This window comes from Paenibacillus sp. FSL P4-0081 (assembly GCF_000758565.1).
GTDB lineage: Bacteria > Bacillota > Bacilli > Paenibacillales > Paenibacillaceae > Paenibacillus_AQ > Paenibacillus_AQ phytohabitans.
Map to the genome: position 1 here is coordinate 5,937,491 of NZ_CP009280.1, position 57,671 is coordinate 5,995,161.

A 57,671-nucleotide genomic window follows, 5' to 3' on the forward strand; every position below is an offset into this window, starting at 1 on the left:
CCATTGATGAATACCTTGGCCTTATGTGTAGCCGAGCCGAAGCGGAGAACAAGACGTTCATTCATGATGGTCTGCGGAAGAATCAGCTCCCGCTCATACCACACCCAGCCGACATGATTGCGGATCTGCGGATTCACGCCAAGATCATTATAGGCAGAGGGAACCGCCATTGGGATCGTATCTGTCAGCTTGGATGCATACCAGTTCTCTTCGAATCCCAAGCCGTGATCCAGCTTGAAATTCCATACCCCGGCCAGATCATACAGACCGCGGGTTTCCGTCATTATTGGATAAAGCACGTGCAGCCCTCCTATCTAATCTCTGTTTTCATTCAGGATTTGGAATCGATGATCTTCTGGATCTTGGTTTGGGCATTCTGGATCGTCGCATCAATGCTTTGACCCGAGAGCATCATTTTATCAAACTCCTCCAGGAGCACTTTCTCAAGCTCTGCATGATAAGGTACCGCTGTGGCTGTCGTAGTAGCTTTGGTATTCTCCAGAACATAGAGCAGGGATTCTTTATCGATCATTTCCGGATTTTTGCTGCCGGCGATGATCCGGTCGACTACATCATTCAGATCAGCTTTTTTCCAGGACGGGATATTCTTCCCTTGCAGAACAATGCCTTCCGTGGAGAACCAGCGGATGAAGGTGTACGCTTCGTCTTTATGCTTGGATTTGCTATAAAGGCTCAGTACGTCACCGCTGACATTCGCAGAGATCGGATCTTCAGCATTCAGCTTGGGAAGCGGAGCAAATACGGTCTTGAAGCTGGCAGGAATCGTGTCTGTCCCTCCGGTTTCCGGAATAAGGAATGAGCCCGTTACCAGCATGCTTGTATCCTGATTGAAATATTGCGGTCTGTAATTCAGCTTCTGGCTGACCACCTCCGAATACGGTGTAGCGGAGCCTTCCGCCTCTCCCTGAAGACGCAGCTCCAGCGACTTACGCATGTAAGGATTGTCAATATTGGCGGTCTTTCCATCATCTGTAGTCAGATTTGAATTAAGCGATTGGCCGAAGTTCTGCACCAGGTACCCATATTGAATCCAGCTGTGAAAATAGGTGCCATACCGGGTTTTATCGCCCTCTTTTTTCGTCATAGCCTTCGCATATTCCATATACTGATCCCAGGTCCAGTCCTTGGGCAGCTCGAGTCCCGCTTCTTTCAGATGATTCGCATTGATAATAACGAGACCCTGGGAGGACTTGCCGGGCAGTCCATAGACCTTGCCGTCAATTGAGGTATCGGCCGTATATTCATCGGCGAAATTAATTCCGTCTTTAGCCAAATAATCATCCAGCGGTTCGATCATGCCAAGCCCCGCCCGTTGGGACAGATACGTCATATTGCTGAACATGATAATATCCAGATCATCGCCGCCGGCAACGGCCAGATCAAGCTTCTTGTAGAATTCATTGGAGTTGTTATCTTCAGCGGAGGCAAACTCCACTTTGATATTGGGATGCGTCTTTTCGAACTCTGCAATCACTACATCCCAGTTATCCATTTTTTTGGCATACCAGTTGCTCAGCTTAATCGTTACAGGTTCATTCGTTCCTTCTCCGGTACCCGGGGCAGCCCCTTCTTCCGAATTGGCACCGCCGCACCCCGAAATCAGCAAGGATAACAGCGGTACCAGGATGAATAGTTTCTTGTTGGCTTTGAACATTGTATAAACCCCCTATAGTGTAATTAGTCTAGCCTTTGACACTTCCCATAGCAACTCCCTCAATCACCTGCTTCTGCCCAATCATGAAGATGATTAATAGAGGTAGAATGGCTGAAACCGCACCTGCCATCATTAAGGAGTAGAACTCGCCGCTGAAATCAGCGAATTTCCGGATGCCCAGCTGTAAGGTAAATAAAGAATCAGAACGAAGAAAGATCAGCGGATTCTGATAATCATTCCAGGTCCAGATGAAGCGGAGAATCATGTAGGTTGCCAGGGCCGGCTGCACAAGCGGCAGGGCGATCCGGCTAAAGACCGTCCAGTGGCCTGCAGCATCAATCCGGGCGGATTCAATAATCTCATCATGAATGCCGAGGAAAAACTGTCTCAGCAAAAAGGTTCCCAGCACACCTGAAGCGGCAAGCAGCACAAGTCCGATATGACTGTCAAACAGTCCAAGCCAGCGGTACATAATAAATTGCGGAACGAGAATGGCTTGGGTTGGAATCATAAAGGTGGCTAAGACAAGCAGGAATAGCATATCCCGTCCTTTAAAAATAACCTTCGAGAATCCATAGGCTGCCATGGCGGAAATAATCAAGGAAAGCGCTGTCGACATCAACGTTACCTTCGCACTATTCCAGTAATACAGGGAGAACGGCACGGCTCCAGCCCATACCTGCCTGTAGTTCTCCACCATATTCCATTTCGTTGGAATCCACTGAATCGGATACTTCATGACATCAAGCTCCGGCTTAAAGGATGCGGAGAGCATCCATAAGAAAGGCATAATAAACAGTATCCCTGCAACTCCCATACACAATGTCACAATAACGCGGCTAAGCTTGATTGATCGCATGTTTAAACCTCCTAGTAGTTGACCCATTTCTTTTGTCCGACCCATTGAATCAGGGTCACTAGCAGGATGAGCATCAGCAGAATAATCCCCATCGCGGATGCGTACCCCGACTCCAGGTTAATGAATGCAACCTCGTACAGATAAAATACAATTACCGAGGTTGACCCTGCCGGCCCGCCACCCGTCAACACCATAATCAGATCAAACACCTTGAAGGATCCGACAATCCCCGTGATTAACAGGAAGAATGAGGTTGGAGATAGTAAAGGTAATGTAATTCTGAAGAATTGTCTCAGCGGTGAAGCACCGTCCACATCAGCGGCTTCATACAAATCCCGTGAAATATTCTGCAGCCCGGCCAGATAAATCACCATGTTGAAGCCTAGCGAAGTCCACACCATAATAATCATGACCGAGATCAGCGCAAACTTGGGGTCTGCTAACCACAGGGGAGGATTGTCCACACCTATGGATCTAAGAAATCCATTGATCGGGCCATTGTTCGGATGGTACAGCACTCTCCATAATAGGGCTATGGCAACAAAGCTCGAAATGAAGGGCATGAAATAAATCACTTTGAAAAATGTTTTGAAATACGTTGCTTTGTTAATTAATGCTGCCAGCACCAAAGCCAGAAACATCGCTACCGGGACTACAGCAATCATAATAAGGTTGTTAATCAGCGAACGGTGAAAGGATTCATCCTGCACCAGCCTGGCGTAGTTGTCCAGCCCGACAAAATGAAACCCCTCCAGCCCGGACACAAAATTCCAATCCGAGAAGCTAATCACACCGGACAAGAGAATCGGAATGATCACCAGGGTTGTGGTCAGAATGAGCATGGGTGAAATGAATAAATACCCGGCAATATTGTCATACAAAGCCTGCTTGCGCATTCTGCCTGTCCCCGGCTTCCCGAACCGCTTCATCGTCCCCTCTTTAGGTATAACCTCCACGTTTTCCACCTCGTTTTATTTTTGTATCTTCATTATAAAATCGCCCGTTTAATTGCACATGCAACGAATTTATCTATAGCGAAAAGTTTGTATAGCATTATTTTTTCTGAAATGAAAAAATTATTGGATGAGGTTAACGGCATAATAAAGTACCATGATCTAGTGAAGTTCTGTTACTGGAGGGGGAAATGAATGAAGAAGAACAATAGGCTAAGTCAATTATCCTTCCGGCAAAAGCTTATCCTGACCTCTATCACCTGCCTGGTTATACCAGCGATCGGGATGCTGTATATAACGATGGTGTATTCCAAGCTTATTATCCGGGAGCATTCTCTGGAAAAAGCTACGCAATCCTTAACGATTGTGCAGTCACAGATCGATGTGATCTTCGAAGAGATGGTATCGGTCTCGAATTTCGTCCACTTTGATCCGGAGATTAAGACCCTGCTGGAGGATGCCAAGACCAATCCGGTTGCCGCAAGAACCTTGACGAGCCGGCTGGAGCAGGTGGCCGGCGATACCCTCGACTTACGCATCACGCTTCTGGACAAGGAAGGACATGCCTATTCCGATTATTCCTTTTACGACTATGATCCGCGTCAATTTATTGAACAGGGCTGGTTCCCAACTCTGGAGAAGCTCACACCGTATGACACTTTATTCATGGGGGCAGAAGCCAATTATCTGACCTCCCTTGAGCCTGAGAAGCCGTTTGTATTCATGACAGCCCGGGCATTAAGAGAGGGGATTGCCGCTCCGCCCTATGCCTACCTTATTGTCAGCCGCAGTGAAGCCTCCATTCGTGAGCGGTTTGCTTCATTAGAGGAAGATGTTTATCTGCTGAATGATAAGGAGACGATTCTGTCCAACCGGAACCAGGCCCTGATCGGGTCTGATTTCAATACCCTGTTGCCGATCGATGAGCTGGCGTTCCCGGATATCGTAGAATTTAAGAACGAGAATCAGCTCCTCCTCTCGCTGCCGCTCAAATATGCCAAATGGCGGTTAGTCAGTGTAGCCCCCTATGAACAGCTGACGGAAAGATTGAACGGGATCAACCGGACCGGCTTGTTCATTCAAGCTATTTTTGCGGTCAGCTTTCTGTTCGCACTAACTTATCTGCTGCGGAGATTCACGAAGCCTGTGCTTGTCCTGGGGAAGGTTGCCCGCAGAGTGGAATCCGGGGATATGATGGTCCGCTCCAACATCCGGGGAACCGACGAAATCGGCAGCCTGGGCCTCTCCTTTGATAAAATGCTGGACCGTGTCCAGCTCATGCTGCAGCAGGTGGAAGCCGAGCAGGAATTGAAACGCCAGGCGGAAATTGCGATGCTGCAGGCTCAGATTAATCCTCATTTCCTGTTTAACGTGCTAAGCTCCATCCGGCTAAAGCTGCTGATGAAACAGGATGAGGAGAATGCATTTATCGTCGGCTCCTTATCCTCTATGCTGCGGGCCAGCTTTTCAAGTCAGGATGAATGGGTCTCGGTGGCTTATGAGCTTGAATCCGCCAAGCAATATATGGAGCTCATGCGGTTTACGATGAGATATCCCACCAGCTCTGAAGTCCATGTGAATAAAGATTTGCTGCTGGAGACCGTTCCGCGGTTTATTCTGCAGCCGATTATTGAGAATGCTTATAAGCACGGATTCGTACAAGGCGGGGGCAGGATTATAATTTCCATCACAAAAATCAAATCCATGCTTAACATAAGCGTCGAGGATAACGGAACGGGAATGGATGAACCTACACTGACTGCGTTATTGCAGCATATTAAACAGCAGGAAGTGGGGACAGATCCGGTGAATGTTGCCGGGTCCCCTGAACCTCCGCCCTCTCGCGGGATCGGACTAATTAATGTCTATCAGCGGTTAAAGCTCATCTACGGGGACGGCTTCGACATGAATATTGAGAGCATTCACGGACACCGTACAATCGTACAATTAGCACTGCCTGTGAAGCGGATAGGAGTGGACTAACGTGGTATATAAAGTAGTATTAGCCGATGATCACTACCCTGTACTGGAATATCTGAGCGCCAGTATTCCCTGGGATACCTTAGGCCTGGAGTTGTCGGCCTCATGCTCTGACGGCAAACAGGCCTGGGAAGCCTGTCAGCTGCATCAGCCTGATATTCTGCTCACAGATATCGGCATGCCGGCGATGGACGGGCTGGAATTAATCCGGAAGGTCCGGGAGGTGAATCCCCAGCTTCAGGCGATTATCTTGTCCTGCCACGGGGAATTCGAATATGCCCAACAGGCGGTGAAATTGAATGTTGCCGAATATATATTGAAAGAAAGCCTGCAAATTGATCAGGTCGTTTCAGTATTGACTGAGGCGGTTTCCCGGCTGGAGATCAGAATGATCTCCCAGAATAATTACCTCCAGATGCAGAAGCTGGTCACGCAGAACCACTCTGCAATCCGGACGAGATTTATCCGTATGTTCCTCGAGCAGCCAGTCTGGGATGAGGCTGAATGGTTCGGACAAGCCGCCGCTATGGGCATCCGTCTGCAAGAGGGAATGCCCTACCTGCCGGTCCTGGCTATCCCGGAACGCTCCCATGAGCTGGAACGGCGTTTCGGAGGCATTGTGAACATGCAGTTCGTGATAGATAATGTGCTGCAGGAATTTCTTGAGATCGATGGCATTATCCAGTTCGCCTTAACAGAACGGCAGTTCATCCTCTTCATCCCCTTTCCGCGCCTTCTGATCCGGAATCTTCATGAGGAATTCAGGGATAAATTCCGGCATGTCCAGAAGATGTCGAAGCTGCATCTCCGAATGGGAATTTCATTCTTTTACGGCGAGGCAACGTCAAGTCTGATCGACATCAAGAAGCAGATTCAGGCCTTACTGGATTCACAGGCCCTGCGCTTTTATACGGCTGAGGGAGCCATAATGAAGCTTGAACCTATTCAGACAACCAATGAGGACCTGTTTGTTCATTACGCTGAAATTCTTCAGCAGTTAAGAGACTGTATTCAGAATGAGGATGGTGCGCGGGTTACTGCTGCAGTTACAGAGATCAAGAAGCATATCTGGGACAAGAAATACCCGGTCGAAAGCGTAAAAAGCTGGCTGCTCAAAATGGTAATGGAGCTGGAATTAAAATATACCGTCATGCAGAATTTCGTGAACAATTTCAATAGTGAAATGCATCAGCGCTCCATCCGGGAGCTTGAAACCCTGGATCAGCTAATGGAGTGGCTGGAACAGTTCCTGAAAGACAAGATCTTGATGCTGAGGTCCATGTGGAAGCAAAATGTCCGGAAGGAAGTGGCCGAGGCCAAACGTTATGTCATGAATCATATTGGGGAGAAGGTAGGCATGGATGAGATGGCCCGGCGGCTTGGCCTGAACCCTACCCATTTCAGCCGGTTATTCAAAATCGAGACCGGTCTCACCTATATAGAGTTCGTGACCAAACTAAAAATGGAACGTGCGCAGGAGCTGTTGAATCAGACGAACATCACCATAGTAGATATAGCAGAGCAGTTAGGCTATGACAATGTCAGCTATTTCATTAAGCTCTTCCGTAACTTCTCCGGTATGACTCCGGTAGAATACCGGAAATTGATCTAAGCCCCTCTTTTTGGCAAAGCCAACTCTGATTCAATAAGAAACCAAAGGGGTAAATTAAATCCGAAGTTATATTCATTAAATTTTAAGTATCGAAGAGACCTTCAAAGCGGAAGGTCTATTTTTCACGACATAAAAACTTACTTAAGGAGGACACCATGCATCGCGTAAACCTGAATCAGGAACGTTTCAACCAGCAGGTCATAGATAATGCCTCCTTTGGAATCGCACTTGTTGGATCAGAAGGTGTGATATTGACGGTTAACCCCGCCATGGAACGGATCTTTGGCTATTCCAAGGCTGAGCTTGACGGAATGAAGCTGCAAGAGCTTTTCAATCCCGATGATGAATTCGGAAATATACATGATCTTAGGGAGCTCATGGGTGACCGGACGGATATACAGCTTGAAACGCGGTTTCTTTCAAAAAAAGGGGATCAGATGTGGGGAATGCTCACTCTCAAGTTTTTCAGCGGAGAGGATCATCCATCGTATTACATTTGTCAAATCGTTGACATCACTAAGCAAAAGGAATCCGAGCAGCGCCTTCAGGAGTCCGTAGAGCGGTACACATCGCTAAAAAAATACAACCATGACTCCGTCATTTCCTTTGGCCTGGACGGCCGGATTATTAACGCCAACAGTATGGCTGAAAAAATAACCGGCTACTCCATCGAGTCTGACCTGATCGGGATGGAACTGGCCCTTCTGATTGGACAGGAGTGTGTCCAGAACATTCTGGACAGATCTCTATATGATGAATCGGTTGATCAGCATATCAACACGCTTTACACCAAAAATGGAGAAGTCATAGAAGTGCTTACCAGTATTGCACCGATTTACGTGAATAATCAAAATATCGGATTCTACCTTATATGCAAAGACATTTCCGAGCAGAGACAGCTGCTGCTTGCCAAGGAAGCCGCCGAATCCACAAACAGGGCGAAAAGCGAGTTCCTGGCTATGATGAGCCATGAAATCCGCACTCCGATGAACGGGGTTGTGGGCATGACGGATATCCTGCTCGACACCACGGAGCTTACCGGAGAGCAGCACAGCTATGTGGAAATTATCCGTAAAAGCGGAGAAACCCTGCTCAATATTATCAATGACATCCTTGATTTGTCCAAAATCGAGGCAGGCCGGACTGAACTGCAGGAGCATACATTTGATCTGCGCAAATGCATCAAGGACAGCTTTGCTGTCATTTCCATAAGTGCTGCCCAAAAGAACCTGGAACTCTCCAGCAGTATAAATCATGATGTTCCCGACCATATATACGGTGACAGCGAACGTTTAAAGCAGGTACTTCTGAACCTGCTCGGCAATGCTGTGAAATTCACGCAGAGCGGCAGTATATCGGTAAAAGTGAAGCTTGTCCGGGAAGCTCCGTTCATGTTGGGCTTCACGGTGACAGATACAGGCATTGGAATTAATCCCTCCCGGCTTAACGAGATCTTTGAGCCCTTCGCGCAGATTGACAGTTTTATGTCCCGCCAGCATGAAGGCACCGGTCTTGGCCTTGCTATCAGCCGCAGAATTATCGGCATGATGGGCGGCGAGATCTATGCAGAGAGTGACGGCAAAAGAGGCTCCTCCTTCACCTTCACGATCAAGCCCAAGAAAGCTGAAGACATTTACAGCCAAGAGACTCCCATGAACAAACTCCCTGCCTCACGCGAAGTGAGCATCCTCCTTGCCGAAGACAATTATATTAACCAGCTGGTGATGACCAAGACACTTGAAAAAATAGGTCACAGGATTACTACCGTAACAAACGGGATAGATGCAGTTGAAGCAGCATGCAAAGAGCCGTTTGATCTCATATTAATGGATCTGCATATGCCGATTATGAACGGCTTCGAGGCAGTGAAGAGGATCAGAGAGGAGCTTAAGGAGAAGAGTCCGCCTATCATCGCGGTTACAGCCAATGCGCTGAAGGGGGACCGGGAAAAGTGCCTGGCTGCAGGGATGGACGAATATGTCAGTAAGCCTGTAAAGCGTGAAGTCATTCTGAAGCTTATAAACCAGTTTGTGCAAAAATAGGAGATGGATGCGCAGACCTTCGCAGAATATACCGGAGGTCTGCTAATGCGTCTAGTATATGATTAGAAATCTGGATAATATCCTGCACACCCAAACATAATAAAGATGATTTATATATGGAAGGGGTGCTCACAATGTCAAAAGAACGGCTACGGATTGCTGCACTAGGCGGTGTTCACGAGATAGGAAAAAATATGTATTTCCTGCAATATGGGGATGATATCGTGGCTATTGATTGCGGATCCAAATTTCCTGACGAGAGCCTGCTGGGGATCGACTTAATTATTCCGGATGTAGCTTTTTTATTAGAAAATATCGATAAGGTACGGGCACTGGTTGTAACTCACGGACATGAGGACCACATCGGAGGCATCCCTTACCTGCTGAAACAATTAAACATTCCTCTCTACGCCTCCCGCCTGACCCTGGGATTAATCGAGAATAAACTCAAAGAACACGGGCTTCTCCGTCAAACCAGCCTGAACTGCATCAATTCAGACTCGATCCTCACGTTCGGCCAAATCACCACTAGCTTCTTTAATACCAATCACAGTATTCCGGACTGCCTGGGTGTTGTCTTTGATACTCCCGAAGGAACGGTGGTCCACACAGGGGACTTCAAGTTCGATATGACCCCGGTCAACAAGCAATATCCGGATATACATAAAATGGCGGACATCGGTAAAAAAGGTGTCCGGTTTCTGCTCTCGGAGAGCACGAATGCTGAACGTCCCGGCTTCACTCCATCCGAACAGCTTGTTGGCGCTCATCTGGAAGATGCCTTCAAAAAAGCAGAGCGCAGAATCTTTGTCTCCACCTTCGCCTCCAATGTACACCGGCTGCAGCAGGTTGTAGACGCTGCGGTTGTGACAGGACGCAAGCTCGCCTTGCTTGGACGGAGTATGGTGAACGTTGTTGCCGTATCCCGTGATCTGGGATATTTGAGCATTCCGGACGGTATGCTGGTCGAACCTGCGGAGGCTGCCAAGCTGCCTCCGCAGGAAGTAGCTGTCCTGTGCACGGGAAGTCAAGGCGAACCTATGGCGGCACTATCCCGCTTGGCAAATTCAAGCAACCGGCAGATGGAAATCGGTGCCGGAGATACCGTACTCCTTGCAGCCAATCCGATTCCGGGCAATGAACGCAATGTATCCAGGATTGTAGACAATCTCTATCTCCTCGGCGCACGGGTGATTTATGGATCGCGCAGCGAGCTTCACGTGTCCGGCCACGGCAGCCAGGAGGAATTAAAGCTGATGCTGACCTTAATGAAGCCGGAGTACTTCATTCCGATTCATGGTGAATACCGGATGCTGCATCACCACCGCTTATTGGCCGAAGCTGTCGGGGTACAGGGGGATCATATCTTCCTGCTCAAAAATGGCGAGCTGGTGGAGTCGGCAGAAGGGGTTGTCCGCCAATCAGGTAGGGTGACTGCCGGGCAGATTTTTGTGGATGGCCTTGGAATTGGCGACATTGGCAATGTAGTCTTGCGGGACCGGCGCCAATTGTCTGCTGACGGGGTACTGATCACGGTTATTACCCTTAGTCAATCGGATGGACGGCTGTTGAACGAGCCGGATACGATTTCCCGGGGATTCATTTATGTCCGCAATTCAGACAATCTGATGGATGAGATCAATCAGCTGGTCAAGGCAACTCTCCAGAAGATGAGCGAGGCTGACTTAGGTCAGTGGAATATTATTAAGCAGACCCTAAAGGTTACATTAAGCAAATTTCTTTATGAGAAGACGAAACGCCGTCCCATGATCCTTCCGATTATTATTGAAGTATAAAATAACGGCCTGCTTTTGGTGTTCTACCAAAGACAGGCCGTTACCCCTCCTTCAAAGAATCCCGGAATTCACCTGGATTCGTTTTTGATCTGGTACAGAATCCCTCTTTTTTTGAGCCAGCCAATCACCATTGCATCCATCAAGCCGGTACACCCGCTCTTCCAAATTCCATATTTTGAGACGCCGTGCTTTCTTATTTGATGGGTTACCGTAACTTCAACGACCGAGAACCCGTTCATCTTGGCCAGTGTCGGCAGAAAACGGTGCATTCCATTGTATAAATGAAAGCTGTCCCGACCTCCCGGGTGAACAGCTTCATTGGGCAGCCTGTATCATAAACCGCTTCTCCTGTAATCCAGTTGCGGATTCCATTGCCGAGCCGTGAGGATATCCTCATAAGTCCCGTGTCTTTACGCTCCAGCCGTCTTCCGTTTACAAAATCGATCCTTTCTATAAAAGGTATCAGTCTGAATATATCCCGGGGATCGGTCTCCAGATTTCATAACTCTCAATTCTGCCGCTCAGCGCTTCCGTAATACTCAAATACAGATCGTTTATATTGTCTTCTTCATTATAAACCGGTACGACGACTGACAGACGGATCACCTGAAACACCTCAATTTCTATTTAGGCATATGGCGGCAGACTGTGAGTTAGAAGCCTGCTGTCCAGCCTGCATCCGCAGTAATTACAGCACCGTTGACGAAACTGGATTCATCCGATGCAAGGAATAGAGCCACCTTGGCGATTTCCTCAGGCTGCCCGAGGCGGGGAATTACCCCTTTGATTACCTTAGTGCGTGCCGCACCAAGCTCATTTACATTGTTTATCGTATTGACGATATTCGTCATTGTCGCACCGGGAGCGATTGCATTACATCGGATTCCTTGCTGGGCATACATAAATCCGGTGTTCTTCGTAATGCCGACCACTGCGTGTTTGGAGGCGGTATAAGCGACACCGGCATGTGCACCGCAGAAGCCCCCCGTCGAAGCTGTATTTACGATAACTCCTTTTCCTTTATCCAGAAAAATCGGCAATGCCTTGCGTATGGCCCGCATCACACTTTTCGTGTTCACATCAAATATCAGCTCCCATTTCTCATCTGTAACATCACCGGCTGGCGCCATATTATCCATAATGCCAGCGTTATTAACCAGAATATCAAGCGTACCAAAGGTGGAAACTGCCAGATCGATCATCTCATGAATGTCGTGTTCAAGGGCAACATTAGTCTGGATGGCAACCGCCTCTCCGCCGTTCGTCCTGATACCGGCCGCAACGGCTTCAGCTCCTTCCAGGTTCAGATCGGACACGATGACCCTGGCACCTTCTTCCGCGTATAACTCCGCAATGGCCTTGCCCATTCCTGAAGCGGCACCTGTAATGACTGCTACTTTATTATTCAAACGCATATACTATTCCTCCTTGTTATCCATCCTGCAATGATTGGGGTAATGTTCTTTTATGCCTTAATCATACAGAGCACAGGATTCTTTAACATCGTCCTAACGGGAAAAGCGGCCTGCCCTTTCGGGCAAAAAAAAACATGCAGAAACGGTCTCCGCATGTTACATATTCAATAATCCCCGCTCCAGGGCGGTAGCCACTGCCTGCGGCCTGGAATCCACACCCAGCTTGTTGTATATGTTGGTCAGATGAGCTTTAACTGTCCGCTCAGAGACACCCATATCGAGGGCGATGGCTTTGCTGGTGTCCCCCCGGGACACACTCTGCAGGATGAACACTTCCCGTTCACTGAGCAGGGAACCGGCGTCCCGGGAAGGGACCGGAGCCTGCTGCTTGTCACGGACAGACAGGACACGTTCCATGATATCGGCAGTGAGTAAAGTCTCCCCGCGTACCGCCGACTTTATATTCCGGAACAGGTTCTCCCGGCTGGTATCCTTCAACAGATACCCTTTCGCTCCAAGCGCCAGACCTTTAATCATTAATTCATCTTCGTTGTAGGTGGTCAAAATAATGACCGGAACCGTACTATTCCTGCTCTTCAGCTGTTCCATCGTTTCCAGTCCGCTCATCACAGGCATGTTGAGGTCCATCAGGATCACATCCGGCTGCAGCTCGTCTATCAAAGGCAGAGCCTGCTGCCCGTTCCCGGCCTCACCGACAACCTGGAACTCCTCACCCGTCTCCAGGATAAGCTTGAGCCCCTCGCGGACTACGTAATGATCGTCCACAATCAGAATTTTATATATGCTCATATGAATTCTCCCTTAACCAGTGGTGTCTCAATCGTAACCGTTGTCCCTTGAGAATTACTGAATACTTTCAACTCCCCGCCAAGAAGTCTTACTCTTTCCTGTAATCCTAACAACCCGTAATGACCGGCATCCCTGCCAATAGCTTCGGTGTTGAATCCGATTCCGTTGTCGGTAATTCCGATCGATAGCCGGCCCTTCTCATCCGACAATGACACCCAAACCTTGTCGGCCCGCGCATGCCGGGCGATATTCGTCAGACATTCTTTAACGATATGGGAGCTGTGCTCCATCAGCAATCTGGATAAACGTCTGGTCAGTTTAAGGTCTGTAACTACAGGAATACCCGTGGAGTCTGTAAAATGCAGGATTTCATCTTCAACCGACTCCTTGAAATCAATTTCCGGCGCTGATTTGAGCCGTAAATTATCGATTGCTCCCCGTGCATCAGCCAAGGTCCTGCGGGCCTGCTGCATGGACTGTTTAATAATCTCCCCGGTCCTCTCAGTATTACCGCGTGACAAGTGTGCATCCGCAGCCTCAAGCCGCATAATCAGCCCCGCCACCCCCTGGGCCAGCGTATCATGCAAATCCCTGGCCATCCGCTGCCGTTCATTGGCGAGCGTCAATTCCTCCACCTTCTTATGAGCTTCCTGCAGATCCTGGAGAAAGCTCTGAATGCGCTGGCGCTCGTGCACCTGCCGGAAGAACATAATTGCAAAAGCAAACATAATGATCAGCATTAACACGAATATCGGGAGCAAAAAAATGATTTCTTTCGTATCCCCAACCGTCAGACCGGCGTCAAAAAAGATGATCACGCTGACAATAGCAGCAATGGATATTCTTTTGATCTGAATAGAAGAGTTGAGACTCTGGGCAATAAGCACGGGGAGCAGTCCGATTAGAACCGCCTGGTATCCGCCCGGCATCAGAATTGCACACCAGTAAATTAGAACGCCTTGTATAGAGAAATACAGCCAGAATTGTTTATTCGTAAACTTGTATGAAAACCAGTGCAGCAGTACATGAACTGAGAATAATCCTGTGAATACTGAGGGAGACAATATCTGCGGATCATGGTAAAACTGAAGAAACACAGTGGAAATATATACGACCGATGTCCAGATGACAGTCGGCAGTCTCGCTACGAACAAATCATTTATAAACTGATTAACCGTTGGTTTGTTTTCTTCCATAGGATCGGCCTCCCACGCAATTATACATTACTGAAGCATCGGTTCACATCTTCCGGTCCACAGACTGGCAGCAGGGAACCGGCTATCCGCCGATCCCTGCTGCCAGTAATCTATATATTCATTATCGTTATTGAGTATCTACGCCGATCTGGACACCTTCTGCGAATGCTTCAGCTCTACTTCCTTCATTACTTCCTCACCTTCGACATCCAGGTTCGGCAGCAGGCGGTCCAGCCACTTCGGGAAATACCAGGCCGACTTCCCAAGCAAGGTCATCACGCCGGGAACAATAAGCATCCGGACGATAAAGGCATCAAAGAGAACTCCAAAGGCAAGCGCCAGTCCCATGACCTTAACCATCGGCTCCTCTGCCAGAATGAAGCCGGTAAATACAGCGATCATAATCAGTCCGGCTGCAGTTACCACTCCTCCACTGTGATGGATACCGGCAAGAACCGACTGTTTGGCATCTCCGCTCTTCTTGAAGGCTTCACGCATCCGGCTGACCAGGAAGACTTCGTAGTCCATCGCCAACCCAAACAGTACACCCACTACGATGATCGGCAGGAAATTGAATACCGGTGCCTCTGCATAGAATCCAAACAGCTTCTGGAAATAGCCATCCTGTACGACAAAGGTGACAAAGCCTAAGGTTGCCCCCAGCGACAGAATGAATCCCAGTACAGCCTTGACCGGTACCAGAATCGAACGGAACACCAGCATCAGCAGCACAAAAGCCAAGCCGACGATGATCAGGCAGAATTTAGGCAACGCCTGGTTCAATTTCTGGGTGATATCAATGTTGACGGCAGTGCTGCCCGTTACACCAATCTTGACATGATCCTGCTGTTCAATGGCCGGGGCTTTATCCCGAATCAGATGCACAAGATCGATCGTTTCGGAATCATTAGGACCCGTCGCCGGCATGACGGTAATCAGCGACACTTTACCGGAAGGGCCGGTGACTGCCGGATTTACGGCAACCACATTGGGATAGGTTTTCACTTCCTCCATTACTTTATTAAGATTAGCCGCCGCCTCTTCTCCGCCATCCGTTTCGGCCAGAATGACCAACGGTCCGTGGTAGCCTGCACCGTAGGTATCAGACAAGAGATCGTATGCCCGGCGTTCAGTGGTATCCGGCGATTTCTGCCCGTCATTCCCCAGACCCGTCTCCATGTGAAAGAACGGCAGCGCAATGGTTGCCAGCAGCGCTACACCTGCCACGACAGCTATTAATGGCTGCCCGGTAACAAACCTTCCCCACAAATTCCCGCTGCCTGCGTTTTTTTGCTTGCTGCCTCTATTCCGGGAACGCTTAGCAGGAGCCTTAATCCGGCCGCCCAGCAAATCCAATACCGCAGGAACTACGAATATGGATGTCAATATTGCGGTGAGCACACAGAGCGCACCTGCTGCTCCCATCGCGGTAAGGAAGGGGACGCCAACGAAGGAGAACCCCAGCAGCGCGATAATGACGGTTACTCCTGCAAATACAACCGCACTTCCGGCTGTGCCGTTCGCGATGGCAATCGCTTCGCGTCTCTCATATCCTTCCGCCAGCTGCTGGCGGTATCTGGCAATAATGAATAGTGCATAATCGATGCCAACAGCCAGCCCAAGCATTCCGGCCAGTGACAGGGCAAAGGAAGGGATATCCAGTATACTTGTTCCGATGATAATCAGCATAATGCCAAATCCGAGGCCCAGACCTGCTGTAAGCACCGGAAGAACACCGGTAAGGATGGAGCCGAGTGCAACAGCGAGAATCACCAGAGCCAGCAATACCCCAAGTCCTTCAGCCGGACTGCTGGTTGCCATTTTTACATAGCCGTCCCCGATCAGTTCTGCCTGCCAGCCCGTGTCCCGAAGTGAGTCTGCGATTTCAAGAACGGAATCCTTCGATTCCTCAGTAACATCATCACCCGGAACGTTATAAGTAATCGTGGCATACCCGACGGTACCCTCCGCATTCAATGAATGATTGTCGTACGGACTTACAACTGAAGCTACCTCCGGGTCCGCTGCCGCTTCCTTGAGCTTCCCGGCAATCAGCTCCTTGGATGCTTCTGAAGATAAGGTTTCGTTGTCCGGCGCCTTCAGCACCAATTGGGTTGTCCCAAGATTTCCTTGCGGATTCGGGAATTCCTTGTTCATAACCTCGAGTGTTTTCTGTGAAGCAAGCCCGGGAATACGGGTCTCCTCACCGAAATGGATCCCCATCGACAACGCCACAATCGCTGCCACCACCACCAGCATAAGGCTTCCAATGAGGACCTTTAACCGGTTCTTCGCCGACCAATATCCCAGCCGGTATAATAATTTCGCCATAACAGTATCGTCTCCTCTGTGTAAGTTCTTCTCTATGCCCTTATCTTATAGACGTGTGAGCCTGCTGCCATCGTCCGATCGGGCGGGAAGCGTCTGCCCTTTCGGGCAGACGCCGAAAAGGCCCCGGATAGGGGCCTTACCGGAAATCTTCATTTCATCCCTTAACCGAACCCACCGTAAGTCCCCCTACGAAATACTTCTGCAGAAAAGAGAAGGCAATCAGAAGCGGAAGTGCGCACAGCATACAGGCTGCAAACAGCACATTCCATTGAGTCGGGTTCTGCTGATCGCCCATGAAGCCGAGCATAGCCAGCGGCAGCGGAGATTGCGACGACTTGGAGATAAACGTCATATTGAAGAAATAATCATTCCAGATCCAGATGCCCTGCGTGATGATCACGGACACCGTGACCGGAATCAGCAGCGGGAATACGACCGTCCAGAACCGGCGGAAGAGTCCCGCACCGTCAATATGGGCTGCTTCCTCTACTTCTTCCGGGACACCGCTGCGGATAAAGCCGGTATACAGGAAGGTGGAGAACGGCAGGCTGCAGGTTACAAACATTAGAATCGGCGTGTACTGCGTGCTGGGAATCCCCAGGCTGTTGATCATTTGCACAATGGGGATCAGCACCATCTGCCCCGGGACAACCAGACCGGCCAGGAAGAAGAGGTACAGGAACTGGCTCCATCTGCTTTTGATCCGCGCCATCGGATAGGATGCCATAGCTGCGAAGACCACTACCAGCAGTACGGAAATGGCCGTCAGCACCACACTGTTCAGGAGAGCAGTCCCAAAATGCATCCGCTCAAAAGCTGTCCGGTAACTGGCAAAGGAAAGCTCATTGAACAAATTCAGCGGATTCGTATTGTTATCCGGAGACCGCAGTGAGGTGGATAACACAATCACCAGCGGAATCAGATTGAGCACCATAATCACGATGACCAGCAGCTGAAGCAGTATTTTTTTAAGCAAAGCTCCGGGATTGAACGGTTTACGCGTCTTTAAGGCAGGCTCAGGCTGCAGCATTTTACCTGCTGTGGTTCCGCTGCTCATGCTGACACCTCTTTTCTATTCATCAGCCGTACCGAGACGGCGGTAACAGCGATAATCAGGATAAACGAAATAATCCCCAGCGCCGAAGCCTTGCCGAACATCTGCTCCGTGAAGGCCATTTTATAAATTGAATAAATCAGGGTGTTAGTCGAAGTTCCGGGACCGCCATTGGTCATAATGAACGGGAAGTCGAAGGCCTTCAGCCCGTTGATCAGGCTCAGCGTCGTGTTGATCGTAATCGATGTGGCAAGCAGAGGAAGCTTCACATAACGCAGCAGCTTCCAGCCGCCGCAGCCGTCAATCCGCCCTGCCTCCAGCAGATCATTCGGAACGGTCTGCAGCCCAGCGAGGAAGATAATCATCGTTGTGCCGACATTCTTCCAGATTTCCACGAAAATGATCGAGTATAACGCCGATGAATAGCTGCCGAGGAAGTTTAAGTTGTCATTTGGAATACCCAGCTTATCCAGGAATGTGGCAATCATCCCGCTGTCCGGCATATAGACATAGCTCCAGATGAAGCCGACCACAATTGCACTGAACAACGTTGGAATGTAAGAGATCGAGCGGTAGAAGCCTTTACCCCGGATCTTCATGTTGAGCAGCAGCGCCAGCGCAAGTCCAATCAGGTTGCCCGCCACTACACTGACTACGGTATAAATCAGTGTGTTGCTGATCGAATTACCTAGCGTCCCTCCGTTAAACAAAGCCTTGTAGTTATCGAAGCCGATATAATTGAAGGTCTGAGCAAACCCGTTATAGTCCGTCACACTATATTGAAACAGCTTGGTAATCGGAAAGATCCAAAAGGTCAAATAAAAGAGCAGCGCCGGGACTGCGAAAAAATACATCGTTTTTTTCATTACGGTAGATTTCATCTCTGTCTTATCCTCCTGTCCACAATTGTTCCGCCTCTCCGGCTGCCAGTTGACGGAGCTGGCGGAACAATGATCAGTTATACCTTATTTGTTCTTCCACAATTCCTTGAACTTCGCATCCATTGCCTCTGTAACCTGCTTTGGAGTGGTCTTGCGTCCGCCGATAATTTCGGCAAATTTAGCTTCCATTTCTTCAGCTACACCTGTCGGCCACATCTGATTAGGGAAGTATACGGACTTTCCGTTATTCAGGTAGGAATCGTTGACTTCCTTGAAGAGTTCATGGTTCAGGGCCACACCTTTATATACACTGATCGAGCTGTTCGCTCCGGTCCAGGCCTTGAACAGGTCAGACTGGCCGTCAAACAGATAATTCATCACTTCTTTGGCGACATCCAGATTCTCCGACTTGGCATTCAATGCGAACCCGGCAGCAGTTGCAGCGGACACGTAAGTCGGCTGTCCTGCTTCATTCGCCGGCAGGGAGAAGAATCCGCGGGTAAAGTCAGCTGCACCTTTGGCCGTTAATGTAGCATAATCCCAGGTTCCGTCAAAAATCATCGCCGATTTGCCGTCAATAAACAGCTGAGCCGCTTGGGCACTTCCAAGTCCGAGTGAATTTTTGACCACATAGCCTTTGTCGTACAATTCCTTCATCTTGGAGATTGTCGCTGCCCATTTCGGATCTGACAGTGATTTCTCACCCGCCTGAAGCTTGGTGTCAAAATCCATTTCATCCGGGTAAACAACATTCGCGGCAATCTGATACATTCCGAACTGCAGGAACCACGGGTCTTTATCCGCCAGTGAGATTGGAGTAATACCCGCGTCCTTCAGCTTCTGGCAGGCTTCAAGGAATGAAGGCCAGTCTTGCGGCATTTCCGTAATGCCCGCTTGCTTGAACAAGTCCTGATTATAGTAGACCCCCAGGTAATCCAGGCCGCCTGCGATTCCGTAAGGCTTGCCCTCGTATGACATATCCTCCTTCGCTCCCTGGCTGATGTTATCCCAGAAGGTCAGGTCGGACAGGTCGGCCGCATAACCAGCTTTGGCCATATCCAGCACTCCAAGGGATGCATTTCTCGGGAAAACCCAGTAAATATCCGGCCCTTGGCCTGAAGCAAGCTTGGTACGGATAGAAGTGAAATACTGCTCATCCGGAAGCTTCGAGGTTTCCAGTGTCACGTTAGGGAATTTCTCCTTGACGAGCTTAGGCATGATATCGAGTGCAAAATCCTGTCCGTCCGGGGCTTTCGTGCCGGATACCATCATTGTGAGCGTCACCTTCTTGGCGCTGCTGGCGGTATCTGTGGCCGCTGCGGCCGTTGCCTCAGCCTCCGGTGTGGTTGAAGCGTTCCCATTATTGGCCGGCTGATTCCCGTTGTTTCCTGATCCGCAGCCGGCAAGCAGTGTAAGCATTAACGCCAGCAGCAGCGTGCCCGTCCGTTTCTTTGATCGCGTTTTCATTAAATAACCTCCCTATTCTTCTATACCTTCGATTTCCCGGCCGCCCTTATTCCCGGTGGCTGTATTGATATCTTAATCGTGAAAGCGGTATAATTACTTTTGCATTTAAGGTGCACTATTTTACGGTCTTCTACATCGGAGGAAACAAGTATGAAATTTGTCAGTATCAAAACAAAGCTTTTTCTGGCGCTGGTTCTTGTCTCCGTCATTCCGATTGTCATTGTCACGTATAGCTCCTATCAGAGCTATACCGATCTGGTCAACCAGCAGACCTCACTTGTTGCCTCCAACACCGTTCATAATACGGTTCAGGGCATTGAGGACATTTTCGGAAATATTGAACGCATCTCGCTGACCATTCAGCAGCAGTCCTCGAGTGCAACCGCATACAGTACAGTAAGTGATGAACTGAAGAAGCTGGCACTTACCAGCGACTCCTACGACATTTTCATTATACAGAACAAGCTGAAGCTGATCTTCGAGAATTTGCTGCTCAGCTATGATTATGTTAACGGAATTTATCTTTTTGCCCCTGACGGCAAAAACATCAGCTACGGCAGCACCGCCGAGCTTCAGGTCGGCTATGTCCCGTTCCAGGATGACTGGTATCAGCAGACCATAGCCAGCAAAGGCCAGCTTTATATCGGAGAACCCGGTGTAAAGCCCTATATCATTAACTCTGAACCTTCCCTTGTCTTCTCCCGGGCGCTTTACGATATGAAGACCCAAGAGTTCCTCGGCGTATTCATGCTGGACTGCAGCCTGGATATTTTCAAGGGCCTGAACCAGGATGCCGTACCCAATATGAGCTACTTTGTCCTGGCGAATGACGACGGCAACATTATCTATGACAGTACCGGCAAGAACACCGACACCCGGCTGCCAAGCGCCTTAATCCGCAGAACGGAGGCCATGGCGGGCGATGAGCTGGAATTTTACGACGGGGACATGTTAACTGTGATTCAAAAGCTTCCGGTCTATCACTGGAGTGTCATCGCCAATATCTCACTAAGCGGGCTGTATGAGAAATACGGGATATCCCGGAAGCTGATCGTTTACATTTCTCTGACCTGCGCCGTTATTTTCATTCTGCTCTCTGTCCTGCTGTCCAACTGGATTACCAAACCGATTACCCGTCTGGCCCGGATCATGCGCAAAAACAAATCACAAAAGTTCATCACGACCGATATTGAGCCTCAGCGGGTGGACGAAATCGGCTTCCTGTATACGGAATACAACAAGATGATGAAGGACATCGATACCTTTGTCAGGGAAAGCTACCAGAATAAAATCCTGACCATGGACTCGCAGATGAAAGCGCTTGAAGCCCAGATTAATTCACATTTCCTGTACAATACACTTGAATCTATCAACAGTATCGCCGAGATTGAGGAGGTAGACAGCATTGCAGTGATGACCAAATCCCTGGGGGACATGTTCCGTTACAGCATCAAGACCGACAGTGAGCTGGTGCTTGCCCGGGAAGAGCTGCAGCATGTCGATAACTATATGACCATCCAGCAGATCCGCTATGGCAGCAAAATCCGTTATGTCAAAGAAATGGAGCCGGCTGTGCTGGAAGCCAGAATTCTCAAGCTGATTCTTCAGCCTTTGGTGGAAAATGCCGTCTACCACGGATTAGAGAACAAGAAGGGCAGCGGATTGCTTCTGCTCAGAGGCTACCTGGAGCCGGATAGCGGGCGGATTATCTTTGAAATCCGCGATGACGGGATCGGTATTCCCGCCGAACGGCTGAATGAGATTCAGGAGCTGCTGGAGCTGCAGCCTGAGTTCATGGGGCTGGGGCATCGCAGCAGACAGAGCATCGGCATTAAGAATGTGCACTCCCGCATCGCTCTCTACTACGGCTCCGACTTCGGACTGGCGATTACCAGCGAACCTGCGGCGGGTACGGCCATAACCTTGACTCTCCCCTCCAAATAACACTGAAAGTAGGCTGGACCATGTACAAATTCATCATTGTCGACGACGAGCCTTTGATCCGCCAGGGCCTGCTGAAGAAGATCCGCAGCGTAACTGCTGAGCTCAGCTTCTGCGGTGAAGCAGACAACGGCGGGGATGCCCTTGAGCTCGTCCGTACACAGGACCCGCATCTGATCTTCACCGACATGCGGATGCCGGTAATGGACGGCAAATCCCTGCTCCGGCAGCTGCAAAGCCAATATCCCGACAAAAAGATTATCGTAATCAGCGGCTACTCTGATTTCGAATATATGCAGGAGGCCATTTCGGCGCGCGTAGTCCATTATCTGCTGAAGCCGTTCAGTAAAGAAGAAATCCTTGATGCCATCTCCAAAGCGGTAACCGCAATCGAAAGTGAGCAGTCCTCCAAGGCGGAGACGCTGAGCATCACCAGAGAAGCTGAGCAGCTCAGTCTGCTTGGAGATATGCATGCCCTGCTGCAATATATTTCCGGGTTTTATCCCGTGGAGCACCCGCCCGTGTTCCGCTCTGCCCCCATGCGGAATCTCATGTCTGCCGGCAGAATGGTCCTGTTAACTCTCTATACACCGGAAGAATTAGCTGCCCAGGAGCCTGCTTTGGAGGGGACCCGCCTGTTTCTTCTGCACCCGCAGAGCAGGAAGGTGGCCTTCTCTCTCCAGCTCTATGACAGTTCACTTCCAGAGACCGAGATCCTGGAACTGGCCGCCTCCGAAGCCCGGAAGCTGATTGCCGGGACAGGACCCCAGGCCTGCATTGGCATCAGCAGTGTAATAAGCACTGTGTCCGGGCTGCAGCAGGCACGCGAGGAATCTATGTCTGCCCTGAACTGCCGGGCCATCGCAGACCAGGGCCAGTATTTCCTCTACCATCCCGGCAGCTACCAGACCACGCCCGTGATGTGGGAAGGCAGCCGGGACCTGATCTTTTTCATTGAATCGGGCAACACTGGAAAGGTCACTGAAGGAGTGCTCGATTATTTTGACTATTACCGCGGGCAGCCTGCGGCGACCATTCATCAGCTCAAAGAGAATTGCCGGCATATCATCGCTGAGGTCAAAACGCTGATCGCTGCTTACTTCCCGGCCCAGAACGGACAGCATCCGTCTTCGAGCCTGGAAGCCGTGCTTAGCATCTCGTTCGATGCTGAGGAGATCCGGCTGTACTTCCTGACGGTGCTCACCTCCGCAGCGGACTTGCTCAAGGAGCAATCGGTGTACTCTTCGCCAAATGTCATCGACAATGTGAAGGTGTATATCCGCAAAAACATAGCTTCTCCCGTCACACTTGAGCATCTGTCAGGTCTGTTCTACATCAGCCCGAGCTACCTGAGTTTTCTGTTCAAAGAAAAGACCGGTGAGAATCTGATTGATTATGTCAACAAAGAGCGTATTGAACGTGCCAAGCTGTTGCTGCGCACAAGTGAGGATAAGATTTATAAGATCGCCAAAGCTTTAGGAATCGATAACGCCAAATACTTTTTCCGGCTGTTCAAGAAAATGACGGGACACACACCGGAAGAATACCGGAAGCTGTGTGTAGCCGGAAAGGAGACCGGACCGGATGGATCACCGGGAGCTTGAACAGGCTCTGCGCCGCCATAATACCATAGAAGCCAAGCAGCGGCTCACCCGCCGCAACATCGAAGAGTTCGGCGGCCAAGAAATGACCCTGCCGCCCGGAGAACGGGTTCCGCGTCTGCCGGAACACCTTTTCTTCCGCCAGGGTGATTATCATATCAGCAAGCATCACAGGTTTGCGGCGATGCCGGAGCATACCCATTCTTTTATCGAGCTTAATTACATGTACTCCGGCCGCTGCCGTCAGAGGATCGGCGGCTCTGACATCGAGCTGACTCAAGGGCAGATCTGCCTGCTCGATACGGATATGCCCCATTCGATATCCATTCTGAATGAGGATGACATCCTGATTAATATTCTGATGCGCAAGGAAACGCTGAGCACGGCATTTCTGACACGCCTCGGCATTGACGGGAGATTAACCGACTTTCTGGTCAATGCCCAGTCTCCTTCCACCGCCCATGACCGTTATCTTCTCTTCCGCTCGGAGCACTGCCTGAACCTTCACCATATTCTCGCCAGTCTTATGTGCGAGTATTTCGATCCCCGTGAGTTCTCGGCGGATATGATCAGCGGCTATATGGTCATCGTATTCACGGAGCTCATGCGGGTACTGAGCCAAGATCCTGCCTTAAGCGGGCTTCCGTTAACCAAACGGGCCGATCTGCTGGAGATTCTGCAGTATCTCGAACGGCATTTCCGTCATTGTTCCCTGAAGGATCTGGCTGCTCACTTTAACTTCAATCCGAATTATCTGGGCAATCTGCTGAAGAAAAGCACCGGCAAAACCTTCGGGGAGCTGGTGCAGGAGCACCGTATGGCTTATGCCGCTCTCCTGCTCACCAGCAGCGGCCGCTCTATCGGAGAGATTGCCGGTGAATGCGGCTATGAAAGCCTGAGCTTTTTCCACAAGAAATTCGTTGAGCGCTACGGGCTAACTCCGCTGCTCTACCGCAAGCATAACCAAACAACCTGAGACGCCGCTTGCTGCGGATGCTCAGGTTGTTCGCGCTGCTGCCATATCCAGTTGCTTCTACAGCTGATATTTACGGATCAGATAAGCCGGAGTACAGCTCCAGGCATGGCAATAGCTGTTAATCAGATGGCTGCCGTAAGGTGAAAAGCTCTTGTCGTTTGGATCATACAGCTCCCAGAACGTATCCGCTCCGTCCTTAATCATCTGCCCCCAGTACTTCTTGATCTCCCGGATGGCTGTCTCCCTCTCGCCTACCTGAATCAGCGCCTCAATGAAGTGATGAACCATATAAGGTGTGGACATCGGAATCGCAGACTTGTCCTCCAGCAGCCTCAGCATGAGCGCCTTCGCCTGCTCCGGTTCCGGAACTTCAGCCAGCACCATCCAGATCTGTGACGCATAGGAGACCTGTCTGTCCCTGCCGCTGATGAAGCAGCCGGATTGGGCGTCCCATAAATGCTCCGCCGCCGCTTGTGTAAGCTCTCCGATTGTCCGCTCCAGCGTAGCCTTACGCTCATCTCCGAGCAAAGCTGCCAGATGCAGCGCGCGCTTCAAATTATAGATTAAGATAGCTTGGGAAGGGGCCTGCTTGTTCAGGTTAGGGTGCCAGTCAATAAAGGCCCACCAGCTCTCGTCATCAGCAACGATTCCGCGTTCGTCGAGCCGCTCCAGCCCCAGCTCAATCTGCCGGTAAGCAGACGGCCACAGCTCCTCCAGCGTATTCCGGTCACCGGTAGCCAGGAAATAATCGTGAAGCACAGAGACAAAAAAGAGTGAATAATCATAGAGATACGTATCGTCCGCTATGACCTGCGGCTTCATGAACAAATTGGCTGTGATCCTGCCCCGTTCATCCGGATAAGCCGCGAACAGGTACAGACAGCGTTTCACAAGACCGTTGCCTGAGAATGTCTCATAATTGGCGAGCGCCTGCAGCCGCAGGTCACCAAGCCATAGTCTGCGGTCCCGCTTGGGCCCGTCCTCGAACACCTCCTGCATACACTCCTCCAGCGTCTTTACGCTGACTTCATCGATCACCTGCAGCTCCGCGTCCGCAGAGGTGAGCGTGGCGGATAACGCAGAGCGGTCGGCCGAGGTTACAGCTGTGCAGCTGATGCCGGCAAAGGATACCTTGTACTTGGGCGAGGTATCCAGAACCTTTAGCTTGAGATACCGGAAGCTGTATCTTCGTTCCAGCTTCAGGGCAGCGGGGAGTACATCCAGATGAATCCGCTCCTCCTGCAGCCAGGAGCTGCTAAGCCATCCGTTGTATTCCGAGAAGGGTTCCGCCATCTCCACCGGCATTTCACCAAGTGTAATCTGCAGATGCAGCGGGGCATCCGGCGGGCTGCCGACGGGAACGATCCGGATTGCCAGAGCTCCGACCAGATGTTCGCCGAAATCTAGAATCACCTCTTCACCTTTGCCGAATGACATGCCGGGCAGGTCTTGCACGTGTTGCACCGCTTCTGCCTGCCAGCCATGGATCAGCTGTTCATTCCTTATCATCCGGACGATCTGCTTCGGCGTACATTCCCGGTGAATAAGCCGGGGCTCCAGCTGCGCGGCAACTGCGGCAAATGCCTCATTTTTGCGTATGGATACGACTTCCTGACGCTGCATAGCTTGTGTCATACTGTAGTTCCTCCCTCGGGTTAGCTTGTTTCCTCCTCTAGTAAACCGTATTCCAGTCCGTTTGAACATGCAGTGAATACAGCAAATTTTGCTCTTATTACAGTTTGCTTCCCTATTAGGGAACACTATTTGGATAATCCATTGCTCAGCAAGAAGGGGCACCCGGCTGCTTGGCGCATGCCGGGTACCCCTTCCTCATTCTATAAAGTTAGCTCATGGCCATCCGGCACCGGCAATCCGAATACCGGCAGTCCGTCTTCTCCCCATGCCACAGGCTGGACACGGGTATGACGGTTAGGGTCATTCAAGGGATCTCCCTCTATTTCCTTATAATTTCTGGCGTGATAGACAAGCAGGTCCTGCGTTCCATCTGCCGTTACCGTAAAGCTGTTATGTCCCGGACCGTACTGGCCGTTCTCTTCGCTGGTCGTAAAGACGGGGACCGGGGATTTCGTCCACGAGCCGGGGTCCAGCAGATTGCTGTCATCCGGTGCGGTAAGCAGGCCCATGCAGTAATGGTGATCGGTCGCGCTGGCCGAATAGGTCAGGAGAACTCTTCCGTTCTTTTTCATAACAGCAGGCCCTTCATTTACACGGTATCCAATCGTCTCCCACTCATAGTCCGGCCGGGTCAGCAGGATCTGCTCACCTTCCAGCGTCCATGGATTAGCCATCTTCGAGATAAACAGGCTGGAGTTCCCCTGAACCGAAGGGTCCTCCTGCGCCCACACCAGATACTGCGATCCCGCATGCGCAAAGGTAGTGGCATCCAGCGAGAACGTATCCCATGCGGTATAGATTCTCCCCTTCTCCTCCCAGCTTCCTTCCAGCGGATTGTCAGAAGCATTCTCCAGTACATACAGACGCTGTGCAAAAGGTGCATCATCACTGCCGGCGGAGAAATAGATGTACCACTTCCCGCTGATGTAATGAATTTCCGGCGCCCATACATAACCGCTCATAATACCGGTGGTATGCTTCGTCCAGATGACGACAGGCTCGCTGGCTGTAAGTCCGCCGATCGTCCGGGCTCTCCGCAGCTCAATCCGGTCATATTCGGGAACCGAAGCGGTGAAGTAATAATAGCCGTCACTATGCCGGTAAATGCAGGGGTCTGCCCGCTGTAGGACAACCGGGTTGGTGATTGTTTCATTCATTATGTAGCTATGTCCGTCCCCGAAGGCCGCCAGCAGCAGGCTGCGTTCCCCGGCAGTAACCGGAAGGACTCCGCCGTGGCGTTTGGTGTTTACACCAAGGTCGAACTCCCTGTCTGCAAGCACGCGGAAATCGCCGCTGCTAAGGTCAGACGTTAACAAGGGAAGATATCCCTTCCCTTCCGCATAACGGTCCACAATCAGGCACCATTCCCCGCGGCCGTTCAGCTTATAAATCTCCGGGCCTTCCACGCCCATAATGGCCTCCAGAACCGGCGCATCCACAAAGCTGAAGGCGTCTTTATCCAGCGACGCACCTTGCTCCACCCGGATATTCTTAGTTGTCTCATCCTTCGAGAAACGGTAGTACCTCCCGCCAGCAGCGATAATTGTCGTATCAATGATATGATTGTCGCGCTCAATGTACTTCTCTGCTGCCGTAAATTCCCGGAAATTCTTCGTGCGCGCGCTGTATATTTTATGCTTCCGTTCACTCTCATGCGGCTCCTGAGTAGCCGAAGCCCAGAATACCAGGAATTCATCCGCAGCCTCATCGTAAATCGCCTCAGGAGCCCATACACATCCGGCGCCCTCCACACCGACCGTAACTGCCCACGGCTGTGACCAGTTCACCAGATCAGCAGATTCCCAGACAATAATATCGCGGCTGCCGGCCTCCACTGCTGCACCCCAGCCCTTGCCGCTGGCAATGCGCAGATCGGTGGCAATCAGATAGAATTTGCTTTCCTTCGGCGAACGGATGATAAAGGGATCTCTGGCTCCCTTTTCCCCGAGCTCCGAGCGCAGAACAGGCAGACCCGCGTTCAGATCCTTAAAGTGCAGGCCGTCCTCACTGTAGGAGAAATAGACCTGTTCGCCATCCGGCTGCTCCCCGATGAAATGAACTAAGAGATAACCGGTGTATGCGGGTATAGATTGAGACAAGCTAAGCCCTCCTTAGGGAATTATTATACCGAACAAATCTTCCAGTCCGGCTTCGTGTCATTTAGTTAACACTAATATTAATCTATTTACTATTATATTAATATTATAGTTAGGGAACATAGATAGAGTCAATGCTGTTTCTGCTGAAATTCACCTGAGAAAAAAAGCCGCTGAACGGATTCAGCGGCTTCATTACCTTTTACATGGCTGCAATGTCTGCCGCCTAATGATAGCTGGGCAATAAAAATCAACCTGCTGGATCTCTCACGTTTACGGGATCACCGCTTTGATCTTCACCCGGGGCCAGTCGGGCTCCATCCTTGTTCAAGTAAGGTACACTGCGCCTATCCACTCAAAATTACAGCTTCGTTTCACCAGCCGGTTGCGCCTGAGACTGGTTACAGCCTTGCCTTCGCCATCAAAGCCCACAAAATTTGTTCATTTATTGTTCAGTTAAGACGTTTACACTATGCTCGAGGGAGGCATCTAACCTTGGGAAAAAAGCGAGCAGAAGAAAAACGGAAATGTGAGTGAGGTAGCTGCACTAACAACCATTACGCCAAAGGAATGTGCAAGCAACATTATTGGAAGGACTTTCGGTTTTATATAACAACCCTCTCCATTTATAGCATTTATATGTTGATTTTCCCGGTTAACTATCTCTTCAAAACTCTCACACGTATATGCAGATGAAAAAAGATTATCCCAAATTCTATTTAATTTGCTGCATAACGCAATTAAGTATAACGGAGCAAGGAGAGATTATTATTGAAGCCTCTAGGGTTAAACAACGCCGCAACATTAGCGAAGATAAAGGATCTGCTGAAGTGGTCCGTGCAGGATCGTCCGGGCCTCTCTATGAGATGGCAAGACCCAATATTCTAATTGTGGACGAGGATCCGGTGAACCTGAAAGTGTTGGCTGATATTCTCTATGAAGAAAATTACAGATTAACTGCGGTCTCCAGTGCCGATGAAGCCCTTGAACTGATCCGCTCTGCTTCCTGGGATTTGTTAATTGCCGATGTGAAAATGCCGCAAATGTCAGGATATGAGCTTACCAAGCAGGTCAGACAACATTTTGATATTACGGAGCTGCCGATACTCTTGTTAATTACCCATTCGATTTCAGAAGAGTCATATACAGAATTCTTACATGGAGCCAATGACTATGTAACCAAACCTGTTGAAAGATTAGAGCTGAAGTACAGAGTGCAGGCATTAATTTCGTTGAAACAATCGATTGACCAAAGTCTGCGGATGGAAACAGCCTACTTGCAGGCCCAGATCAAACCGCATTTCTTATTCAACACCATCAACTCCATTATGGCCCTGAGTGAATTTGATATGGAACAGATGCGTAATGTAGCGGGTGCATTTGCAGATTACTTGCGGTATAGCGTTGATTTCATTAATACGAATCAGCTGGTGGATCTGGAGAATGAAATTTCCCTGGTGAAATCCTATTTATTCATTGAGCAAGTCCGTTTTGGAGACAGGTTAACTGTGGTGTGGGAGATCCAGCCCGCTCTCCGTTTCAAGCTTCCTCCGCTGTCCATCCAGCCGCTCGTTGAGAATGCAGTAAGACATGGATTGCTGAGCCGGGCGAAGGGCGGCGAACTGGTGGTGCGCATATATCAGGCGGAAGCTGGCGCCTGTGTACAGATTATAGATAATGGCAAAGGGATTCCGGCTGCCGAGATTGAGAACCTCCTAAGCCTTACCCGGCATAACACCGGGGGAATCGGCTTAAGGAATACCAACCGCCGTTTGGTTCAGCGGTATGGCCAGGGTCTTCTTATCCAGAGTGAACCGGGCAGGGGCACGACAGTATCGTTCATGATTCCTCTTGATAATCATCCGGTATCTTAAGTTCCAACCAGATTTCACCACCTCATAAATCACGTCTAATGTCCGCGCATCTGGGCATTACTCCCGATACCTCGGTTACGCGGGGGCAGTGGCTGAGTCTAAGCAAAATGGACAAGCTCAAACCATGAAGCTGCCGCTCATTGAATTCGGTCCGGAATGTATTTATTGCACCTTCAAGTGGTTAAGATGATCCGCAATCCGGTTAAGCTCATCGGCAAGCGCCGCCAGGGAAGCAACAAGCAGCTGCTGTCTGTCCGGCTTCTTCGGCTCGGCGCTGATTTTCTCCATTGGCGGAGGAGGTTGCAACTCCTTCTTGTCCTCTTTGCCATACATCGGAAAGCCGTCTTCAATCAGCAGACGAACAATGGTACTGAGATGGTAACGCTCTGCACGCAGTTCACTGATCCGCTTCAGTAGTTTCAAAGTTTCATAAGGGTAAAGCACCTGGTCTCCCTGACGGGTCGCGGCTACAAAATAAGAGAAATACTCTAGCCATCTCTTCACTGTGGTCGGAGGTAATTTCGATATCGTGATCAATTCCAGCTGCGTGTAATGGCGAACCATAACATCTCTCCTCTTTCTAGTGGACTTATATATTTTAATGGTATTCGTGTTCCACGAAATAAATGTGTGAAATTACTTATTTGCGTTTTTTCGCATCAAAAACGGCCAACTGCCTGCGAAGGCAGTTGGCCGTAGATCCATCCGGATATTGTCCTCGATCCTGCCTTGACCGGCCTCCAGAAACTTGCCGTAATATTTGAGTGCTTCTTCATGAAGTGCGTGGTACATATATTGCTCTCCAGCGTGAGCCCCCCGCCGCCAAATACTTATGCACCGGGCCGATCCACTGAATATTGCAGTCCCGCCGGACCCGCCGGTTTCGCCGGAGGCTTGAGGTTACCCTTCCCTCACTGTTCAGTTCCTTGAACAACCGATCCATTCAAAGTCATAAATGACCGCACCATACTCTGCTGCAATTTCCTTCGTGCGGTCTGTCGAGCTGGGCGAGCACAGCACCACCGGAACAAGCTACGATTACAGCCCTCTCTACAGCCAGAGCGTCCAATAACAGCTTCAAATCTTCACAATGTGTGTCTACGATCCGGCTAATCTCCACATCCATTTTACCGGACTGCCCGTTCCCTCTTAAATCGAATACGATTACTTTCGCACGCTTGCTGAAATAATCCGCTTGCGGCTCAAACAGATGATGGGAGGTCGAATAATCATGAATAAAAACAATAGGCAGACCGTTGCCCGACATCTCGTAATACAGCGACGTTCCATTCACCTTCAATATGCGGCATAAACAGTGCATCCTCTCATGAACGCTTGCGGGGTTAGCTGCCGGATTCGGGCCTGAAAGTAGCCCTACTCGTTTTTCCCGAGATTCACCCCATATAACCTGGTTCCCCCGCTTCCTATAAGGAATTCAGCGATTAAGTATTATTTTGCAGACGTTTCCTGACTTTCTTCCCCCAGGACCTTCAGATCATCCTGTACGCTCCCCTTCCACAAGGGGACTCCTGAACGGTAGGCTGCCCGGCCATTTAAATGGCCTGCCACCGGTGAAGTGATGAATACAAAAACAATCGCCAGCAGCAGCTTGACATTAACCGTTCCGTCTTTAAACCAAAAGTACAGGAAGCCTCCTGTCAGCAGACACAGCACCCCGAAGGTTGCACTTTTGGTGGCCGCATGTGAACGCAGGTACACATCAGGCAGCCGGACTAAGCCGAAGGCACTTAAGCCGCAGAAGACTGCACCCATCACCACAAGAATGGAGCTAATCAGTTCACCTGTCATTCGGGTTCCCTCCATCCTCTATAACGGCTCCCCGTTCAATATATCTGGCCAGTGCCGTTGTTCCAATAAACGTCAGAATACCGATAACCAGAATAACTTCAAGAAAGTCCTGGGTATCCAGCAGCATACAGAAAACAGTGATCATTGCGAGTACATGAATGCCTATCGTATCGAGCGCGGCAACCCTGTCTGATCGGGTTGGCCCTTTCAGGAGACGGAACAGGCATGCCAGCATCGCCAGCGCCAGAATGATCATTGCCACGGTTAGCATAACCTGGATCATTACCGGGTCACCTCCATAATCGCTTGTTCGAAAGTGCCTCTAATCTGCGCGACAAGCAGCTCTGCATCTTTAATATCAATTGCATGAATGTACAGCGTCCTGCCATCCTTCGAAACATCAAGAGTCAGGGTTCCCGGCGTCAGACAGATCAGGCACGATAACAGCGTAACCTCCCAAGCCGAGGTCAAGGCAGTCTCATAAGCAAAGATACCGGGACGTATAGCCAGCTTTGGACGGATGATATGGCCGATGACCACGAAATTCGAGACCGTAAGTTCACGGGCAAAGATCAGCAGAAGCTTCAGTATAGCCCATATACGTATGAGATAGAATGGCCGGGTCCGGGCCAGGGATTTCGTCAAAATCAGCAATAATATAATACCGATGACGTAGCCGGCTATGAAGCTTGAGCCAGAGCCATCGTTATTTATCGCCATCCACAGAAAGGCAATCAACAGATTTAAGAGGAATTGTAGGGCCATCTTCTCTACTCCTTCATTATGGCTTCAATGTACCGCGCAGGTGACGCCAAAACCTCGCCTGCCTGCGATACATAAGCATAGACGGACTCGGCACCGACCCCCATAGCAATCACAAGCAGCAGGAGTCCGGCGGCAATAGCCGATGCAGCCTTCAAGTTCACTCTAGGCAATTCATTCACCGGTTCATTTCCCCAGAACGCCAGCCTGAACACCTTCATCAGGGAATACAGCACCAGTAAGCTCGATCCTAGTCCAATTAAGGACAACGTCAGCATTCCCTCAGCCAGAGCTCCGCGGATGATCAGAATCTTGCCGGCAAACCCGCTCAGCGGCGGAATACCTGTCAGGGCAAGAGCAAGGATAAAGAACATCCAGCCGATGAACGGATACCTTTTAATCATCCCGCCCATACTGCCTAGCCGGTCAGTTCCGGCTGCGGATATAATCATCCCGCCCAGAATAAACATGAGTCCCTTGGCCAGCATATCGTGCAGCAGATAGAAGACCGCCCCATTCAGTGAATCTGCAGTCCCTGCAGCGAGTCCAAAGGCTACAAATCCAACGCTGATAATGATGTTATAATTCAGAATCCTCGGGATATCCTTATAAGCGACTGCCCCCAGGCTGCCCAGAATCATGGTAGCAGCAGCCATCCAGGCAATCCAGTCATGGGTGAAGCCGGGATCGTTAACAAACAGCAGCGTGAAGGTGCGGATGATTGCATAGAGTCCCACTTTGGTCAGCAGTGCACCGAACAACGCTCTAACAGCCGCCGGAGGCGCACTGTATGACCCTGGAAGCCAGAAGAACAGGAACAGCCCTGCCTTTAGGGAAAATACAATCAGGAACAAAACAGCAATCACATTAAGCACGCCGCCTTGTCCCGCTTCAGCGATACGCTGGGACAGGTGTGCCATGTTGAGTGTTCCTACTGCTGCATAGAGATAAGCTACCGCTGCTACAAACAGTGTCGAGGATACGATATTGATGAGCAGATATTTCGATGTTTCTCTTAGCTGAAGCTTGGTCCCTCCGAGTGAGATGAGCGCATAAGAAGAAATCAGCATGACCTCAAAAAAGACAAACAGGTTGAAAATATCTCCGGTAAGAAACGAGCCGTATACCCCGACCAGCAAAAACTGAAAGAACGTATAATAATAGAACCGCTCCCGCTTCTCTCCAATACTGCTGAAAGAGTAGCACAGAATCGCAAAGCTGACGATCGAAGCCATCATTACCAGCAATACAGCAAACATATCACCTACAAATACAATCCCGTACGGAGGAGCCCAGCCCCCCATCTGCAAGGTCTGTATGCCCTCAGAGTGGACACGTGAAACCAGCAGCACTGCAACCAGAATGTTCAGCAGACCGCTGAGCGCACTAATCACGCGCTGAAGCCGGATCTTCTCTTTGAGAAAAATCAGGATGACAGCCGTAGTCAGCGGAATGAGAATCGGGAGTACCAATAGATTGCTCATTCGTTGTCCTCCTTAATGCTGTCAATTTCGTCAGTACCCAGCGTCTGGTAAGACCGGTACGCGAGTACGAAGTAGAAGGCTGTAACCCCAAAGCTGATAACTATGGAGGTTAGAATCAATGCCTGCGGCAGCGGATCAACATAAGTATCCGCTTTGCCCAGCACAGGGGCTGCACCCTTTTTGAGCCCGGCCATTGTGAGCAGCAGCAGATGGACACCATGCGTCAGCAGGGAGGTTCCCAGCACAATGCGCAGCAGGCTTTTGGACAGAATCAGGTACACACCGATCGTGAAGAGAATGCCGACCGCAACCGCCATTAGGAGTTCCATTTCTTTTCCCCTCCGATCGATAAAATGATGTTCATCGTTACACCGACCACGGCCAGGTATACGCCAAGGTCAAACAGGACGGCAGTCGCCAGCTCCGTATCGCCAAGCACTGGCAGATGAAAATGGCCGAAAGCATGACTTAGAAAAGGAGCGTCAAACAGGAATGAGCCTGACGCTGTTAGAATAGCCAGCAGGAGTCCGGAAGCTGTAAGCAGCCGGTAATTCACAGGTAACACCTTACGTACCTGATCCATTCCAAATGCGATTGTAATGAGGATCAGCGCAGCAGAAGTCATCAAAGCCCCGATAAAGCCTCCCCCGGATGATTATGTCCGGCAAAGAACAGATACAGGGAGAATATCAGAATAATGAGGACAATCCCCTTGGACATTGTCTGCAGAATCACGTCATTGCTGCGCAGCGGTAATTTTTCATTCTTGGCGGGTTGGAGCGGCGTCAACTCCTCTTCCATTCTCAAATGAATCAGACCATAAATGGCCAGTGAGGCGATGCCAAGCACCATGATTTCAAACAAGGTATCGAACCCGCGGAAATCTACCAGGATGACGTTAACAACATTCTTGCCGCCAGCCAGGTTATAGCTTTCTTTCAGGAAAAACTCGGAGATAGGTTCAAAAGGACTGGTACCCATAGCCGCCAGAGCGATCAACGTCATTGTAATGCCGGCTCCAAGCGCTATGATCAGATTGGGCAGCTTAAAGCGCAGCGGCTCTCTCTGCTTCTTCAGCTTAGGTAAATACCGGAAACAAAGAAGGAACAGAATGACCGATACGGTCTCTATAATCATTTGGGTGAGTGCAAGATCCGGTGCCCGGAAAAGAACGAAGAGCAGCGTCACCATGTACCCTACACCACCGGTGAAAAGAATCGCGTTAACACGTGACTTGGCAAATGGAACAGCAAAGGCAGCCAACAGCATTGCTGCTACAACAGCCGTTTCATAAAAAGACAATGAGGCATACTGATCCATGCCAAAGCTTATGCCTGACTGCAGCAGCAGAACTGTGAGTAACGAAATGATGAAAAAGCTGAAAATATAGAGCAGGTAATGGCGATTGGAACCAGTCATATAGGCATCAGTCAAACGTCTTGAACCATTCTCCAGCAGTCTTAGCGAGAAGTCATACATACGGTTCAGCGTATTGCGTCCGCTTGCTTCGCGGTCCAGTACCCGCAGCCGGGTATAGATTCTAAATAACAGTGTACCTGCGGCTATAACGCCGAGGGTCATGAAGATTTCCGGTGTCCAGCCATGCCAGAAATGAATAGAAACTTCAAAAGCTTCTTCCGGTGCGAGTATCCCCGTATGGATGGAAGACATTGCCGGTTCAATCAGCGTAGCAGAGACCAGGTCAGGGAAGAATGCAAACACTACAGCAAGTGAAATTAGAATCACCGGTGACAGCAAGAGACCCAGTGGAGCTTCATGCGGAATTTTATCCAGTTTGTCTTCCCTCAGCTTGCCGCGGAAGGTCTTGAAGACAAAAATCATGCTATATACAAAGGTAAACACACTGGCAATCCAGGCAATTACCGGAAAGAGCTGCGTCCAGTATCCTGAGCTCAGGATGTCAAACTCCCGGATATTAAGCATAGAGGTGAAGAACATTTCTTTACTAAGGAATCCGCTGAATGGCGGCAATCCAGCCATGGAGAACGCCCCGATCAATGCGACAGAGAAGGTGACTGGCATGAGAGACATAAGCCCTCCAAGCTTGCGCAGATCACGGGTACCCGTCTCGTGGTCAATGATGCCCACAACCATAAACAGACTGCCTTTAAATACAGCATGATTAATGAGATGAAAGAGCGCTGCAGTAGTAGCCATCGTATAAAAAACCGCATCCCCCGTGCCGGTAAAGAAGGCTGCCGCCGACCCGAGTCCCAGCAAAGACATGATCAATCCGAGTTGACTGATCGTGGAGTACGCGAGTAAGGCTTTGAGATCCGTTTGCCGGATGGCTTTGAACGAACCATAGATCAGAGTTACCAGTCCTGTGACAGAAACGAGCCAGAACCACTCGGATGCTCCGGCATATAGAGGGGTGAGCCGCGCCACCAGATAGATCCCCGCCTTAACCATGGTAGCCGAGTGAAGGTATGCACTTACCGGAGTCGGCGCTTCCATAGCATCAGGCAGCCAGATATGGAACGGAAACTGGGCGGATTTCGTAAAGGCACCCAGGAGAATAAGCAGCATGGACGGGATAAACATGGCACTTTCTGTCAAGGTCCCTGCCTGTGCAACAATCTCGCGGATACTATAAGTGCCGGTCATTATATACAGAAGATTAAATCCGGCAAGCATCGCCAGACCGCCGAACACCGTGATCAGCATGGACTTCAATGCTCCATAGGAGGATCTTTCCCGGCGGTGCCAGAAGGCAATGAGCAGGAACGAAGAAATGCTCGTCAGTTCCCAGAATCCGTACAGCACCATCAGATTATCTGACAGGACAACGCCCAGCATTGCTCCCATAAACATGAGCAGGTACATATAAAACTGGCGGATTCCTTCCATCAGCTTATCGAGATAATAAATGGAATAGAGCACAACCAGGGCACCCATTCCGGTAATCAGCAGGACAAAGAGCAAGCTGAGTCCGTCCAGCACCAGAGAAATATTTACCCCAAAGGACGGCATCCAGTTGATATTGTTAACAATAGGCTCGCCAGCCCGGATGGCTGGAATTCTCGTCAGGAAATAAATGAAGAGAGCTGCGGGAAGGGGCAGAGCGATCCAGCCCAGGTGGAACCGTTTATTTCGCTTCATCAGCAGCATTAGCGCAGCCAGCAAAAACGGAAGCAGGATAATCATATGCAGCAAGGCTTAATCCCCCTTTCTAGTTTTGGTATAATCCGCTTAACGGGGCTTAACCCATTCGTTCTGTACAATCCTCAAATATTGCGCTTCACCGTTTCTGACGATTTTGAACAGGCCGGTATTGAAATCCGTATCGAGCTCACGGAAGAAGACCCCCTTCATGGCTTCATCTCCCTCCGGTTCATCCATAAGGATATGGCGGTCGCCCTCTTTGACCAGATAAGCAGAGAAGCCTTGCTCATGGGACTTTTCGAGCAGCTCCGGATAGCGCTGCACCGCAACGATATGAAGATCAATCGGGCCCATCCGCTCCAGCAGCTCATTGATGAAGCTTCCCCGTGTAATCTCCTGCCACAGCGTTTGGCTTGACTGTCCGAGTACAATTTGCGTTATTTTATTATCCTTTGCAGTCTCCACAATCACATCAGCCGTTTTCCTGCCATTACATTTGCGGATCACAAATTGTCCGCCGGCCTCCTGGGTCTGTTTCTCCCAGCCAGACAGGTACTGCTGCTTCTCCCGGTTATATTCATTGTCTCCGGATGCATCTACTGTAAGCACAATCAGCGGAGCCTTGAGCAATTTGGCCAATTGTCCTCCACGCTGTATTAACCTCTGCCCGTGGGGGCCATAATGCACACACACCATAATGCTCTCATTGTTCATTTCCATTCCAATACCTCCGCAGCAGTAAATTTATTCCAGATAAAAACACAAAAAGAGCCCGCTGTTGGCAGGCTCCTCCGGTTAACTCCGTATACAATTATTGCAATTATATAGTCACCGAAGGAGAATGTAAAGGCAATTTGCGGTGAATAATCCGGGAAGCATCAGGAGAGCCTGTGTGAAAAGGATGCATTCCCCATGTTAATACGTAAAATAATATGCAGCATTTTCCTGTTCGCCGGCATGTTGATACTCGGCTGGAAAATGGAAAACTTATTAATTTCTCATACGGCAGTATCACAAATAAGCAGCTTCTCCACTGAAGAATTTAGTTTCCGTACCGGAAGCTTTACTGATCCGCTCCCCATCAGCGTACCCTATCTCCCCCGGGAATATGTGAGAATTAGACGTATGGTTAAATAAAGTGGTCTGCTAGAGCAGGGCTATTCGATTATTACTCCTTCGCGGGCTGGCTACGGCAGATGGTACCTTCATTCAGTATCCTTCCCGTACCTGAGGTCTTGCAACAGTTCAGCCAAGAGGATATTGAACAATACCATATCCCTGAATCGAGATTATGCCTTCTTGACTCATGGGAACATTTCATATGGCTTGGCAATGGAGCCCGGAGCGTTGACACGGAATTGAATAAGTTACGAACCTGCCACAAAGCAAGGAATCGCGAATGCAAACGTACTGCCCTGTTCGCTGGTATCCTTAAGCCATACTTTGCCGTTCATTAGCTCAGCCAGCTGCTTACAGATGGAGAGCCCCAGTCCGGCTCCGCTATAGCTTCCGGTGAGCGTCTTTCATGAATTTGCGAGAAGGAGCGGAACAGGTTGGCTTTCTGTTCTACAGGCATTCCAATGCCGGTATCCTTAACTTCAATGGAGAAGGTGATCCGGTCTTCCGCAACGGCCTCAGTTTGCACAATTAGGCATACCTCACCCTGCTCAGTAAATTTAAGCGCATTGCCTACCAGATTGGCAATGCAAACGTATTCGCCGGGATTAGCTTGCTCGCAGTATCCATGACCTTCGCAGCCTACTGAATAGCTCACTCTTATATAATCATTTTCATCAGGGTCAGTAACTGCTCCATATTAACGGGCTTGCTTAAATATTCAGTCGCCCCCGCCTCCAGAATTCTGGTTCTGTCTTCCTGCATCGCCTTTGCAGTCAATGCAATGACCGGCGTCTCCTGTCTCAACGGCATTTGTCTAATCCATTTGATCGTATCATAGCCATTCATCACAGGCATGATGATATCCATCAGAATCATATCAACAGCTGCTCCGGTCTGCAGGTACTCCACGGCCTCTTGGCCGTTAGTGGCCTTGGTTACGTTCAATCCATTTTTCTCCAGAATTTTCGTTAGCGCAAATAAATTCCTTTCATCATCATCTACGATCAGAACTTCTTTATCGGCCAACAGGGAGTAGTCGTTATAATATCCGGTCCCGGCTGCGGCAACCAGTTCATCCGGGGTTTCCGCCAGCTTTTCCGGCAGTGGATGCTGTTCTTCATAGACAGCAGCATGCCTGGCAGGCGGCAGATAGACGTTAAAGGTGCTGCCTGCCCCCTTTTCGCTAACCAGACTGATCTTGCCTCCAAGTAATGAAACCAGTTGTTTGGTAATTGACAGCCCCAGTCCGGTGCCTCCATATTCACGCTCCGTATGCCCATCCGCCTGCTGAAAAGCATCAAAGATCAAGGCTTGTTTATTCTCAGAGATACCTATCCCTGTATCTGTAACACTAAACCGGATATAATAGCTGTCTTGTGCATCTTCCAATGGCTCAAGCTCATCTATGGAAGCTATACCAATTCTGAACGTAACCGAACCTTGCATTGTAAACTTAAACGCATTGGATAACAAGTTGCTCAGAATTTGCCGTAATCGCTGAGCATCGGTATAGATGATTTCCGGCACCCCTTCCTCCAGGTGTACATGGAAAGGAAGCTCTTTTTTCCGCGATAGCTGCCCGAAGCTTTGAAGTACCATTTCAGGAATTTCAGTGATATTAACCGCTTCAATCTCGATATTCATCTTCCCGGCTTCCACTTTGGACAGGTCAAGAATATCATTAATCAGAGCCAGCAAATCCTGTCCTGCAGAATGAATGGCATGCGAGAATTCAACCTCCTCGTCTCCAAGGCGCTCTGACTGGTTCTCCATTAGAAATTCAGACAGCAGCAAGATCCCGTTCAGCGGAGTTCTAAGCTCATGTGACATATTTGCCAAAAACTCAGATTTATATTGTGTGCTTTGCTGCAGAATCTTAGCATACTGGGTGAGCTCTTCCTGGGCTTGCTCCGCTTCCAGCGTTTTTTGCTCAGCCAGGACCTGCTTCTCTTCCAGCTTCTTGTTGGTGGCGTGCAGAATTTCTGTCTGGATATGAAGTTCTTCAGACTGTGTCTGAAGCTCTTCTGTATATACTTGGAGCTCCTCGTTCAAGCTTTGTGATTCTTTCAGCAATCCGTCGATCTTCATACTGCTCAGAGCACCATTGAGAGCTGCACCGAAATGCCCGGAGGTCGACTCCAGAAAGAGAATATGCAGACTGGATAAAGGCTTGAAAGATGCTATCTCCACAACGGCAAGCACTTCTCCCAGGAAGATGACAGGGATTAGAACCAGTGACTGCGGCGAAGCAGCACCAAGTCCTGAGCGGATATGGATGTAGGACTCCGGCAAGTGATCTACATGAATCAGCCTGCCCTCTTTCGCACATTGCCCTATCAGTCCTTCTCCGAAATTGACTTGCTCGTGATCGCTATCCACAGCAGTACCCGCAAATACCGATACTCTTGTTAAAAAATCCTGGCCGTTATCCTGCGTGCGGACATACAGGGTTCCATAGGGATAATCCATAATTTTGGCAAGCTTACTTAGATAAACATCTCCCAGTAATGCAGTCTGCGTAATGCCCTGATATTCTGACAGCATCTCCTTCTCCTGCTGCTGCAGCCACAGCCGTTCTTGCTGATTATCCAGCAACAGATTAACGGCTTGTCCCAGGTCACTGATTTCATCATTGCTGGTAATTGAAATCCGTGTGCTCAAATTCTCAACTTTCACCAGATCAGTAAGCGTGCCTGTGATTTGGGAAGCCGTACGCGAGATGGAACGGGCGATGAACACAGATGCAGAAACTGCTGCTGCTGCGATCAGGAACCAGACGATATACAGCAATTCCAACAGCACTGTATTCCGGTCTGCCTGGTTTGTTATTAACCGATTGGTATTCTCATTCCTGTTGTCACGGAACGCACTGATCTGATTACGGATATGATCCATTTGATCGATGCTGGAATCTGTCTTGAAGAATTGTCCGACTTGACCGTCCTCTCCCGCTTTCTTCAATTGAATGACATGCTGGGCAGATAGCTCAATCCACTGCTCTATATTGTTCTTGATGCTCTGAAGCCGGCTTTGCTGTACAGAATCCATAGCATTTAATATAGATAATTCATCAAAATTAGTTTCCCACTCAGCCAGCCCCTGGCGGAAGGGCTCCAAATATTTATCATCACCTGTAATGACATATCCACGCTGGTCTGTTTCCATATCCAGTATATTTTTCTCGATTTGATTAGTCAGGCTGGTAATTTGCCGATCCTGATGTGTAATGAAGTTAGTTTCTTGCTGCAGGGAATTTATTCTCCAGTGGATGACGATTACAAATGCCAGCAGGCAGGCAATAATCAGAATCGTTAAAGACAGAATTTTCTGTTTAATCGTAAAACGAAACTTCTTCACGAATGTCCTCCATCCTCAATTGACCCAAGTATAAGTCGGTTAGCCTGTTAAGTTTACACTTTTGTCAGAAGTTAATATAGTTCTTTTCTCTCATGGTTTTGCATCACTTATCAATTCCATTCCCCGGAATGGCATGATACATTATACGAATAGGAAGAACAATATGAAATTCACTTGTAATGGAGAATAGAATGAGAACTTTCACGAATGATACCGCCCGTAAAATTTTAGCCAATGAAATTAGCGTAGAAACATTATTACAACAGTATCCGGAGTATCAGGCAGAGGTACTGCAAGAACTAAGTATACTGAAAAGCACCCGGAATTCTAATCTAATTCCTGCCATTCTTGATAAATATACGGCAAGTGCAAAGATGGCCAATCATAAAATTTCCAAAAGCGGCTTTAATGAAAAAACAGTTAATGCCTTTCTGCCCAATGTGATTAAGGCCCGATTTGCCATCCATCTGCTGGAGCAGCTAAATATAAAGGCTTCTTCAAAAACGCCTGCCGGAAATGTAAAGTTCAACCTCTGGGACGGCATGATCTTACAAAAGCTTTTATTCAAAAAGGGGCTTGAACGAAAGCCGGTTTCTCTGGGCCTATTCAGGCTGTGTTGGCGGATTCTCCTGAATAAAAAGATATTAATGCCCCTCGTCAATAAAAAAGGCATTTATTGTTTCTACTCAAAACCTTTAATTAGCGAACTCTCAAGCTTGATAGGCGATAAAAAATGTCTTGAAATAGCTGCAGGCGACGGTACGTTAACCAAGTTTTTAAACGAAAAAAACATCAACTGCACAGCAACAGACGACTATAGCTGGAAGCACTATATCGACTACCCCGGCTTCGTGGAACAGGCAGATGCCAAAGCTGCCCTTCATCAATACAGTCCTGAAGTAGTACTCTGCTCTTGGCCGGTACCTAAAAACCCGTATGAAAAACATGTATTTAAAACCGGCTCGGTTGACTTATATATCGTTCTTGGCACAAAAGACCCTGCGGTGACTGGAGATTTTGACGCTTATTACAGCGCTGATAAGTTCACAATGGAGCTCAGCGAGCGATTGTCCTCCCTCCTGTTACCTCCTTCGCCTGATAATGCTGTTTATATTTTCAGGAGAAAATCTGTTTCCTCCTAATCCCATTCCAGGGAACAATGCCGCTATCCGCACCCTCACTTGCCTGTTTCCCCGGACTTGATATCAACAGCACCTTTAGCAGCTGCCTTGATGTCTGGTCCCTCCTTTCACCTCCACAACTTAGGTCCGGAATGTCCAGAATGTCCGGCAAATCCGATATTCTTCTGTTACTCATCATATTTATGAGCGATTGCCATATAAATTAATCAAACAGTTACACGGGTGTTCCAAAAGGGAGTATTGCCCGCCTCACCCGTTCAGGAAAAAAATGAAGTGTTGGAAATCCTGGACACCGAACAAAATGATGTTCTTTTTACGGGGGAACGTGTCGTCATTAACGATGTGGTCAAAAAGAATTACGGAGATGTGCTGGAAGAGCATCTGAACAGATACAGGTTAGCCCAAAAATACGTCAAGGATAAACGGGTGCTGGACGCCGCCTGCGGAGCGGGGTATGGCTCCAAAATGCTGCAGGCGTCCAGGGCCAGCCATGTACTTGGCGTAGATATCGATGAAGCCAGCTTGTCAAATGCGCGCAAAACTTATGGTCATGATCAGATTGATTATGCCTACGGCAATGTAAACAAGCTTGAACTGGAGGACAAAAGCTTTGATGTTGTTGTTTCCTTTGAGACCATTGAGCATATAGATGACGGCAGTGTATGGATTAAAGAATCCTCCAGGCTTTTAAAAGATGACGGGATCTTTATTGTCTCCACACCTAACCGCAGCATTGCGAACCCTTCCGCTTATTTTGTGGAGCAGCCAAGAAATCATTACCACAAATATGAATATACGATTGTCGAGCTTGCGGGAGAACTCCTGAAGGAATATGATATCCTGGAGCTATACGGGCAAACCTTCACTACGGACTATGTTGCCTTCCACACCCAGATTATCAGAAAGTCTAGAAATTTGGGCGCAGCAAGCACGCCTTATACCAATCCTGTCATTAGCGGCTACGAGCTAGTGGCTCTGGGAGAAGTAAAAGATATGAATCCTTTGTACGTGGTCGCCGTGTGCCGAAAAAAACGCGTTGCCCCCATGGACAAATAACATGGCAGGAACAACAACAGGACCGGCCCCAGCGGCCGGTCCTGTTGTTGTTCTGTATCTTGTTTCACAACCAATCACGCTTGCCCGAAACGGATTCGTGAACGGGGCAGCCTTGATGTCTGGTCCTTACAGTCCAGACATGTTCCCTCCCGGACTGACCTTCTGCAGCCTAACCAGGATCGCCGCTGCCTGCTCACGCACCAGAACCTGCTTCGGCTCGAAGCGGCCGCCGCTGCCGGTCATTACTCCGTATTCATTGACGGCTTGAATTGCCTGGCGGCTGGCCGGAGTCAGGCCTGTAACATCAGCTAAGCCTATACGATCAGGACTACCGTACGTGGTCAGCTGTGCAGCTTGGACAACCATGACCGCCGCTTCTTCCCGCGTAATGCCGCGGTCCGGCTCAAACTTGCCTGATGCGGGGCTAACGATGCCGAGTTCAACGGCCTTAGTGACGGTACCGCTGTACCATTTGCCTGCTGGTACATCCGTAAATCCGGTGACCGTCTTCCCGTCAGGGAATTCATGCAGCAGCCGCAGCAGCAGGGTCAGAAATTCGGCCCGGGTCAGCTTTTGCTTCGGTGCAAGCACATTGCCGCCGGCACTCACGCCCTGAATATACCCGCTGCTCAGCGCCATAGCGATATCCCCCCTTGCCCAGGCGGCAACTTTACCGGCATCAATAAATCTGGCCAGCTCAGGGGAAGCAATATGCAGTGCAAACGTACGCTTGGCTAACGCGGGAGCGCCATCTTTACGGTATTTGGTAATCTGCACAGGATAAACGCCTGGCTTCATTCCGGCAAAGGATACCTTTCCGGCGCTGTCGGCGACTACGCTGGTCCCCTGAAGAGTTACCGTCACCCCAAAGGCCGGAAGGCCGCCTAGCTGGCTGTTCGATCTGGTGATCCGCAGCGAAAACGGTGTATTGGCAGTAGCATAACTTCCGCTCTGCTGGCCATACTGGTCCTTCCATTCCACCGTTATCCGGTCTAATAGCTCCGTGTCATCGGCATAGTACACCAGCAATTGATCGCCGTCTCCAACGGTAAGCCTGGATGAAATGTTCTCAGGAAACAGCCAGGCGCTTCCCCCGCTGTAAACGGCAATTTTCCATTCTCCGCGTCCGTTGTACCGTCCGTTCTGAATTCCTTCAATAGCTGTGAAGGCCGGCTTGGCGGCATCTGCATTCAGCTTATAAGCAAGACCCTTCGACTGTAAAAAAGCGGCGGCCGTCTTCACCGCATCACCGCCCGTTATCCGTCCGCCGGCAAGCGTACCGCCGGGGCCTTCAATCTGGATCACTGCCCGCTCAGGTCCGGTATGATGCAGTCCGCTGTACAGAAGTCCTGCCTGTTCCGCCAAAAGCTTGTATGAGGTCAGGGCAAGATAGCTGTTCACCGTGGCTGAAAGGTCACTTGAGCCGCCCGCCATTTGCGCAAAGCCGCCGCCCGGGAGCTGCGCAGACAGCAAATGGTCCAGCAGCGATGGCCCGCCTGCTTGCGCAAAGTCTGCCGCATCCATTCCCAGAGAGGATAGAGCAATAATCACTTTCGCCGTGGTCTCAGTCTTGCCGTCCACCCCGCCGTCCGGCTGCTGCTTGTCCCTCAGCCACTGCACAGCCTTCTCTACAGGCTCCTCTGTTAGTTCCGTTCCCGCTACCGAAGCCAGCGCCGTGAGCACCCGGGCTGTTGATACCGGATCTCCATTACTCCGGCCGGCCATGGACCAGCTGCCGTCCGCCAGCTGCATGCCGAGCAGCTGATAGAGGATCATATCGGGATAACGGTTCGTCCGCTCATAAGTATTGAAGGTGGAGTTATTCGTAGTAATATAAGCAGCAGCTACAACGGCTGCCCCTTCTGAATCAAGACCGGCATGGTTCATGAGCAGCGGATACAAATCAATGCCGGCGGTGTTGTTGATATTCCCGCCCGCAGCACTATAAGCCAGCGCAGTCTGAATCAGATCGGACGCCTTGGCGAACTTGCCCCGCTGCTCCAGAATCCGGTCTGCGGTCCTCTCCAAATATCCCTTGGGCAGACTGCGCCCGTTCTTGAAGAAACCTACGGCTGCTTCGTCCGGAAACGGCTGTTCAACCAGCAGAACACGCTCTGCCTTGTCAAGCAGCTGCTGCATTTCCGCTGTGAAATGCACCGTCGTCTTGGGTCCTGCAGACGGTTCCGCCATTATTACCCTTCCATCCATCAATAGCAGCAATATACATAATGCAATAAGTGCAGTCTTCCTGATCAACCATTTCATTGGTGCTGCTCTCATATCTATTCCCCTCCAGTGCGTTTTGCTAGTCCTATAAGGTTAGACGCAGATGAATGGGAATTTGTTCCTCATCTGGAGCAGCCTAAATCAATCCCAGCACTCTTGCCACAAGCACCGCAGCTTCCGCCCGCGTGGCCTGTGACTTGGGAGCAAAATCACCTGAGCTCCGGCCTTCGATGAAGCCCGCTTCAGAGATGAGATTCACCGCCTCTACGGCAAACGCGGAGATTAGCGGTGTGTCGCTGAAGTTGACGGCTTCATGATGCTTCGGCAGTTCTTCTCCCGCCGCTTTCAAAACGCGGACGGTGATGACCGCCATTTCTTCCCGGGTAATGCTGCGGCCCGCACCGAAGGTACCGTCCCCGTATCCCGTAACAATTCCCAAAGCCTCCGCTGATGCAACCGCATCCGTATACCACTGGCCTGATCTCACATCCTGGAAGGAGGAGCTTTGACCTGCCTGCACTAATTCAAAGGCTTCCATCATCATCTTCAGGAACTCGGCGCGGGATACCGCGCGCCCAGGAGCATAACTATTATTCCCGGTCCCCTGCACAATTTCGCGGGCCGACAAGGCAGTAACGCCATCCTTCGCCCATGAATAAGCATCCATGTCTTTATAAGAGGATGGAACCGAGAGCACCGCATACTTGCTGAAGTGCCTGGCGCCGAAGATAAGTCTTCCGGCTGTTCTGTCATATGTGGAATTCCTGATTACCTCCAGACCTCCGTCATTACTCAGGGAAGCAGCGACCAATCCATATACGGATTCATCCGCTTGCGGCGAATAGGGGATCATTACCTTCACCACGCTGCCGTTGGCGAAGACGTTCACGCTCTGTCCGTTAACGGAGAGTCCCAATTCATAGACAGGCTTGTTCTTGAGCAGGCCGGACAGTGATGCCTGCCATCCGGACCGGTCCGCCTGTCCGACCGACACGGCCAGCTTATTTGTTTCCATCAGGTTACCGGCCGCATCCAGAGGAATTAACAATGACGCTAATCCGGACTCAACCGACAGAAACCTGATTCCTTCCTTCTGTGACTTGAGCCAGGCACTGGCCGGAAGCTCCAGCGTAATGGAGGACAGCTCTCCGCTTGGCTGCACTTGAATATGCAGGGTGTCCTCCTTATTCTGGATCGCCTGCTTGAGGGCTTCCTCCAGGCTTGCTTCACTCAGTGTGATTAGCGCTGCTTCCTGATGTATGGCAGGAACAACCTGGATACGGCTTCCATGTACGCTTATTAATGTCTGGACCGGGGCCGGAATGGCGGTCCCTCCTGTATTCCCGCCGTCAACCGGTGAAGCCGGTGGCGGCGGTGACGGCGTTGGCGGTGTTTGCTCCTCCTCCTTCAGGGTCTTCACCGTGTAGTCGGCACTTGACGCCTTGTTACCCGAATCATCGAAGGCGGTCACCCGGAACGTATAGGACGTATCCGGCAATAACCGGGTGAAGCCATACTCATAGGTATCCCCTGTTACCGTACCATGTACTTCTCCGTTCAGCAGGACCTCATATCCGGCCAACCGCACATTATCAGACGGGGCATTCCAGCCCAGCTTCAGGGAGTTCGCAGTAATGGAGGAAGCCGTTAATCCGGTCGGTGCTGCCGGAAGTACCGGCGGCGTTGGCCAATCTTCATCCATTACAGCCACATTGGCGACTGCCGGCACATCCGTGCCGTAGACCGCGCCGGTTACCGTGAAGCTTCCCACGGAGCTATATTGAACCGGGTCGATATCCTGCCATAGTACAGACAGAGATCTGACCGTCTTATCGCTATACACTGCCTCTACTACTGACGGCAGCTCCGGAGCTGTTCCTACTGCTGTTGTTACTTCCACCTTATTCAGACTGACAATGACCGGTTGGACCACCAATTGCTCCATAGCTGTAAGCAAGCCGGTGGCTGCCGCGTCGATAGCGGATTGGGCCGCATCCGCAGCCAGGTCCAGCGCGGCAGCTTTTGCCGTATCCAGAGTTACAAGACTCTCTTCCGTATAGAGGTCACGCTGCACACCTTCGGCCTGCTCTCTCAGATACTCCAGCAGTGTCCGGTCAGCTGTCTTCTGATAGAATTCCAGCTCCGCCACGTTGGCGTTCCCGCTTGGGGAATAATAACGCAGATAGCGGTAAGCTGTATCTTCACTTATGGCAGCCGTATGCCATTCAGCGGTGGTGATACCGCTTATGGTGTATAGATCCGTGTAGTGCTCTCCATCTGCAGAGCCCTGAAGAATCGCTCCATTGACCCTTCCGAGATGGGCCTGGGTGCTTCTCGGATAGAATTTGAAGCTGGACAACGCCTTGTCGTTGCCCGCTCCCAGATCGGCAACAACCCAGCCCGGATTAACCTTGGTATCGGTATACGTAGCCTTGTCGCCGTCGAAGGCCTTCCAGCCGTTAGCAGCTTCGGATAATTTCCCGTCCCACGAGATATGGGACGCCTTCACCATCGGTTCGGTAACGGCTATTCTCTCCGCTGGCAGCTCCGTGACCGTAACCAGCAGCCGCTCCGCCTGGAACAGCTCATTAAGCAAGGCCAGCATATCTGCGCCTTGATCTCCGGCAGCTTCCACAATCCGGTCCGCCTCGTGCTTATACTGGTAGTAGCTTAGCCGGGTGTATCCTTCAGGCCCCTTCACCTTCGACTCAAGGACTGCGGCAGGAATACTATATTCGCCGTATATTTCTACTTCAGCTACATTGCCGCTCCATGAAGCAGGGTTCACTATTCTTAAATACCGGTAAGGATTGCTGTCCTTCAATTGTTCTTCATTAATATAGGTCCAGGATTGGTCAGCCGCCCCAGACACAGCCGGGATGAGATTACTCCAATTCAGCTCATCATTGGAGCCTTGAATGATCAGGCCGTTCATCCGGCTGGCATAACCTGTTCTCGGCAGCAGAATGACGCCGCTGAGCCTGATTGACGCATCTGGCCCGAAGTCCAGCGTATAATAAGCCCCGTTGCCGCTGGCCAAGTCTCCATAGGTTGCAGTGTTGCCGTCAAACAGCAGATAGCCGACCTTGTCTGCGGGCAGACCATTACTGCCGTATTGGGCACTTGAAGCCGTCACACGGACCAGCTTCGTGACATCCACATATTTGGACTTGTTTACATAGTAGAGCACTGAATGATCTGTAGTGAACAGGGCAGGCGCGGCCGGCAATCCGCCTGCGGTTGTATAGTTAATAGAGAATTTGATCTTGCCCGCCGGCATAGCGCTGTCCATGATTACAGAAGCTGTCCAATTGATCCGGTCTGTGGTGTGAACGGAGGCTTGCCGGCCCTGTAGGGTAACCTCTACACCCTCAATAGGTTCAGCAGATTGGAAGGACAGGTCCACCCTGCTGCCGGTTTCTACCCTGTTCTGAGTACTCTGCGGGGAGCTGAGCGTTACAGACTTCAGCTTGTTATGGGTCTCATGCCGCAGGCCATAGATGCGAAGCTCGGACAATTCGAACATCGTGCTTGACGGCTCGATCATCTGAAGCTTCAGGAAACGGAACTGGCCTTCCTGCTGCGCTTCACCGACCTCCAGAGTCTGCATTGCATCCGATACCGTAGTTACTCCCGGAGTGAGCCGGGTCCAGGACTCCTTGTCATTCGAGCCATATACTGCAGCCCCGCCAATCCGCTCAGGGAATCCGGTTCTGACCTGAAGCGCGAAGGCCGTGGCGGATACCTTGAAGTTCACCCCGAAATCCAGAATATAGCTGAGACTGTCGGCCAGATAATAACCGGCAAAGCTGTCCGGCGCGTTATCGATCAGATTACCAATCTCTGTACCGAAAGTGGAAGAAGCTACCGTATCAAAATAACGCATGCTTCCGTCTTTCATCAGGGGTGTCAATTCCTTCAGACCTTGGGCGGCGAGATTCAGCCCGGCCAGCTTCCGGTACATCTCTTCATCGGATGCGCTTCGCAGCGCATTCGTCACATCGTCAATCATGGCCATATATTCCGCCAGTGTCGTGGAGATGTAGCTGGTTTCCGGATTGTACCTGCCGGCAGCAGCCGTTGCCGCCTCCTGCCGGTTCCTGCCTACTGTAACGGTTACAGCTTTGGCTGTTACGGCAGCTCCATCGTCCGCGCTTAAGATCAGGGAATATACCCCCGGCTGCTCCGGCATCCAGGAGAACTCACCCGTGCTCTCATTGAATACAGCCCCTTCAGGTTTAGGACCCAGCTGATAGGTCACAGTATCGCCTGCCGCTGCATCTTTGGCAGACAGATCAACCTGGAGTGCAGCTTCAGAGCCCGTATAGGCATATGCATTCACATCTGCCGGTCCGGAAGTGAAGACCGGCGGGGTCAATCCGGCTGCCGGCGCCAGCAGCAGATGATCGATGTCGACCAGTGTTCCGGGACCCGTAACCTTGAAATAGATCAAATCGCCCAATCCATGATATTGATCCATGGTCAGCGTTATATATTTCCACTGGCCCTTCGTATCCGGCAGTACGAGCTCTGATTCCGTCCATCCATTAACTTCCAGCCTCGCTGTTCCATTGGTCCGGATGCGGAGAGCAACTGTCTTCAGGCTTGTGCTTGAAGCGACCACAGAAACCCGGCTGCCTGCTTCGGTAGCCTTAACCTGCACGTAGGAAATGTCTCCTTCTTGCCGGGTCACCGCATTGGAATCCAAGCTGGTAGCCCGCTGCTCGATTTCTGTCCAATCTGCGCTGGGCGAGACTTCGGGCAAGGTGGATGCCCCTTCGGAAGCCGCTTCCTTCGGGATGAACAGCCAGTAGTCCGCCCCGCCATCGGGTGATTCCCAGTAATACGGCGTCCGCTTATTGAACATTTCGGCATAGTATGGAGCTTCCTTCTCTATATCCAGCCCCATGCTGTATTTATAGTAATAATACTGGCCGTATACATTGCCGCCGATCCGCCCCCGGTATGCACCGGACAGCACTTTATAAATCACCGGATTTCCTTCCGCGTCGTAGCGGGCCACAACGGGAGTCCAGGGTGTGTCATAACCCAGCATATATTGGGCGAAGTAATCCGCCGCCTTCAGAATCCGGTTGCCCAAGAAGGCGTAAGCGGTTACAGCATTATCCGCAGTGGACAGCGTTCCATCCGCCGGATCAACCTTCGTGCCCTGGGCATCCAGTAACCGTCCCAGAATCTCCACATTGGTAAGATCTCCAGCGCCGTGAGCCTGGTCCCGGCCCATCTCCACATGCTGAACTCTCGGCGTCTCCAGCTGTTCACCGGTTACGGCGTCTTCCGTCACCAGCCGGAACAGCTGCCGGATCGCACCGTTCTGGCCCTGATCCACGGCAGTCTTATTAACCGTAAACCATTCAACGCCTTCCTTATACCGGTCCATATTGTCTGTGAAGATATAACCGGACATCGCCCCGAGCAGCGGATACAAATGCTGGTTCATGAAATAGTTATTGCCGTGCAGAAAGGTCTCCGTCATCGGCACAATCAGATTGGACGTGAATTTGGCGGTATCCGCTTCCGTCCAGCTAAGCGCCCCGTTCCGGGCAACGGTGTACCGGAGAATCTCCGCCGCGGTCACCATCCGGTTCAGCGGAATGCCCATATGGATATGAGAGTTAGTAAAATACGTATACTGGGCCGGGTCCATCTGCTCCCAGATGCGGATAATAGCCATCGCATTGGCCCGGTAAACTTCATCTCCGGTAATGTAATACATGAGAGCTTGCGTATACGCACTTAACCCGTCTGTAACGAATGCTCCCTTGCTGTTCACGGCGACGCTTTTTGGCTTGGACGGATCTGCCGCGCTGGCCAGGTTTGATGTAACGGTTCTGGAAGCATACGACGACTTCGTCATGGCCGCGTAATACGAAGCCCAGGGCTCCTGCCCCGCGATCACCTGCTCGCGCATATTTTCCAGAACAGACTTGGTCACTCCCACCCCGGGATGGGTAAACCCGCCTCTGACCGTCTCATGAATAATAACCAGATCCGTGGGTTCAGGAATACTGGCCTCCGCCTTAGCCATAGGCAGGGCAATATCTCCAATCAGGGTTACAGCTAACAGGATGCTTGAGATCATAATGACAAGCGCTTTCGATAACAGGGATTTCCGGATGCTCATATCCAACCTCCTTGTAAATGAATAACTTTGTGTCCTACAATCCATTTCCTCGCGGAAACACGGCTCATCATAGCAAATTCTCAACTTGCTATCTATTGTAAATTCTTTTGTTTTCTTATGTTTTCATTCAAACTTTAACGAAAGCTCTAATCCCCCCGCAGGAAAGATCCTGATTATAAAAAGCATTAAGAAATGCACTCTTTCTAATATAATTGGAATTTATTCCCGGACGGGATTCGGCTATAGTACGGGATGGAAGCGATTCCATAATAAGAAGGAGAGCTGATAATATGAAAAAGTTTGTGATGATCCTGTTTATCCTCACCCTTGCAGCAGGTTTAACCGGACTCGTACCGGACCAGCAAGCGGAGGCGGCTCCGGCAGGCGGCTTTGCACATCCGGGCCTGCTCCATTCGCAGGCGGATTTCGACCGCATGAGACAGATGGTGAATGCCGGAACCCAGCCTGTTCTGGATGGGTGGAACCAGCTCGTGAACAGCCCGCTGTCGCAAGCCGGCTGGACTCCACAGGCAACCGCCACGATTATCCGCGGCGGCACGGGAGATAATGTGGCTCTGCTCTATAGGGATACAGCCCGCGCTTACCAGAATGCCCTGCGCTGGAAGATCAGCGGAAGCACGGCCAATGGAGACACCGCGCGCGATATTCTGAACGCCTGGTCGTCCACCCTTACGGCCGTCTCAGGCAATGCGGACCGTTATCTGGCTTCCGGCCTGTATGGCTATGAACTGGCCAATGCAGCCGAACTCATGCGGGATTATCCCGGCTTTAATCTAACGCAGATGCAGGATATGCTGATCAATGTCTTCTATAAACCGCTGAATGAACGGTTCCTGATCGGCAATGAATACGGCCAGAACCACAATGACGCCTACATCCAGAATTACTGGGCCAACTGGGATCTGGCTAATATGGCTTCGGCTGTGGCTATCGGGATCTTTTGCGACCGTGCGGATATCTACAATATTGGAGTTGAATATTACAAGCATGGGGCCGGCAATGGCTCGATTTACAACGCGATTCCTTACCTTCATCCGAACGGGCTGGCCCAGTGGCAGGAATCCGGGCGTGACCAGGCGCATACCCAGCTCGGCGTCGGTCTGATGGCTGTGATTAACGAAATGGCCTGGCATCAGGGCGACGACCTGTACGGCTGGGCGAACAACCGCTTCCTGCGGGCCGCCGAATATGTGGCCAAATACAATAACGGGGCAGATGTGCCGTTTGCCGCCTACGAGTGGGGTACCGGCACGAACGGTGCAGTCCAGTCCCAGACCGTTGTCTCCAATGCCAGCCGCAATGAGGTCCGCCCCATCTGGGAAATGATCTACAACCATTATGCTAACCGGAAGGGAATGGCGGTCCCCAATATTGCCGCCCGTGCCGCACTGGCAAGACCGGAAGGAGGCGCCAATACGCAGTACCCCTCCACCTTTGACCAGCTTGGATTCGGCACTTTGCTCTATACCCGCCCGGCTGGCTCCGGGGAATCGGCCTCTCTTCCAGGAGGCAATATTTCGGATGGTACTTACCGCTTCTCCGTCCGTTTGGACGGCAAGGCTATGGAAGCCGCCGGTACGGCGAACAACTCCCCGGTACGGAAATCATCCTATACCGGGGCAGTCAGCCAGCAATGGACCGTAACCCATCTTGGCGGCGGCCAGTACAGCATTAAGAATGCACAGAGCGGGCTATTCCTCGAGGTCGCAAGCGGCTCTCTGGACCCTGGAGCCAAATTCCAAGTATACTCCGGCAACGGCGGAGACCATCAGAAGTTCGCTTTCATCCCTACGGGCAGCGGATACTACCGGATTACCCCTGTGCATTCGAATAAGCCGGCCGATGTGGTTAACGCCTCGACTAGTGAAGCTGCCCTGATTGATCAATGGAGGTACACGCTCGGCAGCCACCAGCAATGGAGACTCGAACCGGTCTCCGTGAATATCCGCCTGCAGTCTTATAACTATCCGGACCGCTTCCTCCGGCACAGCAGCTACCGCGCCCGGATAGATACCGGCGTCTCCCCTGCCCAGGATTCACAATTCAAGATGGTTACCGGCCTGGCCGGTGTTGGCGGTGTATCGTTCGAGTCCGTCAACTACCCGGGACGGTTCCTGCGGGTTCGGACGAATGGCGAAGTATGGCTGGACCAGAATGACAGCACAGCAGCCTTTAACAACGAGGCGACCTTCCGCCGTGTAGCCGGTTTAGCCGACCCGCAGAAATCCTCTTATCAGATGTGGACAGACCAGACCAAATATTTGCGTCACAGCAATTATCTGTTATTTGCTCAGGCCGAGTCCGGTTCTGCATTTATCGCAGATGCTACCTTTACCGAGGTCACTCCTTAAGCCTGTTTGAGAAGGATATCCGTTAGCACTTGGATGGACGCTCTTTTATTGAATTAAGCCACAGATTGACCAAAAACGCATAGCAGCGCTTCCCCTGTTATTGGGGGAGCGCTGCTCTACGTTTTGGTCTATGACTGCTCGCTTCAGCAGATTGCGGGCAATCGAAAGCCCCGGTTGTTCTTTGGTCCTGAAACACTTTCCCCGCTTAAACAGCGGAGAGGACGGACTGATTGTGTAAAAGCGGCAGCGGTCGCCTTGGTCTCCGGATTTTCACCGTTAAGGGGAATGAAAAAAATCTGGAGAGCACAGCGATTGGAACAACGGTCCGTTCACGGAGCGTCCATCCAAGTGCTGACGTTGATCCTTCTCAAAAAATAAGATCTGTCCCAACCCTCACAACACCTTTATTCCATGAGCATGCTTCCCGATGATGACATACGGCTCCTCCAATTGAAAGGCGCTGCCGTTCACCGTTACATTCTCGAAAGTAACGTCCCGGACAACCCGTGTATCATCATACCCCTCAATATGCGAAGGATTCATGCAGGTACCGTTAAAGTGAATGTTCCTGAACGTGATCTGCTCGATCCGCTTGCCCGGAGCCGGGTTATATTTCTCGTTCTGCAATACCCGCAGATTGAACAATTCACCAAGCTCAAACGATTCAATCCGGATATCCTCGTACGCTACATTGCGGACGGTATTGTTATCGCCTGCGTTTATCGCCAGACAGCCCCAGTAATCGGGCTGGGGCTCATGATGCTCCAGAATATCAAGCTCCGTGAACCGGATATTCTCAATCACATCGCCTTCCCCGTCATAATCGCCATGTGTGCCGATATTGACAGGGTGGGCGACATCCGCCCACAGGATGGAGCCGCTGACCGAGACATCCCGTGTATCGCCCCGGAATTCACCGCGCGAAGCATACACCGCAATACAGTCATCAGATGTGCGGAGGAACCCTCCTTCAATCGTGACCTGTTTGCAGGCCATCATATCAATGCCGTCACACCAGCCGCGCGTACTGAATGATTTCAGGTTGCGGATCAGGATATGCTCCGACTGGCCGAGAAGTACGGTGTAGTGCGGAGGATCAATTACGGTTATTCCTTCGATGTGGATATGACTTGAATACTTGATTTCGAAGCCCCGGTAAAAGGTGTTCTTCTCGTAATCCGACATGTACAGGGTGCCCCTGCCTTTAACCGTGACGTCATGAACCCCGTCACACACAAAACCTCCATAAACGACAGCACCTCCCGGAATATACACCGTGCTGCAGGATGGGAGGTGCAGCAGCGGTTCATCCAGCCGGTGAACACCCGGTCTGAAGACAACGATTCGCTGGGCGCAAGCATCCGTAGTATGCTCCAGCTGTTGCTGAAGCTCCTCTGTGTTATGCAGTCCCGGCTCCAGCATCAGCAGCTCACCGCCTTCCATGTCCGGCAGCTGCTCTTCCCGCGGATTCGCAAAAATATGAAGATTATGAAACCGTTCGCCATTGACTTCAACCGACAGCAGCTTGGGCCCGTCAATGGTGAACGACAGGCTGCGGCCGCTTATTTCCCCCACTAAACCGGCTGATAGCGGCCGGATCACAGCCTCGCGGACCGTCTCAGGATGATACTCGACTTCAATGTCAACCGTTCCGGAGCAATCGAACATGACCATTGATGCGTTCCGTACATTGTGCATATCCACTTTGACGTTGTAGCTGAAGAGCGGCCTCCACTCCTCACCCGGCGTCCGGACGCGGACAGAGAAATCCGGGTTGTGCACGGCACCCTCCGGTGCCGGATAGACATGAATCCAATTGTCAGATAGCAATATTCCCACTCCTGTCAGTAAATGATGAAACCGGCCATGCTCAGACATGTCTCCATGTCTGCACAGCCGGTTTACGATTTCGTGCATGTAATAGTGTTACTTGCTGCGCTCTTCGTAAATCTTCTGGGCTTCATCCAGCTCCGCTTGTCCGCCTGACTTCAGCCACTGGGCCTTGAAATCATCAAATGCCTTATCCGTGTCTGCTTCCCCGGTGATAGCTTTAATATAGAATTGGGTCTGAAGTGTAGTCAGAATCGTCTCATATTGCGCCTTTGTAGTCATGACGGTCGATTGCATCAGGTCTGTCAACACAGTGAGTCCGTCAATTTTGGTGTACTTGTCACGGAAGGCAATTTTGTCAGCAGAGAAATGATATTTGGTCATCGCTTCTACCTTGCCGCCAAGCGGATTATAGAAGCCTACACCTAATGCGGCCAAGGTCTCCGCAGGATTCTCAATAGCAACGGCCAAATCGCCCTCCAGATTATACGTTACCCCTTCCTTGCCGAAAGTGGTGGTCAGATAGCCTTCTGCATCCGTTGCGGCATATTCCAGAATCTCCAGAATCCTCTGTCTTTTCTTATCATCCTTCTCAAGCTGAACGCCGAAGAAGATCGGAGGCTGCAAGGCGCCATTGGAGAACGCATACTTCTTGCCGTCAGGCCCTGTAAGCGGAGTCCCCGGCACCAGCTCAATTCCTTTATCCGCCGCTACCTGCCCGAAATATCCATCCTTGTACAGATGATGCCACATCCCGGTATCGAACATGCCGGTTCTCAGGCTGATAAATTTAGTCTGAATTTCACCATTGCCATCCGTAACGAATTCGGGATCAATAATTCCCGCTTCGAACCATTTGTTGAGCAATGCCAGACCTTGTCTGGCACCTTCGGTGATCGCACCGTATTCCACTTTACCGTCCGAACCCAGCTTGAACTGGAACGGGTTCACACCGTAAGCGGCAAAGATGGGATTAAACATCTGCATTTGCGCATCTTTACCGCGTCCGGACATCCCGAAGGTATCCTTCTTGCCGTTGCCGTCCGGAT

39 protein-coding genes, 2 pseudogenes and 1 riboswitch (2 of these 42 running past the window's edge) are annotated in these 57,671 nt (G+C 50.6%); of the genes and pseudogenes, 11 read left to right on the forward strand and 30 right to left on the reverse strand.

The genetic code is table 11. The annotated features are described in order from the left end of the window. The 4 genes in view from uidA to P40081_RS25395 are tightly spaced (at most 32 nt apart) and all read right to left on the reverse strand, a layout consistent with a single transcriptional unit that may run on beyond the window. Positions 1-299, reverse strand: the 5' end (the start) of a protein-coding gene (uidA, locus tag P40081_RS25380) for a beta-glucuronidase (RefSeq protein ID WP_042138999.1). It extends 1,501 nt beyond the left edge of the window; 299 of the gene's 1,800 nt are visible here — the first part of the coding sequence; its start codon is at positions 297-299; the stop codon falls past the left edge of the window. Positions 300-331: 32 nt separating this feature from the next. After that, the gene (locus tag P40081_RS25385; protein WP_042139000.1) at positions 332-1,675 is read right to left on the reverse strand and encodes an ABC transporter substrate-binding protein; all 1,344 of its coding nucleotides are present in this window, start codon (positions 1,673-1,675) and stop codon (positions 332-334) included. A gap of 28 nt (positions 1,676-1,703) precedes the next feature. After that, a complete protein-coding gene (locus P40081_RS25390; RefSeq protein ID WP_042139001.1) occupies positions 1,704-2,534 on the reverse strand; it encodes a carbohydrate ABC transporter permease in 831 nt (276 codons plus the stop codon). Between the two features lie 11 nt (positions 2,535-2,545). Further along, positions 2,546-3,490, reverse strand: coding sequence for a carbohydrate ABC transporter permease (locus P40081_RS25395; protein WP_231575192.1), 945 nt, complete (start codon positions 3,488-3,490; stop codon positions 2,546-2,548). A gap of 192 nt (positions 3,491-3,682) precedes the next feature. Between P40081_RS25395 and P40081_RS25400 the strand changes: the two genes are divergently transcribed. The 4 genes from P40081_RS25400 (at position 3,683) to P40081_RS25415 (ending at position 10,917) form a co-directional block, all read left to right on the forward strand. Continuing rightward, on the forward strand, positions 3,683-5,470 hold the full coding sequence (locus P40081_RS25400) for a sensor histidine kinase (protein WP_042139004.1): 1,788 nt from the start codon (positions 3,683-3,685) through the stop codon (positions 5,468-5,470). A 1-nt stretch (position 5,471) separates the two neighbouring features. Next, positions 5,472-7,079: a response regulator transcription factor gene (locus P40081_RS25405; protein WP_042139005.1), complete on the forward strand. Its 1,608-nt coding sequence runs from the start codon at positions 5,472-5,474 to the stop codon at positions 7,077-7,079. Between the two features lie 155 nt (positions 7,080-7,234). Further along, complete coding sequence (locus P40081_RS25410; protein WP_042139006.1) at positions 7,235-9,121, forward strand: PAS domain S-box protein; 1,887 nt, start codon at positions 7,235-7,237, stop codon at positions 9,119-9,121. Between the two features lie 134 nt (positions 9,122-9,255). Then, complete coding sequence (locus P40081_RS25415) at positions 9,256-10,917, forward strand: ribonuclease J (RefSeq protein ID WP_231575193.1); 1,662 nt, start codon at positions 9,256-9,258, stop codon at positions 10,915-10,917. A gap of 653 nt (positions 10,918-11,570) precedes the next feature. Here P40081_RS25415 and P40081_RS25425 read toward each other — a convergent pair. The 7 genes from P40081_RS25425 to P40081_RS25455 all read right to left on the reverse strand — a co-directional run bounded on the left by P40081_RS25425 (position 11,571) and on the right by P40081_RS25455 (position 20,071). Continuing rightward, complete coding sequence (locus P40081_RS25425; RefSeq protein ID WP_042139008.1) at positions 11,571-12,332, reverse strand: SDR family oxidoreductase; 762 nt, start codon at positions 12,330-12,332, stop codon at positions 11,571-11,573. 156 nt (positions 12,333-12,488) lie between these two features. After that, positions 12,489-13,142 (reverse strand): response regulator, encoded by a 654-nt coding sequence (locus P40081_RS25430; protein ID WP_042139009.1) that lies wholly within the window; start codon positions 13,140-13,142, stop codon positions 12,489-12,491. Beyond that, positions 13,139-14,338 (reverse strand): sensor histidine kinase, encoded by a 1,200-nt coding sequence (locus P40081_RS25435; RefSeq protein WP_042139010.1) that lies wholly within the window; start codon positions 14,336-14,338, stop codon positions 13,139-13,141. Before P40081_RS25435 ends, P40081_RS25430 begins: the two co-directional genes overlap by 4 nt. Before the next feature lie 138 nt (positions 14,339-14,476). Further along, positions 14,477-16,669 (reverse strand): MMPL family transporter, encoded by a 2,193-nt coding sequence (locus P40081_RS25440; RefSeq protein WP_042139012.1) that lies wholly within the window; start codon positions 16,667-16,669, stop codon positions 14,477-14,479. Between the two features lie 154 nt (positions 16,670-16,823). Continuing rightward, positions 16,824-17,726, reverse strand: a complete 903-nt coding sequence (locus P40081_RS25445; protein WP_081970091.1) for a carbohydrate ABC transporter permease — start codon at positions 17,724-17,726, stop codon at positions 16,824-16,826. Then, the gene (locus P40081_RS25450; protein WP_042139013.1) at positions 17,723-18,604 is read right to left on the reverse strand and encodes a carbohydrate ABC transporter permease; all 882 of its coding nucleotides are present in this window, start codon (positions 18,602-18,604) and stop codon (positions 17,723-17,725) included. Before P40081_RS25450 ends, P40081_RS25445 begins: the two co-directional genes overlap by 4 nt. 84 nt (positions 18,605-18,688) lie before the next feature. After that, positions 18,689-20,071, reverse strand: coding sequence for an ABC transporter substrate-binding protein (locus tag P40081_RS25455; protein WP_042139014.1), 1,383 nt, complete (start codon positions 20,069-20,071; stop codon positions 18,689-18,691). A gap of 150 nt (positions 20,072-20,221) precedes the next feature. Between P40081_RS25455 and P40081_RS25460 the strand changes: the two genes are divergently transcribed. From P40081_RS25460 to P40081_RS25470, 3 genes are read left to right on the forward strand one after another with little or no spacing between them, the layout of a single operon-like run. Then, complete coding sequence (locus P40081_RS25460) at positions 20,222-22,015, forward strand: cache domain-containing sensor histidine kinase (protein WP_042139015.1); 1,794 nt, start codon at positions 20,222-20,224, stop codon at positions 22,013-22,015. Positions 22,016-22,035: 20 nt separating this feature from the next. Further along, positions 22,036-23,616: a response regulator gene (locus P40081_RS25465; protein WP_042139017.1), complete on the forward strand. Its 1,581-nt coding sequence runs from the start codon at positions 22,036-22,038 to the stop codon at positions 23,614-23,616. After that, the gene (locus tag P40081_RS25470) at positions 23,597-24,589 is read left to right on the forward strand and encodes an AraC family transcriptional regulator (protein WP_042139018.1); all 993 of its coding nucleotides are present in this window, start codon (positions 23,597-23,599) and stop codon (positions 24,587-24,589) included. The genes P40081_RS25465 and P40081_RS25470 overlap by 20 nt, the downstream gene beginning before the upstream one ends. A 57-nt stretch (positions 24,590-24,646) precedes the next feature. On the opposite strand, the gene P40081_RS25475 is transcribed toward P40081_RS25470, so the two are convergent. The 3 genes and pseudogenes from P40081_RS25475 to P40081_RS39495 all read right to left on the reverse strand — a co-directional run. Then, positions 24,647-26,224: an alpha-L-rhamnosidase-related protein gene (locus P40081_RS25475; protein WP_042139020.1), complete on the reverse strand. Its 1,578-nt coding sequence runs from the start codon at positions 26,222-26,224 to the stop codon at positions 24,647-24,649. 200 nt (positions 26,225-26,424) lie between these two features. Continuing rightward, positions 26,425-27,381 carry a glycoside hydrolase family 43 protein gene (locus P40081_RS39490; protein WP_042141453.1) on the reverse strand — a complete coding sequence of 319 codons (957 nt, stop codon included), beginning with the start codon at positions 27,379-27,381 and terminating at the stop codon, positions 26,425-26,427. A gap of 273 nt (positions 27,382-27,654) precedes the next feature. Then, positions 27,655-28,323, reverse strand: a pseudogene (locus P40081_RS39495) (glycoside hydrolase family 43 protein); the annotation flags it as partial. Between the two features lie 827 nt (positions 28,324-29,150). On the opposite strand from P40081_RS39495, the gene P40081_RS25485 reads away from it, so the two are divergent. Then, positions 29,151-30,194: a sensor histidine kinase gene (locus P40081_RS25485; protein ID WP_042139021.1), complete on the forward strand. Its 1,044-nt coding sequence runs from the start codon at positions 29,151-29,153 to the stop codon at positions 30,192-30,194. A gap of 162 nt (positions 30,195-30,356) precedes the next feature. On the opposite strand, the gene P40081_RS25490 is transcribed toward P40081_RS25485, so the two are convergent. The 12 genes and pseudogenes from P40081_RS25490 to P40081_RS25545 form a co-directional block, all read right to left on the reverse strand. Beyond that, positions 30,357-30,758 (reverse strand): MerR family transcriptional regulator, encoded by a 402-nt coding sequence (locus P40081_RS25490; protein WP_042139022.1) that lies wholly within the window; start codon positions 30,756-30,758, stop codon positions 30,357-30,359. 385 nt (positions 30,759-31,143) lie between these two features. Next, positions 31,144-31,488, reverse strand: coding sequence for an alpha/beta fold hydrolase (locus P40081_RS25495; protein ID WP_197074267.1), 345 nt, complete (start codon positions 31,486-31,488; stop codon positions 31,144-31,146). 23 nt (positions 31,489-31,511) lie between these two features. Then, positions 31,512-31,645: riboswitch (cyclic di-AMP (ydaO/yuaA leader) on the reverse strand. Next, a complete protein-coding gene (gene mnhG / locus P40081_RS25500; RefSeq protein WP_081970095.1) occupies positions 31,644-32,003 on the reverse strand; it encodes a monovalent cation/H(+) antiporter subunit G in 360 nt (119 codons plus the stop codon). (Overlaps the previous riboswitch by 2 nt.) Continuing rightward, complete coding sequence (locus P40081_RS25505; RefSeq protein WP_042139024.1) at positions 31,993-32,286, reverse strand: Na(+)/H(+) antiporter subunit F1; 294 nt, start codon at positions 32,284-32,286, stop codon at positions 31,993-31,995. The genes mnhG and P40081_RS25505 overlap by 11 nt, the downstream gene beginning before the upstream one ends. Then, a complete protein-coding gene (locus tag P40081_RS25510) occupies positions 32,286-32,768 on the reverse strand; it encodes a Na+/H+ antiporter subunit E (protein ID WP_042139025.1) in 483 nt (160 codons plus the stop codon). Before P40081_RS25510 ends, P40081_RS25505 begins: the two co-directional genes overlap by 1 nt. Positions 32,769-32,773: 5 nt before the next feature. Then, on the reverse strand, positions 32,774-34,249 hold the full coding sequence (locus P40081_RS25515) for a Na+/H+ antiporter subunit D (RefSeq protein WP_042139026.1): 1,476 nt from the start codon (positions 34,247-34,249) through the stop codon (positions 32,774-32,776). Continuing rightward, positions 34,246-34,578 carry a Na(+)/H(+) antiporter subunit C gene (locus tag P40081_RS25520; protein ID WP_042139027.1) on the reverse strand — a complete coding sequence of 111 codons (333 nt, stop codon included), beginning with the start codon at positions 34,576-34,578 and terminating at the stop codon, positions 34,246-34,248. The genes P40081_RS25515 and P40081_RS25520 overlap by 4 nt, the downstream gene beginning before the upstream one ends. Beyond that, positions 34,566-37,417, reverse strand: a pseudogene (locus P40081_RS25525) (Na+/H+ antiporter subunit A). Before P40081_RS25525 ends, P40081_RS25520 begins: the two are co-directional and overlap by 13 nt. Positions 37,418-37,462: 45 nt before the next feature. Beyond that, positions 37,463-38,095, reverse strand: a complete 633-nt coding sequence (locus P40081_RS25530) for a universal stress protein (protein ID WP_052421993.1) — start codon at positions 38,093-38,095, stop codon at positions 37,463-37,465. 647 nt (positions 38,096-38,742) lie between these two features. After that, positions 38,743-38,829, reverse strand: coding sequence for a hypothetical protein (locus P40081_RS40130; RefSeq protein WP_371916277.1), 87 nt, complete (start codon positions 38,827-38,829; stop codon positions 38,743-38,745). After that, positions 38,829-39,149 (reverse strand): ATP-binding protein, encoded by a 321-nt coding sequence (locus tag P40081_RS25540; protein ID WP_042139029.1) that lies wholly within the window; start codon positions 39,147-39,149, stop codon positions 38,829-38,831. Before P40081_RS25540 ends, P40081_RS40130 begins: the two co-directional genes overlap by 1 nt. Before the next feature lie 2 nt (positions 39,150-39,151). Next, a complete protein-coding gene (locus tag P40081_RS25545) occupies positions 39,152-41,851 on the reverse strand; it encodes a response regulator (protein ID WP_081970098.1) in 2,700 nt (899 codons plus the stop codon). A 191-nt stretch (positions 41,852-42,042) separates the two neighbouring features. On the opposite strand from P40081_RS25545, the gene P40081_RS25550 reads away from it, so the two are divergent. Then, positions 42,043-42,993, forward strand: a complete 951-nt coding sequence (locus tag P40081_RS25550) for a hypothetical protein (RefSeq protein WP_042139030.1) — start codon at positions 42,043-42,045, stop codon at positions 42,991-42,993. Between the two features lie 273 nt (positions 42,994-43,266). Further along, positions 43,267-44,049: a class I SAM-dependent methyltransferase gene (locus tag P40081_RS36635; RefSeq protein ID WP_052421994.1), complete on the forward strand. Its 783-nt coding sequence runs from the start codon at positions 43,267-43,269 to the stop codon at positions 44,047-44,049. 126 nt (positions 44,050-44,175) lie between these two features. Here P40081_RS36635 and P40081_RS25560 read toward each other — a convergent pair whose 3' ends face one another. Together P40081_RS25560 and P40081_RS36640 are read right to left on the reverse strand one after the other, a co-directional pair. Beyond that, positions 44,176-46,239, reverse strand: coding sequence for an S-layer homology domain-containing protein (locus P40081_RS25560; protein ID WP_042139031.1), 2,064 nt, complete (start codon positions 46,237-46,239; stop codon positions 44,176-44,178). A 172-nt stretch (positions 46,240-46,411) separates the two neighbouring features. After that, positions 46,412-52,420 (reverse strand): S-layer homology domain-containing protein, encoded by a 6,009-nt coding sequence (locus P40081_RS36640; RefSeq protein ID WP_052421995.1) that lies wholly within the window; start codon positions 52,418-52,420, stop codon positions 46,412-46,414. Between the two features lie 290 nt (positions 52,421-52,710). On the opposite strand from P40081_RS36640, the gene P40081_RS25570 reads away from it, so the two are divergent. Next, positions 52,711-54,792: an RICIN domain-containing protein gene (locus P40081_RS25570; protein ID WP_081970104.1), complete on the forward strand. Its 2,082-nt coding sequence runs from the start codon at positions 52,711-52,713 to the stop codon at positions 54,790-54,792. Between the two features lie 393 nt (positions 54,793-55,185). Here the strand turns inward: P40081_RS25570 and P40081_RS25575 are convergent, their stop codons facing one another. Together P40081_RS25575 and P40081_RS25580 are read right to left on the reverse strand one after the other, a co-directional pair. Continuing rightward, positions 55,186-56,622 carry a glycosyl hydrolase family 28 protein gene (locus P40081_RS25575; protein ID WP_052421996.1) on the reverse strand — a complete coding sequence of 479 codons (1,437 nt, stop codon included), beginning with the start codon at positions 56,620-56,622 and terminating at the stop codon, positions 55,186-55,188. Positions 56,623-56,718: 96 nt separating this feature from the next. Beyond that, positions 56,719-57,671 carry the 3' portion of an extracellular solute-binding protein gene (locus P40081_RS25580; RefSeq protein ID WP_042139032.1) on the reverse strand. 619 nt of this gene lie beyond the right edge of the window, so 953 of the gene's 1,572 nt are visible here — the last part of the coding sequence; the start codon falls outside the window, past its right edge; the stop codon is at positions 56,719-56,721.

What these genes read in the sequence shown, in the direction of transcription:
- P40081_RS25385 (WP_042139000.1), bottom strand. Translation starts at nt 1,675, where the DNA reads ATGTTCAAAGCCAACAAGAAACTATTCATCCTGGTACCGCTGTTATCC.
- P40081_RS25390 (WP_042139001.1), bottom strand. Translation starts at nt 2,534, where the DNA reads ATGCGATCAATCAAGCTTAGCCGCGTTATTGTGACATTGTGTATGGGA.
- P40081_RS25400 (WP_042139004.1), top strand. Translation starts at nt 3,683, where the DNA reads ATGAAGAAGAACAATAGGCTAAGTCAATTATCCTTCCGGCAAAAGCTT.
- P40081_RS25410 (WP_042139006.1), top strand. Translation starts at nt 7,235, where the DNA reads ATGCATCGCGTAAACCTGAATCAGGAACGTTTCAACCAGCAGGTCATA.
- P40081_RS25415 (WP_231575193.1), top strand. Translation starts at nt 9,256, where the DNA reads ATGTCAAAAGAACGGCTACGGATTGCTGCACTAGGCGGTGTTCACGAG.
- P40081_RS25425 (WP_042139008.1), bottom strand. Translation starts at nt 12,332, where the DNA reads ATGCGTTTGAATAATAAAGTAGCAGTCATTACAGGTGCCGCTTCAGGA.
- P40081_RS25430 (WP_042139009.1), bottom strand. Translation starts at nt 13,142, where the DNA reads ATGAGCATATATAAAATTCTGATTGTGGACGATCATTACGTAGTCCGC.
- P40081_RS25435 (WP_042139010.1), bottom strand. Translation starts at nt 14,338, where the DNA reads ATGGAAGAAAACAAACCAACGGTTAATCAGTTTATAAATGATTTGTTC.
- P40081_RS25440 (WP_042139012.1), bottom strand. Translation starts at nt 16,669, where the DNA reads ATGGCGAAATTATTATACCGGCTGGGATATTGGTCGGCGAAGAACCGG.
- P40081_RS25445 (WP_081970091.1), bottom strand. Translation starts at nt 17,726, where the DNA reads ATGAGCAGCGGAACCACAGCAGGTAAAATGCTGCAGCCTGAGCCTGCC.
- P40081_RS25450 (WP_042139013.1), bottom strand. Translation starts at nt 18,604, where the DNA reads ATGAAATCTACCGTAATGAAAAAAACGATGTATTTTTTCGCAGTCCCG.
- P40081_RS25455 (WP_042139014.1), bottom strand. Translation starts at nt 20,071, where the DNA reads ATGAAAACGCGATCAAAGAAACGGACGGGCACGCTGCTGCTGGCGTTA.
- P40081_RS25460 (WP_042139015.1), top strand. Translation starts at nt 20,222, where the DNA reads ATGAAATTTGTCAGTATCAAAACAAAGCTTTTTCTGGCGCTGGTTCTT.
- P40081_RS25465 (WP_042139017.1), top strand. Translation starts at nt 22,036, where the DNA reads ATGTACAAATTCATCATTGTCGACGACGAGCCTTTGATCCGCCAGGGC.
- P40081_RS25470 (WP_042139018.1), top strand. Translation starts at nt 23,597, where the DNA reads ATGGATCACCGGGAGCTTGAACAGGCTCTGCGCCGCCATAATACCATA.
- P40081_RS25475 (WP_042139020.1), bottom strand. Translation starts at nt 26,224, where the DNA reads ATGACACAAGCTATGCAGCGTCAGGAAGTCGTATCCATACGCAAAAAT.
- P40081_RS39490 (WP_042141453.1), bottom strand. Translation starts at nt 27,381, where the DNA reads ATGAATGAAACAATCACCAACCCGGTTGTCCTACAGCGGGCAGACCCC.
- P40081_RS25490 (WP_042139022.1), bottom strand. Translation starts at nt 30,758, where the DNA reads ATGGTTCGCCATTACACGCAGCTGGAATTGATCACGATATCGAAATTA.
- mnhG (WP_081970095.1), bottom strand. Translation starts at nt 32,003, where the DNA reads ATGACAGGTGAACTGATTAGCTCCATTCTTGTGGTGATGGGTGCAGTC.
- P40081_RS25505 (WP_042139024.1), bottom strand. Translation starts at nt 32,286, where the DNA reads ATGATCCAGGTTATGCTAACCGTGGCAATGATCATTCTGGCGCTGGCG.
- P40081_RS25510 (WP_042139025.1), bottom strand. Translation starts at nt 32,768, where the DNA reads ATGGCCCTACAATTCCTCTTAAATCTGTTGATTGCCTTTCTGTGGATG.
- P40081_RS25515 (WP_042139026.1), bottom strand. Translation starts at nt 34,249, where the DNA reads ATGAGCAATCTATTGGTACTCCCGATTCTCATTCCGCTGACTACGGCT.
- P40081_RS25520 (WP_042139027.1), bottom strand. Translation starts at nt 34,578, where the DNA reads ATGGAACTCCTAATGGCGGTTGCGGTCGGCATTCTCTTCACGATCGGT.
- P40081_RS25530 (WP_052421993.1), bottom strand. Translation starts at nt 38,095, where the DNA reads ATGGAAATGAACAATGAGAGCATTATGGTGTGTGTGCATTATGGCCCC.
- P40081_RS40130 (WP_371916277.1), bottom strand. Translation starts at nt 38,829, where the DNA reads ATGAACGGCAAAGTATGGCTTAAGGATACCAGCGAACAGGGCAGTACG.
- P40081_RS25550 (WP_042139030.1), top strand. Translation starts at nt 42,043, where the DNA reads ATGAGAACTTTCACGAATGATACCGCCCGTAAAATTTTAGCCAATGAA.
- P40081_RS25560 (WP_042139031.1), bottom strand. Translation starts at nt 46,239, where the DNA reads ATGGCGGAACCGTCTGCAGGACCCAAGACGACGGTGCATTTCACAGCG.
- P40081_RS36640 (WP_052421995.1), bottom strand. Translation starts at nt 52,420, where the DNA reads ATGAGCATCCGGAAATCCCTGTTATCGAAAGCGCTTGTCATTATGATC.
- P40081_RS25570 (WP_081970104.1), top strand. Translation starts at nt 52,711, where the DNA reads ATGAAAAAGTTTGTGATGATCCTGTTTATCCTCACCCTTGCAGCAGGT.